This is a genomic window from Ancylobacter sp. Lp-2 (assembly GCF_020523795.1).
In the GTDB taxonomy this organism is placed as follows: Bacteria; Pseudomonadota; Alphaproteobacteria; order Rhizobiales; family Xanthobacteraceae; genus Ancylobacter.
In genome coordinates this window covers 1-54,534 of record NZ_JAJALI010000018.1, presented here as the reverse complement: position 1 = coordinate 54,534, position 54,534 = coordinate 1, and the positions used below count along the sequence as shown (strand labels likewise).

General features: G+C 67.9%; 44 protein-coding genes and 1 tRNA gene. 20 read left to right on the top strand and 25 right to left on the bottom strand.

Features of this window, described 5'->3' with window-relative positions:
* Together LGR54_RS25195 and pyk are read left to right on the top strand one after the other, a co-directional pair.
* On the top strand, positions 1–410 hold a 410-nt coding region (locus tag LGR54_RS25195; protein ID WP_230364708.1), incomplete at its 5' end, for a hypothetical protein.
* Positions 411–564: 154 nt separating this feature from the next.
* Positions 565–2,154 carry a pyruvate kinase gene (pyk, locus tag LGR54_RS25190; RefSeq protein ID WP_230364707.1) on the top strand — a complete coding sequence of 530 codons (1,590 nt, stop codon included), beginning with the start codon at positions 565–567 and terminating at the stop codon, positions 2,152–2,154.
* 124 nt (positions 2,155–2,278) lie between these two features.
* Here pyk and LGR54_RS25185 read toward each other — a convergent pair whose 3' ends face one another.
* The 3 genes from LGR54_RS25185 to LGR54_RS25175 form a co-directional block, all read right to left on the bottom strand.
* Positions 2,279–3,187: a Hint domain-containing protein gene (locus LGR54_RS25185; RefSeq protein WP_230364706.1), complete on the bottom strand. Its 909-nt coding sequence runs from the start codon at positions 3,185–3,187 to the stop codon at positions 2,279–2,281.
* 163 nt (positions 3,188–3,350) lie between these two features.
* Positions 3,351–4,127 carry a helix-turn-helix transcriptional regulator gene (locus LGR54_RS25180; RefSeq protein ID WP_230364705.1) on the bottom strand — a complete coding sequence of 259 codons (777 nt, stop codon included), beginning with the start codon at positions 4,125–4,127 and terminating at the stop codon, positions 3,351–3,353.
* 147 nt (positions 4,128–4,274) lie between these two features.
* A complete protein-coding gene (locus LGR54_RS25175) occupies positions 4,275–5,165 on the bottom strand; it encodes an aldo/keto reductase family oxidoreductase (RefSeq protein WP_230364704.1) in 891 nt (296 codons plus the stop codon).
* Between the two features lie 130 nt (positions 5,166–5,295).
* Here LGR54_RS25175 and LGR54_RS25170 point away from each other — a divergent pair, with 130 nt between their 5' ends.
* Positions 5,296–6,204: a LysR family transcriptional regulator gene (locus tag LGR54_RS25170; protein WP_230364703.1), complete on the top strand. Its 909-nt coding sequence runs from the start codon at positions 5,296–5,298 to the stop codon at positions 6,202–6,204.
* Between the two features lie 12 nt (positions 6,205–6,216).
* Here the strand turns inward: LGR54_RS25170 and LGR54_RS25165 are convergent, their stop codons facing one another.
* Both LGR54_RS25165 and bcsN read right to left on the bottom strand, forming a co-directional pair.
* Entirely contained in the window at positions 6,217–7,839 is a 1,623-nt protein-coding gene (locus tag LGR54_RS25165) for an ABC-F family ATP-binding cassette domain-containing protein (RefSeq protein ID WP_230364702.1), read from the bottom strand.
* A 93-nt stretch (positions 7,840–7,932) separates the two neighbouring features.
* Positions 7,933–9,027, bottom strand: a complete 1,095-nt coding sequence (gene bcsN, locus LGR54_RS25160) for a cellulose biosynthesis protein BcsN (protein ID WP_230364701.1) — start codon at positions 9,025–9,027, stop codon at positions 7,933–7,935.
* Between the two features lie 276 nt (positions 9,028–9,303).
* On the opposite strand from bcsN, the gene bcsA reads away from it, so the two are divergent.
* The 4 genes from bcsA to LGR54_RS25140 are packed head-to-tail and all read left to right on the top strand — an operon-like array spanning position 9,304 to position 17,445.
* Entirely contained in the window at positions 9,304–11,508 is a 2,205-nt protein-coding gene (gene bcsA, locus LGR54_RS25155) for a UDP-forming cellulose synthase catalytic subunit (protein WP_230364700.1), read from the top strand.
* Positions 11,509–11,510: 2 nt separating this feature from the next.
* Positions 11,511–14,150, top strand: coding sequence for a cellulose biosynthesis cyclic di-GMP-binding regulatory protein BcsB (locus tag LGR54_RS25150; RefSeq protein WP_304512012.1), 2,640 nt, complete (start codon positions 11,511–11,513; stop codon positions 14,148–14,150).
* Positions 14,147–15,223: a glycosyl hydrolase family 8 gene (locus LGR54_RS25145; protein ID WP_230364699.1), complete on the top strand. Its 1,077-nt coding sequence runs from the start codon at positions 14,147–14,149 to the stop codon at positions 15,221–15,223. The genes LGR54_RS25150 and LGR54_RS25145 overlap by 4 nt, the downstream gene beginning before the upstream one ends.
* The gene (locus tag LGR54_RS25140; protein WP_230364698.1) at positions 15,214–17,445 is read left to right on the top strand and encodes a hypothetical protein; all 2,232 of its coding nucleotides are present in this window, start codon (positions 15,214–15,216) and stop codon (positions 17,443–17,445) included. Before LGR54_RS25145 ends, LGR54_RS25140 begins: the two co-directional genes overlap by 10 nt.
* Before the next feature lie 168 nt (positions 17,446–17,613).
* Here LGR54_RS25140 and LGR54_RS25135 read toward each other — a convergent pair whose 3' ends face one another.
* The 3 genes from LGR54_RS25135 to LGR54_RS25125 form a co-directional block, all read right to left on the bottom strand.
* Positions 17,614–18,051 carry a DoxX family protein gene (locus LGR54_RS25135; RefSeq protein ID WP_230364697.1) on the bottom strand — a complete coding sequence of 146 codons (438 nt, stop codon included), beginning with the start codon at positions 18,049–18,051 and terminating at the stop codon, positions 17,614–17,616.
* Between the two features lie 264 nt (positions 18,052–18,315).
* Positions 18,316–19,629: an epoxide hydrolase family protein gene (locus LGR54_RS25130; RefSeq protein ID WP_370638280.1), complete on the bottom strand. Its 1,314-nt coding sequence runs from the start codon at positions 19,627–19,629 to the stop codon at positions 18,316–18,318.
* Between the two features lie 242 nt (positions 19,630–19,871).
* Positions 19,872–20,525, bottom strand: coding sequence for a TetR/AcrR family transcriptional regulator (locus LGR54_RS25125; RefSeq protein WP_230364696.1), 654 nt, complete (start codon positions 20,523–20,525; stop codon positions 19,872–19,874).
* 101 nt (positions 20,526–20,626) lie between these two features.
* Between LGR54_RS25125 and LGR54_RS25120 the strand changes: the two genes are divergently transcribed.
* Positions 20,627–22,237: an ABC-F family ATP-binding cassette domain-containing protein gene (locus LGR54_RS25120; RefSeq protein WP_230364695.1), complete on the top strand. Its 1,611-nt coding sequence runs from the start codon at positions 20,627–20,629 to the stop codon at positions 22,235–22,237.
* Between the two features lie 45 nt (positions 22,238–22,282).
* On the opposite strand, the gene LGR54_RS25115 is transcribed toward LGR54_RS25120, so the two are convergent.
* Genes LGR54_RS25115 through LGR54_RS25105 form a run of 3 tightly spaced genes read right to left on the bottom strand, consistent with a single transcriptional unit; the run spans position 22,283 to position 25,281 of the window.
* Entirely contained in the window at positions 22,283–23,338 is a 1,056-nt protein-coding gene (locus LGR54_RS25115) for a sensor histidine kinase (RefSeq protein WP_255608093.1), read from the bottom strand.
* A 3-nt stretch (positions 23,339–23,341) separates the two neighbouring features.
* On the bottom strand, positions 23,342–23,788 hold the full coding sequence (locus LGR54_RS25110; protein ID WP_230364693.1) for a response regulator: 447 nt from the start codon (positions 23,786–23,788) through the stop codon (positions 23,342–23,344).
* Positions 23,785–25,281: a CHASE3 domain-containing protein gene (locus LGR54_RS25105; RefSeq protein WP_230364692.1), complete on the bottom strand. Its 1,497-nt coding sequence runs from the start codon at positions 25,279–25,281 to the stop codon at positions 23,785–23,787. Before LGR54_RS25105 ends, LGR54_RS25110 begins: the two co-directional genes overlap by 4 nt.
* A 759-nt stretch (positions 25,282–26,040) precedes the next feature.
* On the opposite strand from LGR54_RS25105, the gene LGR54_RS25100 reads away from it, so the two are divergent.
* The gene (locus tag LGR54_RS25100; RefSeq protein WP_230364691.1) at positions 26,041–26,592 is read left to right on the top strand and encodes a hypothetical protein; all 552 of its coding nucleotides are present in this window, start codon (positions 26,041–26,043) and stop codon (positions 26,590–26,592) included.
* A 194-nt stretch (positions 26,593–26,786) separates the two neighbouring features.
* On the opposite strand, the gene LGR54_RS25095 is transcribed toward LGR54_RS25100, so the two are convergent.
* The 8 genes from LGR54_RS25095 to fdnG all read right to left on the bottom strand — a co-directional run bounded on the left by LGR54_RS25095 (position 26,787) and on the right by fdnG (position 38,559).
* Complete coding sequence (locus tag LGR54_RS25095) at positions 26,787–28,028, bottom strand: porin (RefSeq protein ID WP_230364690.1); 1,242 nt, start codon at positions 28,026–28,028, stop codon at positions 26,787–26,789.
* A gap of 1,018 nt (positions 28,029–29,046) precedes the next feature.
* Positions 29,047–29,142: transfer RNA gene (locus LGR54_RS25090), tRNA-Sec, on the bottom strand.
* Positions 29,121–31,145 (bottom strand): selenocysteine-specific translation elongation factor, encoded by a 2,025-nt coding sequence (gene selB, locus LGR54_RS25085; protein ID WP_230364689.1) that lies wholly within the window; start codon positions 31,143–31,145, stop codon positions 29,121–29,123. Before selB ends, LGR54_RS25090 begins: the two co-directional genes overlap by 22 nt.
* Complete coding sequence (gene selA / locus LGR54_RS25080; protein WP_230364688.1) at positions 31,142–32,551, bottom strand: L-seryl-tRNA(Sec) selenium transferase; 1,410 nt, start codon at positions 32,549–32,551, stop codon at positions 31,142–31,144. Before selA ends, selB begins: the two co-directional genes overlap by 4 nt.
* A gap of 11 nt (positions 32,552–32,562) precedes the next feature.
* Positions 32,563–33,477, bottom strand: coding sequence for a formate dehydrogenase accessory protein FdhE (gene fdhE / locus LGR54_RS25075; protein WP_230364687.1), 915 nt, complete (start codon positions 33,475–33,477; stop codon positions 32,563–32,565).
* A 256-nt stretch (positions 33,478–33,733) separates the two neighbouring features.
* A complete protein-coding gene (locus LGR54_RS25070) occupies positions 33,734–34,474 on the bottom strand; it encodes a formate dehydrogenase subunit gamma (RefSeq protein WP_230364686.1) in 741 nt (246 codons plus the stop codon).
* A complete protein-coding gene (gene fdxH / locus LGR54_RS25065) occupies positions 34,471–35,460 on the bottom strand; it encodes a formate dehydrogenase subunit beta (protein ID WP_304512010.1) in 990 nt (329 codons plus the stop codon). Before fdxH ends, LGR54_RS25070 begins: the two co-directional genes overlap by 4 nt.
* A gap of 12 nt (positions 35,461–35,472) precedes the next feature.
* Positions 35,473–38,559, bottom strand: coding sequence for a formate dehydrogenase-N subunit alpha (gene fdnG / locus LGR54_RS25060; RefSeq protein ID WP_230364685.1), 3,087 nt, complete (start codon positions 38,557–38,559; stop codon positions 35,473–35,475).
* A 65-nt stretch (positions 38,560–38,624) separates the two neighbouring features.
* On the opposite strand from fdnG, the gene LGR54_RS25055 reads away from it, so the two are divergent.
* From LGR54_RS25055 to selD, 3 genes are all read left to right on the top strand, one after another.
* Positions 38,625–39,455, top strand: a complete 831-nt coding sequence (locus LGR54_RS25055; RefSeq protein ID WP_230364684.1) for a TlpA disulfide reductase family protein — start codon at positions 38,625–38,627, stop codon at positions 39,453–39,455.
* Complete coding sequence (locus LGR54_RS25050; RefSeq protein WP_230364683.1) at positions 39,452–40,582, top strand: transglutaminase-like domain-containing protein; 1,131 nt, start codon at positions 39,452–39,454, stop codon at positions 40,580–40,582. Before LGR54_RS25055 ends, LGR54_RS25050 begins: the two co-directional genes overlap by 4 nt.
* A 309-nt stretch (positions 40,583–40,891) precedes the next feature.
* A complete protein-coding gene (gene selD / locus LGR54_RS25045) occupies positions 40,892–41,965 on the top strand; it encodes a selenide, water dikinase SelD (protein ID WP_230364682.1) in 1,074 nt (357 codons plus the stop codon).
* On the opposite strand, the gene LGR54_RS25040 is transcribed toward selD, so the two are convergent.
* Positions 41,902–42,318 carry a helix-turn-helix domain-containing protein gene (locus tag LGR54_RS25040; RefSeq protein WP_230364681.1) on the bottom strand — a complete coding sequence of 139 codons (417 nt, stop codon included), beginning with the start codon at positions 42,316–42,318 and terminating at the stop codon, positions 41,902–41,904. The two genes, selD and LGR54_RS25040, sit on opposite strands and share 64 nt — an antisense overlap.
* A gap of 175 nt (positions 42,319–42,493) precedes the next feature.
* Here LGR54_RS25040 and LGR54_RS25035 point away from each other — a divergent pair, with 175 nt between their 5' ends.
* Positions 42,494–43,348, top strand: coding sequence for an SDR family oxidoreductase (locus tag LGR54_RS25035; protein ID WP_230364680.1), 855 nt, complete (start codon positions 42,494–42,496; stop codon positions 43,346–43,348).
* A gap of 40 nt (positions 43,349–43,388) precedes the next feature.
* On the opposite strand, the gene LGR54_RS25030 is transcribed toward LGR54_RS25035, so the two are convergent.
* Complete coding sequence (locus tag LGR54_RS25030; protein WP_230364679.1) at positions 43,389–44,288, bottom strand: LysR family transcriptional regulator; 900 nt, start codon at positions 44,286–44,288, stop codon at positions 43,389–43,391.
* 143 nt (positions 44,289–44,431) lie between these two features.
* Here LGR54_RS25030 and LGR54_RS25025 point away from each other — a divergent pair, with 143 nt between their 5' ends.
* Both LGR54_RS25025 and LGR54_RS25020 read left to right on the top strand, forming a co-directional pair.
* Positions 44,432–45,616 (top strand): MFS transporter, encoded by a 1,185-nt coding sequence (locus LGR54_RS25025; protein ID WP_230364678.1) that lies wholly within the window; start codon positions 44,432–44,434, stop codon positions 45,614–45,616.
* Positions 45,617–45,764: 148 nt separating this feature from the next.
* Complete coding sequence (locus tag LGR54_RS25020; protein ID WP_230364677.1) at positions 45,765–46,382, top strand: TetR/AcrR family transcriptional regulator; 618 nt, start codon at positions 45,765–45,767, stop codon at positions 46,380–46,382.
* Between the two features lie 36 nt (positions 46,383–46,418).
* Here LGR54_RS25020 and LGR54_RS25015 read toward each other — a convergent pair whose 3' ends face one another.
* The 4 genes from LGR54_RS25015 to LGR54_RS25000 form a co-directional block, all read right to left on the bottom strand.
* Positions 46,419–47,699 carry a TRAP transporter large permease gene (locus tag LGR54_RS25015; protein ID WP_230364676.1) on the bottom strand — a complete coding sequence of 427 codons (1,281 nt, stop codon included), beginning with the start codon at positions 47,697–47,699 and terminating at the stop codon, positions 46,419–46,421.
* The gene (locus LGR54_RS25010; RefSeq protein WP_230364675.1) at positions 47,699–48,217 is read right to left on the bottom strand and encodes a TRAP transporter small permease; all 519 of its coding nucleotides are present in this window, start codon (positions 48,215–48,217) and stop codon (positions 47,699–47,701) included. Before LGR54_RS25010 ends, LGR54_RS25015 begins: the two co-directional genes overlap by 1 nt.
* A 98-nt stretch (positions 48,218–48,315) precedes the next feature.
* On the bottom strand, positions 48,316–49,293 hold the full coding sequence (locus LGR54_RS25005; RefSeq protein ID WP_230364674.1) for a TRAP transporter substrate-binding protein: 978 nt from the start codon (positions 49,291–49,293) through the stop codon (positions 48,316–48,318).
* A 304-nt stretch (positions 49,294–49,597) separates the two neighbouring features.
* Entirely contained in the window at positions 49,598–50,407 is an 810-nt protein-coding gene (locus tag LGR54_RS25000; RefSeq protein ID WP_230364673.1) for a 2-keto-4-pentenoate hydratase, read from the bottom strand.
* Positions 50,408–50,514: 107 nt separating this feature from the next.
* Between LGR54_RS25000 and LGR54_RS24995 the strand changes: the two genes are divergently transcribed.
* From LGR54_RS24995 to LGR54_RS24975, 5 genes are all read left to right on the top strand, one after another.
* On the top strand, positions 50,515–51,192 hold the full coding sequence (locus LGR54_RS24995; RefSeq protein WP_230364672.1) for a GntR family transcriptional regulator: 678 nt from the start codon (positions 50,515–50,517) through the stop codon (positions 51,190–51,192).
* A 50-nt stretch (positions 51,193–51,242) separates the two neighbouring features.
* Entirely contained in the window at positions 51,243–52,082 is an 840-nt protein-coding gene (gene kduI / locus LGR54_RS24990) for a 5-dehydro-4-deoxy-D-glucuronate isomerase (protein ID WP_230364671.1), read from the top strand.
* On the top strand, positions 52,079–52,843 hold the full coding sequence (gene kduD / locus LGR54_RS24985; RefSeq protein ID WP_230364670.1) for a 2-dehydro-3-deoxy-D-gluconate 5-dehydrogenase KduD: 765 nt from the start codon (positions 52,079–52,081) through the stop codon (positions 52,841–52,843). Before kduI ends, kduD begins: the two co-directional genes overlap by 4 nt.
* A 2-nt stretch (positions 52,844–52,845) precedes the next feature.
* Positions 52,846–53,745: an SMP-30/gluconolactonase/LRE family protein gene (locus tag LGR54_RS24980; RefSeq protein ID WP_230364669.1), complete on the top strand. Its 900-nt coding sequence runs from the start codon at positions 52,846–52,848 to the stop codon at positions 53,743–53,745.
* Positions 53,742–54,534 (top strand): NAD(P)-dependent oxidoreductase (locus tag LGR54_RS24975; protein ID WP_230364668.1); only part of this gene is annotated, 793 nt, incomplete at its 3' end. The genes LGR54_RS24980 and LGR54_RS24975, both read left to right, overlap by 4 nt.

Genomic DNA, 54,534 nt, shown 5'->3' with positions numbered 1-54,534 from the left:
CCACGACAACCTCCCCGCCAAGACCCGTCAGACGCTTGACCGTATCCGCAGAACCCGAAACTCGTGGCTCAACGGACGGCTCGGAAAATACCGCTATGCGCATGCGCCTTCCTCCCGAAAGGTCGTTTGTTGGTCTTTCCGGCCCCGCCCCGCGGCATGGCCGGCTCTGCTATTTCGCGAAGGCGGCCGATGCGCGGTCGTTGGCGTCGACCATCCAGCCCGGGCCTTCGAAATTTCTTGCCGCCCCACTGCGGCGCGACACCGCACCCGATGGGCCGATCCCGCAGCGCCCGCGCCGGAAATCCGCCCCTCGCCCGACCGAAGAACGGGAAGACGGCCTTGTATTGGTATACAGAATTCCGAATGCCAGCAAGGAGATTTCGTGTTTTTCCGCCGAGGAAATCGACTGACCAAAGGTCATGTAACCAGCACATAGTTCTACCGCGTCGCGCAAATGACACGTTGCACTGCAAAATAAGCAAGACAAGACAGCCTGCGGCTTTTGGTCCATAGAAGAGAACCCCGGCAAAGCGAGCCGGAACAAGTGTTTAAACGGAGGAATCCATGTACAGCAGGCGGGAACGCGCGACGAAGATCGTGGCGACCCTCGGCCCGGCCTCGTCGAGCGCGGAGAAGATCAAGGCCCTGTACGTCGCCGGCGTCGACGTGTTCCGGCTGAACTTCAGCCACGGGACCCAGGCCGACCACGGGCGTGTGCTCGGCATCGTGCGCGAGCTCGAGCGCGAGGTGGGGCGGCCGATCGGCGTGCTCGCCGACCTGCAGGGCCCGAAGCTGCGCCTCGGCAAGTTCGAGGACGGCGCCATCACCGTGACCGCCGGCACTACGCTGCGCTTCGACACCGACCTGACGCCGGGCAACGCCAAGCGCGTGCCGATCCCGCATCCCGAGATCCTCGAGGCGCTGCATGTCGGCTCCACCGTGCTGCTCGACGACGGCAAGGTGCGGGTGAAGGTGGTGCATAAGGGCCCCGGCTTCATCGAGGCCGAGGTGATCGCCGGCAACAAGCTGTCGAACAACAAGGGCTTCAACGTCCCCGACGTGGTCCTGCCCGTCTCGCCGCTGACCGAGAAGGACCGCGCCGACCTGTTCTTCGCCCTCGACCTCGGCGTCGAGTGGATCGCGCTGTCCTTCGTGCAGCGGCCGGAGGACGTTATCGAGGCGCGCGAACTGATCCAGGACCGCGCCCGCATCAACCTGAAGCTGGAGAAGCCGGCGGCGATCGAGCACCTCACCCGCCTCACCGAGCTGTCGGACAGCATCATGGTGGCGCGCGGCGATCTCGGCGTCGAGCTGTCGCTGCCGGAGATCCCGGCCCTGCAGAAGAAGATCATCCGCGAATCCCGCCGCTTCGGCCGGCCGGTGATCGTCGCCACCCAGATGCTGGAATCGATGATCACCGCCCCGGTGCCGACCCGCGCCGAGGTCTCCGACGTCGCCACCGCCGTCTACGACGGCGCCGATGCGGTGATGCTGTCGGCGGAAAGCGCCGCCGGCCAGTACCCGGTCGAGGCGGTCGCGATGATGGACCAGATCATCAAGAACGTCGAACGCGACCCCGGCTACCGCAAGATCATCGATTCGCAGCGGCCGGAGGAAGGCACCAGCGTCGCCGACGCCATCACCCAGGCCGCCTACAGCGCCGCCAACGCGGTCGATGCCGCCGCCATCGTCACCTACACGCTGTCCGGCACCACCACGCTGCACGCCGCCCGCGAGCGGCCGCGCGTGCCGGTGCTCGGCATCGCCTCCAAGCTCGCCACCGCGCGCCAGCTGGTGATGAGCTACGGCGTGCATGTGATCTACGCGCCGGAAGAGATCCACACCTTCGGCGAGATGGCGACCAAGGCGACGCAGATGGCGATCGACTACGGCTTCGCCAGCGAGGGCGACCGCCTCGCCATCACCGCCGGCGTGCCCTTCGCCCAGCCCGGCACCACCAACGTGCTGCGCCTCGTCACCATCGACAAGGGCATGGTGGACCGCAAGCCGGGCAGCCCGCAGCCGGCGCCGCGCCCGCGCGCCAAGGGCGTGGAAGTCGGCGGCGCGTCCGGCGCCTCCGAGGCGGCTCGCAAGAGCGCCGAGCTGAAGCCGTCGCCGCGCAAGCCGGCCGCCGGTCGCCCGGCCTCGCGCTGAGGCCGGCAGGCTCTTCAGCCGTCCGTGAAAGAAACAAGGCCCGTCGCGGCAACGCGGCGGGCCTTGCCTTTTGCGCCCGCGCGGCCGCCAGGCCGCCGCGCCTTTCCGTCCGGCAGGACGCGGATCAGGCCGCCCGCACGTCGGCCGCTTCCTGCCCGCCCCCGCCCATCGCTGCCGCCCGCGTCGCGAGCCGGGCACGGATCGCCGGCGGCAGCTGGCGCACCGACTTCACGCGCGGGCGGTCGATCTCGACCAACGGCGCAGGCTCCTCGCCATAGAGCGCCGCATAGTCGGCATGGTTGTCGAAGCGGCGGCGGCTGACATTGTCGACGAAGGTCTCCGCCGGCACGCCCTCTGCCAGTACCAGCGCATGGCCGTCGAGCTCGACATGGTAGTAGACGAAGCTGAGCGGCATGTCGGCGTGCCGGACGACGCTGGTGCCGTTCACCAGCGCCCCCGCCTGCACCAGCAGACCGTCGACGAGCAGCGCATGGTCGGGCGACAGGAAGAGATCACGCGCCGGCAGCCCCTCATCCAGCGCACCGGCGAGGATGCGGACGGGCAGCACCTGGGCGGGATCGGCGAACAGCCGGCTCACCGTCCGCCGCGCCAGCCAGCGCACCGGCCGTGCCTCGCCGGTGTCGGTGAGCACGAGGTCGCCCGCCGCCAGCGTCTCGATGGGGACCGCGCCGGACGGGGTAGCGATCAGCGTCCCGGCAAGGAAACAGGCGACGAAGGCGGAGACGGTATCGACCGCGACGGCGCTGGTCGGGTTGGAGCCAACGGCAAAGTAATAGTAGGCGCCGAACCTCTCGGCGATCCAGCCATTGGCCGCCGTGCCGACCAGCTTGTAGTAGGTGTCGGTGTAGTTGTAGCCGCCGTTGTCATAGCGGTCGACCGGGATCGTGCTGCCGATCGCATAGGTGCCCTCGGCGACCACATAGGTCGCCCCGGCCGGAGACGATCCGCCATTGGGGGTGAAAACCCCGTCGCTATAGCTGCCTGAAAACAGCCGACTTTCGAACCCAGCCATCCATCCCCTCCGCCATTGGGGTCGCGCAACCGAGCGCGCGCCCGCATCGCCCCACACGACGATGCTTTGAAATTGCAACGATATCGGCGACGGATTCGGGATTCATGTCCTCTGAATAGAGGATAGGCGACCTATGGAGCATCGGCCGGCACCGCCGAGGGGATCAGCCGGCGCGCCGCAACCACAGGCTCATGAGCTCGGCGCGGCTGCGCGCGCCGAACTTGCGGAAGACGCGGGTGACATGCTGGTGCGCGGTCGAGACGGCGGTGTCGATCTGGCGGGCGATCTCCTTCTCCGACGCCTTGGTGAGCAGCAATTGCAGCACCCGGCGCTCGGTCGGCGTCAGCGGCGAGGAGGCCAGCAGCAGGCCATTGCCGAGCAGGAGCTGGCGATGGAACCATTTGATACCGCGCAGCGCATAGGCGAGCCGCGCGATCTGCTCCTCGGTGAAGGCCTGCGCCGCATAGAAACCGAAATGCGATTCGCAGTCCCGATTGAGCGGGAAGGCGACGAAGACCGCATCCTGCGTGCCGACCGAGCCGTAATGGCGATGGAAGAACGGCGTCTCGAACCAGGCAGCCGGCAAACCCCGCCGCAGCGAATAGGTGCGGAAGCTGCCGACATCCCTGAGCGGCAGCAGGAAGGAGGGATCGATCTCGCGGCGATCCCAGATCTTCAGGATCTCCTTGAAATGCCCTTCCTCCGGCAGCGGCTCGACCGGCCGCAGCGCCTGCACCGCCGCCACCCGCCAGCCCTGCAGCGGATCATCGGCGGCCCCGCCATCGACGCGGATGGCGCCGGCCCAGGTGGCGTTCCATGCCCCGACATCCGCCGCGAGCTCCGCCATCAGATGCGCGACAGCCTGCGTCCACTGGCCGGCCTCGACATCCGACACCTGGTCCCAGAGACGATGGATCCACTCCTGACTTTCGGGGCTCATGCTGCGCAACGACGAATCTGGTGGGAAAAGAAAATATTTTCGACCGAATGTCGCAGCGCAGCAATGCCCTCGATAGGATTATTTTACCGTTTTCGATGCGGTGCGGCGCCGCAGGCGGACGGGTGGATAGGCGCGCGGACGCACATATCAGTGCCCGCTGCCCGGCACGTCGCCCGCCGCCATGCCGATGCCGTCGAGGATCGCGGCCGCCTCCGGCGGCAGCGCGAGGGAGGCCGCCGCCAGATTCTCCTCAAGATGCGCCAGCGACGAGGTGCCGGGGATCAGCAGGATGTTGGGCGCGCGCCGCAGCAGCCAGGCCAGCGCCACCTGCATCGGCGTGGCGCCGAGCCCGGCGGCCACCTCCGACAGGGTCGAGGATTGCAGCGGCGAGAAGCCGCCGAGCGGGAAGAACGGCACATAGGCGGTGCCGGCCTGCGCCAGTTCGTCGATCAGCGCGTCGTCGTGGCGAAAGGCGACGTTGTAGTAATTCTGCACGCAGACCACCGGAGCGATGCCGCGCGCCTGCGCAACCTGCGCGGACGTGACGTTGCTGAGGCCGAGATGGCGGATCAGCCCCTTGCGCTGAAGCTCGGCCAGCACGGTGAATGGCTCCTCGATGGATTCCTCCTTCGGCTCGTGCAGGCCGCCGACCCGAAGGTTCACCACGTCGAGCACGTCGAGGCCGAGATTGGCGAGATTGTCGTGCACGCCCTGGACCAGGCTGTCCGGGGTGCGGGTCATGATCCACGAGCCGTCGGCGCCGCGCACCGCCCCGAGCTTGGTGACGATGGTGAGATCGTCGCGATAGGGATGCAGTGCCTCGCGGATCAGCCGGTTGGTGACGTGCGGACCGTAGAAATCGCTGGTGTCGATGTGGTTCACCCCGCCCGCCACCGCCGCGCGCAGCACCGCGCGGGCGGCATCGGGATCCCTGGACGGGCCGAACACGCCGGGCCCGGCCAACTGCATGGCGCCATAGCCCATGCGGTTCACCCGGCGGTCGCCGAGCAGGAAGGTGGAGGTGGCGGTATCGCTCATGACGGTGTCTCCCGGTTTCGCGGTTGAAGCGGTGGTCGACGCCGATATGGACCCGCGGTCCGCATCCGATAATCTAGCGCAATCGGGACAGACTGTGCGGTCATTCGTACAATAGCGGAGAACCCGGACGATGGACCTCGACGAGCTGGCAATCTTCGTCGCCGTGGTGCGCGCCGGCGGCTTCCGCGATGCCGCGCGGGCCGGCAACGCCTCGGCCTCCAGCCTGAGCGACGCGGTGCGCCGACTGGAGGCGCGGCTCGGCGTCCGCCTGCTCCACCGCACCACGCGCAGCATCACCCCGACCGAGGCCGGGCGCCGGCTGTTCGAGCGCCTCACCCCGGCGCTCGCCGAGATCGGCGCCTCGCTCGACGAGGTGAACGCCTTCCGCGACCGCCCCTCCGGCACGCTGAAGCTCAACGTGCCGGCCAATGTCGCGCGCACCGTGCTGCCGGCGGTCATCGTGCCGTTCCTCAAGGCCTATCCCGACATCAAGCTGGAGGTGACGGTGGAGGACGGCTTCATCGACATCGTCGCCGGCGGCTTCGACGCCGGCATCCGCTATGACGAGCGGCTGGCGCAGGACATGATCGCGCTGCCGATCGGCCCGCGCATGCAGCGCTTCGCCACCGCCGCCGCCCCCGCCTATCTCGACGCGCATGGCCGGCCGGCGCATCCGCGCGACCTGCTCGCCCATGCTTGCCTGCGCGGGCGCTTCGCCGGCGGCACCGTGCCGACATGGGAGTTCGAGCGCGACGGCGAGATCGTTCGCCTCGACCCGACCGGGCCGCTGCTGACCCGGCCGAGCCTCACCGCCGACCTGATGATCGACGCCGCCTGCGGCGGGCTCGGCGTCGTCAGCCTGTTCGAGGACTGGCTGGCGCCGCATCTGGCGAGCGGGGCGCTGGAGCCGATCCTGCAGGAGTGGTGGCCGAGTTTCCCCGGGCCGTTCCTCTATTATCCCGGCCGGCGCTATTTGCCGGGACCGCTGCGCGCCTTCGTCGATTTCGTGCGGAAGGCGGGCATGGTGGGCGTGACGTGAGGGCGACGCACCTCAGTCGCGCAGCCCCGGTGCTTCCTGGCCGGTGCGGGCGACGTATTCGGTGTAGCCGCCGCCATATTGGTGCACGCCCTCGGGGGTCAGCTCCAGCACCCGGTTCGACAGCGCCGCCAGGAAGTGGCGGTCATGCGAGACGAACAGCATGGTGCCCTCATAGCTCGACAGCGCGGCGATCAGCATCTCCTTGGTGCCGATGTCGAGATGGTTGGTCGGCTCGTCCAGCACCAGGAAGTTCGGCGGGTCGTAGAGCATCTTCGCCATGACGAGGCGCGCCTTCTCGCCGCCCGACAGCACGCGGCACTTCTTCTCGACGTCGTCGCCGGAAAAGCCGAAGCAGCCGGCGAGTGACCGAAGCGAGCCCTGCGCCGCCTGCGGGAAGGCATCCTCCAGCGCCTCGAACACCGTGCGGTCGGGCTCGAGCAGCTCCATCGCGTGCTGGGCGAAATAGCCGAGCTTGACGCTGCCGCCGACGTTCACCGTACCGGCATCGGGCTCGGTGGTGCCGGTGATCAGCTTGAGCAGCGTCGACTTGCCGGCGCCGTTCACCCCCATCACGCACCAGCGCTCGCGCCGGCGGATGGCGAAGTCGAGCCCGTCATAGATGGTGCGGGCGCCATAGCCCTTGGCCACCCCCTTCAGGCTCGCCACGTCCTCGCCGGAGCGCGGGGCGGGCTGGAACTCGAAGGCGACGGTCTGGCGGCGGCGCGGCGGCTCGACCCGCTCGATCTTGTCGAGCTTCTTCACCCGGCTCTGCACCTGAGCGGCGTGCGAGGCGCGGGCCTTGAAGCGCTCGATGAAGGCGATCTCCTTGGCCAGCATCGCCTGCTGGCGCTCAAACTGCGCCTGCTGCTGCTTGTCGGCCAGCGCCCGCTGCTGGGCGTAGAACTCGTAGTCGCCGGAATAGGAGGTGAGCGCGCCGGCGTCGATCTCGACGATCTTGTTGACGATCCGGTTCATGAAGGCCCGGTCGTGCGAGGTCATCATCAGGGCGCCGTCATAGCCCTTGAGGAAGCTCTCCAGCCAGATCAGGCTCTCGATGTCGAGATGGTTCGACGGCTCGTCGAGCAGCATCACGTCCGGGCGCATCAGCAGGATGCGGGCGAGCGCGACGCGCATCTTCCAGCCGCCCGACAGCGCGCCGACGTCGCCGGCGATCATCTCCTGCGAGAAACCGAGGCCGGCCAGCACCTCGGCGGCGCGGCCCTCCAGCGAATAGCCGTCGAGATCGAGGAAACGCGCCTGCACCTCGCCATAGCGCTCGATGATGGCGTCCATCTCGTCCATGCGCTCGGGATCGGCCATGGCGGTCTCGAGCTCGGCGAGTTCGGCCGCGACCGCGCTCACCGGGCCGGCGCCGTCCATCACCTCGGCCAGCACCGAGCGGCCGGCGGCCTCGCCGACATCCTGGCTGAAATAGCCGATGGTGATGCCGCGATCGACGCTGACCTGCCCCTCGTCGGGCGGCTCCTCGCCGGTGACCAGCCGGAACAGCGTGGTCTTGCCGGCGCCGTTGGGACCGACGAGGCCGATCTTCTCGCCCTTGAGCAGCGTGGCGGAGGCCTCGATGAAGACGATCTGCCGTCCGTTCTGCTTGCCGATGCTGTCGAGACGAATCATGGAAACCCGCGCGCTGCCGAATGTGCCGAATGTTGGCGCGGGTCTAAGCCATCCCGCGCTCCGGCGGAAGGGCGCAGAATGGCGGAATGCCGCCTATTGGCCGGTGGTGGTGGCCGGATAGGTCGCGGTGCCCGGCACCACGCGGACCGCGGTGCCAGTCGTCCCGGCGGCACCCCCGGCGGCAGACGGCATCGGTGCCGGGGCATAGCCGGAGGAGGCGCCGGTGGTGGCGCTCCGCGCCGCACCGGTGGTGCCGGACGACACCGGGCGCGGCGCAGCCGGGGTGGCTGCCGCACCGGACGTGTCCGGCGGCGGCACCACCGGATAGCCGGCGGCCGGCGTATAGCCGTCGGTCACCGGATCATAGGCGGAGGGCTGCTCCACCGGCTCGGGCTGCTCCACCCGGCTGCCATAGCGGCGGGCGGTGGCACGCGGGGCGGGCGCGGCGGCCGGCTCCGGCCCCATCCAGCCATCCAGCACCGTGCCGTTGCCCTGCACGCCGGTGGGATAGGCGAGCGGCCCGCCAATGCGGCCGAGGCCCTCCGGCTCGCCCATCGGCCGGCCATAAGGCTGCCAGCCGCGCGGCAGGAAATAGCCGTTGATCGAATAGCGGTACATCACGCGCAGCAGGTCCTGCTCGCTGGCGCCCTTCTGGCACAGGCGCAGCCGCACCGACAGCACGCCACTGTCGCGCACCAGCCGATAGACCGGCACCCGCGACTGGATGCGCTGCCAGGCATACATGCAGATCTCGCCCGCCCCGCCGCGGCCCATGGCGTAGTTGAACGGCCCGTAGCGGTTCTGCACGAAATAGTTGGAGGTGTGCATCGTCACGCCGGGCAGCTGCTTCTCCATCTCCTCCTCCAGCGCTTCCTCGTTGAGGAAGTCGTCGCTGCGGGAGTAGCTGCCGGCGCGCACACGCTCGACCGGGCCGAAGAAGGTGACGTGGAAGGCGTTCTGCCCACGGGCGGAAGAATTCGTCTCCAGGATGATTTCCTGCATGATGGCGTTGGAATACGCCGTCTGCAGCACGGACAGCACCCGCGGTGCCGCGCCGGGTTCGGGCAGCACCAGCGCCTGACTGGTATCGACCTCGACGGTCTGGCCAGCCACGCGCACGCCGCGCTCGAAATAGGACGGATAAGGGGAGGTACAGGCCCCCAGCAGCAGCGCGAGGGAAACAGCCATCCCCCTCAGGGCAACCCGGCTCATGGTTCGTCCGTTCATGGGTCCTTCACGGGCTCGAGACGCCGTCCACGCAACCGGCTTCGGGCGCATCCGAGGAACACCACGCTGGAAGCCGCCGAATCACCTGATGCACCGACTTTAACCTGCGGAAGAAACAGGTGGAATCGGGCGCCGTATTTTACCGCCACGGGCAGATAGACTTCTTCAACCTCTCAACGTTAAGACACGTGTATCCATCATCCAGCGGCACCGGATCTGAGCGAGGCACGAGAGAAGATGCGTAGGGCCTGGATCGCCATCCTCTGGATGCTCGCCTCTCTGATCGTGGTGTTCCTGATCACCCTGCCGATCAGCCTGCAAGCGCATTTGATCGTCGGCTCGATCGTGGTGCTCGCCATGATCCTCCTGAAGACCTTCGGTCCGCCGACCGGCGTCTTCCGCGTGATCGCGCTGGCGCTCGGCACCGCCATCGTGCTGCGCTACGTCTACTGGCGTACCACCTCGACGCTGCCGCCGATCAACCAGATCGAAGACTTCATCCCCGGCTTCATGCTCTACCTCGCCGAGATGTACAGCGTGTTCATGCTGTTCCTCAGCCTGTTCGTGGTGTCCTCGCCGGTGCCGCCGCGCCCGACACCGCCCGTGCCGGCGAACGCGCCGAGCGTCGACGTCTTCATCCCGACCTATAATGAGGACTATGCGCTGCTCGCCAACACCGTGGCGGCGGCACGCGGCATGGACTACCCGGCGGACAAGCTGACGGTGTGGCTGCTCGACGACGGCGGCACCGAGGCGAAGTGCAACCAGGACAACGCCGCCAAGGCGCAGGAGGCGCAGCAGCGCCGGCGCGAGCTGCAGGAATTGTGCGACGGGCTCGGCGCCCGCTACCTGACCCGCGCGCGCAACGAGCACGCCAAGGCCGGCAACATGAACAACGGCCTCGAACACTCCACCGGCGACCTCGTCGTGGTGTTCGACGCCGACCACGCGCCGGCGCGGACCTTCCTGAAGGAGACGGTCGGCCATTTCGCCCAGGACCCGAAGCTGTTCCTGGTGCAGACGCCGCATTTCTTCATCAATCCCGACCCGCTGGAGCGCAACCTCGACACGTTCGACGAGATGCCCTCCGAGAACGAGATGTTCTACGGCATCATCCAGCGCGGCCTCGACAAATGGGACGCCTCGTTCTTCTGCGGCTCGGCGGCAGTGCTGCGCCGCACGGCGCTGAAGGAGACCAACGGCTTCTCCGGCGTGACCATCACCGAGGACTGCGAGACCGCGCTCGGCCTGCATGCGCGCGGCTGGCGCTCGATCTATGTCGAGAAGCCGCTGATCGCCGGCCTGCAGCCGGAGAGCTTCGCCAGCTTCATCGGCCAGCGCTCGCGCTGGGCGCAGGGCATGATGCAGATCCTCATCTTCCACATGCCCTTCTTCAAGCGCGGCCTGACCATGGCCCAGCGGCTCTGCTACATGTCGAGCATGCTGTTCTGGCTGTTTCCCTATCCGCGGCTGATGTTCCTCATCTCGCCGCTGTTCTACCTGTTCTTCTCGCTGGAAGTGTTCAACGCCTCGGGCGCCGAGTTCCTCGCCTATACCTCGACCTACATGCTCGTGAACCTGCTGATGCAGAACTATCTGTACGGCAAGTACCGCTGGCCGTGGATCTCGGAGATCTACGAATACATCCAGGCGATCTATCTCCTGCCGGCCATCCTCTCGGTGATCGCCAACCCGCGAAAGCCGACCTTCAACGTGACCTCCAAGGGCGAGAACATGGCCGAGAGCCGCGTCTCGGAGATCGGCCGGCCGTTCTTCATCATCTTCGGCGTGCTGATCGCGGCGCTGCTGGTCTCGATCTACCGAGCGATCACCGAGCCGTTCAACGCCGACGTCATCATCGTCGTCGGCGGCTGGAACGTGCTCAACCTCCTGATCGCCGGCTGCGCGCTCGGCGTGGTGTCGGAGCGGCGCAACCGCCGGCGCACCCACCGCGTCAACCTGCTGCGCCGTTGCGAGATGATCATCGACGGCGTCACCTATCCGGCGAGCGTGGAGGACGGCTCCACCGGCGGCGCCCGCATCCGCCTCGCCGAGGGGATCAAGGGCCCGGAATTCGAGCGCGGGCAGGCGGCGCAGCTGCGCTTCATCCCGCACGCCGATCTCGGCTCGGAGACGCTGCCGCTGACGATCCGCAACATCGAGGAAGACAAGCAGGGCATCGTGTTCGGCTGCCAGTTCGAACCGCAGACGCCGATGCACTACCGCCTCGTCGCCGACCTCATCTTCGCCAATGCCGACGAATGGCGGAAATTCCAGGAATCGCGGCGGCGCAATCCGGGCGTGCTGTTCGGCACGCTGCGCTTCATCCGGCAGGCGCTCTACCACACCGGCCGCGGCCTCTCCTACCTGATGCACCTGCAGCGGCTGTGGCGCGAACGCCGCCGCGCCCCCCAACTCGCCACCGCCAAGCGGGAGTCGTGACGATGCCCTCGCCCGTCGCCCGCGGCGCTTTGGCCGGGGCCGCCGCCCTCCTTCTCGGCGCCGCGCTGCTCGGGTCGCCCGGCGCCGGTCCGGCCGCCGCCCAGTCCTCGCCCGCCGCCGGCCAGGGCACCGGCCAGTTCCAGATGACGCCGCCGCTCGGCGGCGCGGCGCGCCCTTCCGGCACGGCCACGCCTTCGGTGCCGATGACCGCACCGGGCGGCTATACGCCCGGCACGCCTTCCGCGTTGGCGCAGACCCCACCCGCACCGCCCGCCAACACCCCGGCCCCGGCCGCACCGGCGCCCGCCGATGGCAGCACCGGCCCGGCCGCCGCCCCGTTCCAGATGGTTCCCGGCCAGCCCGCTCCGGCCGTCGTCGCGCCGGTCGCCCGTCAGCCGGCCGGGCCGCAGCGGCCGGACCGCTACATCATCCCGCAGGCCCGGATGGTGTTCGCCGGCGAGGTCGCCTCCCGCGCCTTCGTCATCTATGCCACGCCGGACGAAGTGGCGCGCCAGGCCACCTTCCTGCTGAGCTACCTCAACGCGGTGGTGGTGATGCCGGAGAGCTCGCGCATCCGCGTGACCATCAACGGCCAGGCGATCGTCGAATCGCCGATCGCCTCCTCGCAGGAGCCGGCCCGGATCGCCGCGCCGATCCCGCGCGGGACGCTGCGCGCCGGTGCCAACCTCGTGCGGATCGAGGTGACGCAGCGCCACCGCACCGACTGCGCGGTCACCGCCACCTACGAGCTGTGGACCGAGATCAACAACGAGGGCACCGGCATCGCCTATGCCGGCGGCCGGCCGAAGATGACCGGCGGCCTCGACGACCTCGCCGCGGTCGGCGTCGACGCCAGGGGCACGACCAATATCCGCGTCATCGCCCCCGGCTCGGTGGAGGCCAACGCCCCGCGCGTGCTGCGCGCCATTCAGGGGCTCGCCCTGCGCGGCCTGTTCCCCAACCCGTCGGTCAGCATCGCCGACGGCGTGCCCGGCCCGGCCACTCCCGGCACGCTCAACCTGGTGATCGGCGCGGCGCCCGAACTGTCGCGGCTGATGGCCAACCCGACGGCCGAGGCCCGCCAGCGCCCGGTCGCCAGCCTCGTCGACGACAGCCGGCTCGGCGCGCCGACGCTGGTGCTCTCCGGCCCGACGGCGGCGGATGTCGACCGCGCCATCGACCGGCTCAACGACTTCGTGCTGAACCAGAGCGACGCCATCCCCACCGCCACCAGCTTCGCGCCGAACGCCCCGCTGTTTTCCGGCGCGCGCTCGCTGCGGCTCGCCGAGCTCGGCGTGACCACGCAGGAATTCTCCGGCCGCCGGCTGCGCGCCGAGTTCCAGATCGCCCTGCCGGCGGATTTCTTCGCCGAATTCTACGGCAATGCCCAGCTACTGCTCGACGTCGCCTTCACCGCCGCCGTGCGGCCGGGCAGCCATGTCGACGTCTATGTGAACGGGCAGATCGCCTCCAACCTGCCGATCACCACCCGCGGCGGCGGGCTGATGCAGCACCAGCCGATGCAGATCCCGCTGCGCAATTTCCGCCCCGGCATCAACCAGCTGTGGCTGGAAGTGGTGCTCGACACCGAAGCCGACGCCCGCTGCCTGCCCGGCGCGACGCTGCCCTCCGACAGCCGCTTCGTGCTGTTCGATTCCACCGAGTTCTCGATGGAGAACTTCGCCCGCATCGGCACCGTGCCCAACCTCGCCTCGCTCTCCGCCAACGCCTTCCCCTATGGCCTCGGCGGCCCGACGGCGGTAGTGCTGGCGCGCCAGGACACGGTGACGCTGGGAGCGGCCGCGACGCTGCTGACGCGACTGGCCCGCGCGCAAGGCCGGCCGCTGCCGCTCGACGTCTCCCCCGCCGCCGCGACGCTCGCCGAGCGCAACGCGCTGTTCGTCGGCGACATCGACCATATTCCGGCCAGCGTGCTCGACCAGGTCGGCATCTCCGAATCCACCCGCTCCAACTGGGTGGTCTCGGCCGGCGACGACGCCGCCGCCGGTGCGGAAAGCACTGACGGCTATGACAGCGTGCTGCAGCGCTTCCGCGCCCGTCAGGCCGGCGGCAGCACCGCAGCCGCCTCGCCGACGGAAAACCCCGACGACAACACCTCTGAGATCTATCAGCGCTGGCGCAACGCGGTGCAGAACACCGGCGCGCTACGGGCGCTGGCCGACAGCTTCGAGGGCTGGCTGAAGCGCACCTTCTCCATCAGCTTCGACTCACTGCGCATCAACCAGGGCCAGCGCACGCTCTACGAGCCGCCGCCGCGCACCTCGGTGCTGATGGCGCAGGGCAACAGCCCGAACGAGGCGGCGGTGTGGACACTGGTGACCGGGCGCACCACCGATACGCTGGCGAGCGGAATGGCGCAGCTCGTCGCCGACGCCTCCTGGAACCGCATCGGCGGCCAGGCCGTCGCGCTCCAGGCCGGATCCGGCGAGGTCGAGCGGCACGAGGTGAACAGCCACCGCTTCATCGTCACCACGCCGCTGAGCTTCGCCAATATCCGCATGATCAGCGCCAACTGGCTGTCGACCAACATCGTGCCCTATGCGCTGATGCTGATGATCGCCTCGCTGGTGCTCGGCGTGGCCACCTTCCTGCTGCTGCGGCGGATGGGACGGCCCTCATGAGGCCATCGCGTCTCGCCGGCCTCCTCATCCTCGCCGCCGCGCTCCTTCTCGGAGCGGGCGCCCCTCCGCCGCTGAAGGCGCAGCCCATGGCCAGCACGGTGCCGATGGAGGCGTGGAACGCCTATATGGGCCGCTTCGTCGCCGAGAACGGGCGGGTGGTCGACACCGCCAATGGCGACATCAGCCACAGCGAAGGCCAGGGCTACGGCATGCTGCTGGCCTTCCTCGCCGGCGACCGCAGCAATTTCGAGCGCATCTGGAGCTTCACCCGCACCGAGCTGATGATCCGCGACGACGGGCTGGCGGCCTGGCGCTGGGACCCCAACGCCACCCCGCACGTCACCGACGTGAACGCCGCCAGCGATGGCGACATATTAATTTCCTACGCCCTCGCCCGCGCCGGCGCCGCCTGGAACAACCCCGGCTATACCGAGGCGGCGCGCAAGATCGCCCGCGCGCTCGGCGCCAAGCTGGTGGTGAAGTCCGGCGACCGGCTGGTGCTGCTGCCCGGCGTGCAAGGCTTCTCGGCCGACGAGCGCAAGGACGGCCCGATCCTTAACTTATCCTATTGGATTTTCGAAGCTTTCCCGATTCTTGCCCAGTTGGCGCCGGAGACCGACTGGACCAAGCTCGGCGTCAGCGGCCTCGAACTTCTGTCCATCGCCCGGCTCGGGCCAGCGCAGTTGCCGCCGGACTGGATCGCCGCTCCGGCCCGCGGGCCGGTGACCCTCGCGGAGGGCTTCCCCCCGGTCTTTGGTTACAATTCGTTAAGGATATCTCTTTACCTGTTAAGGGCAGGAATCGCGGACGCCCAGATCCTGGACAGCTTCCGGCGCAACTGGCTGGTCGAAAATGGCGGGGTTCCCGCCATCGTCGACATCCCGTCGGGCCGGGTGGTGAACCAGCTGACCGAACCGGGCTATCGCATCCTCGGGGCCCTGCTCGCCTGCGCGCTGGAGGGAACCGCAATTCCACAGGAGCTGAGGCATTTCGAGCCGACGCTCTACTACCCGTCGACGCTGTTCCTGCTCAGCTGGGCCCTGCTGGTGGAGAAATATCCGCGATGTCTCTGAAGCGAGCTGCTCTGCTGCTGCTGTTGGGGGGCGCTGTCGTCCCTGCCATCGCCCAGCAGATCCAGCTCCCGGTCGGCAACGCGCCGGCCGCCGACAGGACGCCGCCCGCCGACGCCGCCGTCCGCCCCAAGGTCGACGAAAGCGCGCTGCGCTACTTCGCCTCCCAGGGCGATACCCGCCGCCTCGAGGCCGAGATTGCCCGCCTGCGCGCCCTCTACCCGGACTGGTCGCCGCCCGCCGACCTGTTCGGCCCGCAATCCGACCCCGATCTCGAACGCATGTGGAAGCTCTATGCCGAGGGCAAGCTGTCCGACGTGCGCAGCGCCATCGCCGCCCGCCAGGCCACCGACCCCTCCTGGCAGCCGCCACCCGAGCTGATCGCCCGCCTCGACGAGAGCGAGAATCGCCGACGCCTGATCAATGCCTCCGACGCCCAGCAATGGAGCACGGTGCTGCGCATGGCGACGGAGACGCCGGGCCTTCTCACCTGCACCAATGTCGACATCCTCTGGCGCGTCGCCGAGGCCTTCGGCAAGACCAACCAAGCGCAGCGCGCCCTCGACGCCTATACCTACCTGCTGACCAACTGCAACGATGCCGCCGAGCGCCTCGCCACCATCCAGAAGGCGATGCCCGTGCTCGACGACGAGCAGCTCAAGCAATTGCTGGCGCTGGAGCGCAAGGACCCGCAGGGACAGCCGGAATTCGCCCCGATCCGCGACGAGCTGATCCGCCGGCGCGTCGGCAAGGCCGCCGAGAATCCGGAATATGTCGTCGCCAATGACGACATCGCCCGACTGGAGGCCATCGCGCGCGCCGGCGACACGCCCGGCGACCCGATGCTGCTGGGCTGGTACCTGTTCCGCCACGACGAAGCCTCGCGCGCGCTCGACTGGTTCAAGCTGGCGCTGGACCGCAAGGGCGGCGCCAAGGCGGCGGAAGGCTATGTGCTGGCGCTGAACTCGCTGGGACGGGCGCTGGAGGCCGAGCCGATCGCCTTCGAATGGCGCGACGCCGCGCCGGAGAATGGCAAGGCCTATCTCGACGTCGTCATCAGCCTGCTCACCGCCTCGCCGCCGCCGGTGCTGACCGAGACGGTGCTGAGCCGCTTCAGCCCGGTGGTGATGCGCGACAAATACGTGCCCGGCGCCCAGGCGCTCGGCTGGTACGCCTACAATACCGGGCAGCTGGTGGTGGCGCAGGCCTGGTTCCAGACCGCGCTGTCCTGGGACCCCAATGACGAGCCGTCCTCCTACGGCCTCGCCCTCACCTATTGGCGGCTGAACGACGCCGCGCGGCTGAGCGCGCTGGTGCAGAGCTGGCGCGGGCGTTCCGAGCGCATCGTCGCGCTGGTCGACCCGCAGCTGCGCGCGCAGCTGGAGGCCCGCAACCTGCAAGGCCAGATCAATCGCGGCACCGATCCGCTGGTCGCCGCCGCGCTGCGCGTCACCCCGCCGCCGGCGAATGCCGGAGCGTCGGCCGCCGCCCCCGCCTATGCCGCCGTGCCCACGCAGACCGGCTTCCAGCCGATCCCGGCCCGGCCCGCGACCGCGCAGCAGTTCCAGCCGGTGCCGGCGCAGGCGGCCCCGGTGCGGCAGGCGCAGCCGATCCTCGTCCAGACCGCGCCGGCACAGACCGCACCGGCCGGGCGCGGCTATACGCAGCCGGCCAACTACCGGGAGGCGGCCGCGGCGCCGCGCCCCCGCGCCGCTTCCGGCGGCGGTTCGGCCCGGGGCGGCGGTGCCGCGGCGCTGTCGCGCGGCTGGCGGCTGATGGAGCTCAACCGGCCCATGGAGGCGGTCGCCGCCTTCGACGACGCCCTGCGCACCGGCTCGGGCAAGGTCGCCGAGGAAGCCGCCTACGGCAAATCGCTGGCCTATATGCGCAAGGGCATGACCAACCAGGCGCAGGTCGCCGCCGTCGAGGCGCCGCAGTCGCCACGCCGCGCCATGCAGCTGACCGCCGACATCCTCGCCCAGCGCGCCTACGAGTTCTACAAGGACCAGCGCTTCGTCGAGGCGCTGATCTCGCTCGACGAGCGCGCCCGCATCTCGCCGGAGCAGCAGGACCTGATGATGCTGCGCGGCTGGAGCTACTTCAACATCCGCGACTACCAGTCGGCCGAGCGCATCTTCCGGGCGCTGGCGGCACAGGGCAACACCGATGCCATGAACGGCGTCACCGAGATCGAATTCGCCCGCCGGCTCTACAAGCGCGAGTGACCCGGCCGGCGCCGTACAGGACGTGAAAGGGCGCGCGGCCAGCCGGTCGCGCGCCCTTTGCCTTCATCCGGTCGACGGGAACCGCGCCTCGCGCGGCGGCCGGTGACACGACCGACATGCGAGAAGGCTCCGCGATGTCCGCGCCGCCGCTCCGCAGGACGGAGCCCGTCATGAAACGCGGTCGGCCGCGCGGCGCTCCCGCTCGTGAACGGCCTCGAGCGCGCCACGGTCCCAGCGCTCCGGACGCAGGACAAGATCCCGTATCCGGCCATCCCGCAGATAAAGGCCGCCCCAGGTCGCCACCCCAAGGGCCAGGGCGATCAGCTGCGGCGCGGAAAATTCTTCGCCGACCCGGAAATGGGTGCAGATCGCTCCGCCAAGAAATCCGGTCACCAGGATGGCGCCGATGAATGAGGTGCCGGGCACCGCATAAAGCGTCGCGCACAGGATCATGATGAGCCCGAGGGCGGGAGCCAGATAGGCCGGGAACTGCACCGCATTCATCTCGGGCACGATGACGGACGGCGCGAATATGTTGATGCCGGCATCGAGAAGAAGAATTGCGACAACCACCGAGGAGATCAGTCGTCCGGACAACGCGCGCATTTTGCGACCTCTTTCTCGCAGCCCGCCCGCCGCCATTCATGCGACAGACCGTGTGCGCCCTTATTTCCCCGGTGGCGGCGTTCGCTTCAATTGTCATCGCCGCTCGCATTGCGGCGAGAACCCGCCCCCGGGGCGGCACCACCGGCAACGGGCGTCGACCATGGCAGGATGGCGCCGGAGCGCCGGATGCGGTGGAGGCGAGCCGAGGCCGGTGCAAAGCCGGGACGGCCTGTCGACGGCGCCGCTCGCCCCTCGATGGATGGTTCACCGCAGTGGACGAAACGCCGCCCGTACTTCCTCCACGAAGAGCTCCGGCTGTTCCCAGGCGGCGAAATGCCCGCCATTCCCGGCCTCGTTGAAGTAGACAAGGTTGTGATAGCAGCGTTCCGCCCAGCTGCGCGGCGCCTTGTAGATCTCGCCCGGAAACACGGTCACGGCCACCGGCAGCGCCGGAATGTCCACGGCGTTGAAATTGTTCGAGTGGTCTTCCCAATAGATCCGCGCCGCCGAAGCCCCCGTGCCGGTGAACCAATAGAGCGAGATGTCATCGAGCATCTCGTCCCGGCTCAGCACCTTCTCAGGCTCGCCGCCGCTATAGGTCCACGTCTGGAACTTCTCATACATCCAGGCCGCAAGGCCGACGGGCGAATCCACCAGCGAATAGCCGATCGTCTGCGGCCGCGTGACCATCATGCTCGCATAGCCGGAGCTGTCGCGATAGAAAACGTCCAGCGCGGCGAAGGCTTCCCGTTCCGGCGGCGTGAGACCGGCCGGCGGCGGCCCGCCGGCCGCCAGGATCGCCGCGATCTCGCCGGGAACGGTGCCGGGCATGTTGACATGGATGCCGATCAGCCCCGGCACCTGCTGCAGCGCCATGCGGTGCGAGATGACCGAGCCGCAGTCACCGCCCTGCGAGACGAAGTGCCGATAGCCCAGCCGAGCCATCAGCACGCCCCATGCGCGGCCGATGCGGTCGGACCCCCATCCCGTCGCGGTCGGCTTACCGGAGAAGCCGAAGCCGGGAATCGAGGGCACGACCAGATGAAAAGCATCCTCGGCCTTGCCGCCGTGCTGCGTCGGATTGGTCAGCGGTTCCATCACCTTCATGAATTCGAGGATCGAGCCCGGCCAGCCATGCGTCATGATCATCGGCATCGCCTGGGCATGCGGCGAGCGGATGTGGATGAACTGGATGTCGAGGCCGTCGATCTGCGTGACATACATCGGCAGTGCGTTGAGCCGGGCCTCGATCCGGCGCCAGTCATAGGAGGTGCCCCAATAATCCGTCAGCAGCCGCAGCTTGGTCAGTTGCACCCCTTGTGAGGCATCCCCGACGGTTTCCATTTCGGGCCAGCGCGTCGCGGCCAGGCGACGCTTCAGATCGATGATGTCGGCATCGGCTACGGCGATCCTGAACGGACGGATGCCGTCCGGAGCGCCCGGCGCTTCCTGCGCGTGCAGCGAGGCCGGCAAGGCACCGAGCATCGCCAGCGTCGCCGCCGATTTCAGCAGGCCGCGCCGGGTCGGGTTCAGGCCGTCGGAAGATCCGAGGCTGGAAGACTGTGGATCGAAAGACATGAGGCAACTCCATCGGCCGGATGCAGGCGTCCTGCGGGTGCCGATGTTGTGCCTGCGGGAAATAGGCGCTCTGTGTCCGCCAAAGCCCCGAATTGTCGCCTCGTGTCGCCTCGCCGGCGGCAGACACGCCCGGATACGTGGCCCGGCCGGATCGCCGCGCGGCCGGGGAGCTGCCCCGCCATCTGCCCCGTCATGACCGGGCAACGGCAGGAGACGACCCAACCTGCGCGGTTCGACCCGCATCAGGATAAGCGGGAGCCCTCGACCATCAGGGCGGCGAACACCTGCCAGCGCTGGTCGAACAGGGCGTCCAGCCCCCGGTGCTCGTCGTCCGTGTCGTCTCCCAGGCGAACGCGATTATTCACCCCCTCAAGCAGGTCGAGCAGAATTTCCCCGATCATCTGCGGGTCCCGCCCCCGCACGCCCCCCGCATCGGCCGCTGTGGCCACGGCGGCGACCAGCGGCTCCAGCGACGCCCGCGACCACGCCGCGAGCCGGCGGCGCAGCCTGTCCGAGACCGCCGCTTCCGCGCAGATCGAGAGATAGAACGCCGCGTAGTCGCGCGACGAGCCGATCTCGACATAACGCCACGCCATGTGCCTGAGCGCCGGGAGAGCCCCCAAGGCGGCCGCCTCCGCCCCGGCGGACAGCAGCGCTTCGCGGAAACGGCAGGTGTCACGTTCGACCACGGCCTCGAGCAGGGCATCCTTGTTCGGATAGCGGCGATAGATCGTGTGCTTGGAGACGCCGAGCTGAAGGGCGATCTCGTCAAGCGAGGTGTTGGCGACGCCCTTCCGGCAGAAGACCGCCCGGGCGCCATCGAGAATGCGTTCGCCGAGTGCCGCGGCTTCCTGCCGGCTCGGCCGCCCGCCCGGCTTCCTCCCACTTTGCGTCATCGATCTCTCATCCGAACATAAACAGCACGACAGCGTTGCGTTTTTAGATCTGCATCGATAAAAGCACGATCTCGTGCCGTTATCCAGGAGTACCGAGAGCGGTGGCGACGCTTAGCCTGACCGACCTCTCCTATGTGACCCCCGATGGGCGACCGCTGTTCTCCGGCCTCGATCTCGTTGTCGGAGCCGAGCGAATCGGCCTCGTCGGCCGCAATGGCATCGGCAAATCCACCCTGCTGAAGCTCATGGCCGGCGACCTCGCCCCGCTCGTCGGCCATGTCCGTGTGACCGGGACGGTCAGCGCCCTCGCACAAGCGGTGCGGGTCGATCCGCGGGAGACCATCGCCGATCTGTTCGGCATCACCACGGCCCTGGCCGCGTTGCGCCGCGCCGCGGCCGGCATGGCGACGGCCGATGAGCTGACCGATGTCGACTGGTCGCTGGACGAGCGGCTCGCCGCCACGCTGGCGCGGCTCGGGCTTCACATGGATGCCGCCACCCCGCTGGCGCAGCTGTCGGGCGGCCAGAGGGCGCGGGCCAGTCTCGCCGCCGCCATCTTCCACCAGCCGGACTTCCTGCTGCTGGACGAACCGAGCAACGATCTCGATCGCGCCGGCCGCCAGGCGGTGATCGAGCTTCTCGCCGACTGGCCATCCGGCGCCGTTCTCGTCAGCCATGATCGCGACCTGCTCGAACATGTCGACGCCATCGTCGAGCTCACCTCGCTCGGCCTGACACGCTATGGCGGCAATTGGAGCGCGTACCGGACCCGCAAGGATATCGAACTGGCGGCGGCACAGCACGATCTCGCCCATGCCGAGCGCGAGAGGGCCGACATCGGTCGGAAGCTGCAGCTTGCCGCCGAGCGGAAAGATCGCCGCGATGCCGCGGGGGCCCGGAAAGCGGCCCGCGGCGACCTGCCACGACTTCTGGCGGGGCGCCGCAAGGACAGCGCCGAGGCCAACCGGGGGAGCGGCGCGCGGCTCGCCGACCGCCAGCGGACACAGGCGCGGGAAGCCGTGAACGCGGCGCAGGCGCGTGTGGAAATCCTGCAGAGACTGTCGATCGCGCTTGCTTCCACCGGGTTGCCGCCGGGCCGGCAGGTGTTGCGGCTGGAAAACGTGACGGCCGGCTACCCCGCCGCCGAACCCGTCATCCGCGACCTGTCATTCGCGATGAGCGGGCCAGAGCGCGTCGGTGTCGTCGGGCCGAACGGCGCCGGCAAGACGACGCTGCTGAGGCTCGTTTCCGGCCAGCTCAAACCGTTGGCCGGCAGCGTCTTCGTCCTGCCCGACCGCGCCATGCTCGATCAGCGGGTCGACCTCCTCGATCCGACGGCGACGATCCTCGACAATTTCAGGCGGCTGAATCCCCTCGCCGACGACAATGCCGCCCGCGCCGCGCTCGCCAACTTCCAGTTCCGTGCCCAGTCGGCGCTGCAGCTCGCCGGCACGCTGAGCGGCGGGCAATCGCTGCGGGCCGGCCTCGCCTGCCGGCTCGGCGGCGTCAAACCGCCGTCGCTGCTCATATTGGACGAGCCGACCAACCATCTCGACATCGATTCCATCGAAGCGATCGAAAGCGGGCTCCGCGCCTATGACGGGGCGCTGCTCGTCGTCAGCCATGACGAAAGCTTCCTCCGCAACATCCGCATCGACAGACGGCTGGAACTCGCGGCGCCACCGCATGACGTGCGGGGACCAACCGCCTAGGCGTCACCGACCCGCGCCAGCCATCGCCGCGCCCGACGGCCGCCTTCATGCCGGCGAGGTCGGCGGAAAGCTCACGGAGATCGATGTGCCCCGCGGGCGGGGTTGCAGCTGAAAATCACCGCCCAGCACGCCCACCATCGTCCGCATGATGCGGCTGCCGAGCCCGGTCCCCTTCGGGCTGCCGGTGCCGTCCCATCCGATGCCGTCGTCCTCGACCACCAGTTCGGCGCGCCGGTCGTCCGCCTCCAGCACACGGAGCAGCACCCGCACCTCGCCGCCCTGTCCATCCTGATAGGCATATTTGAAGGCATTGGTGACGAGCTCCGTCACCAGAACGCCGACGGCGACCGCGCGATCGGTCGACAGGGTGAGCGGCTCGGCGTCGAGCCGAAGCTGCGCGGTGTTCCCGTCCTGCCGGAGGGAGGATTTCAGATCCTCGACGAGCCCTTGCAAATACTCGTCCACGGCGACGAAGCGCACGTCCGAGGACGTGTAAAGCCGGCGATGGACGCCCGCAATCGCCATGATGCGCGCCTGCGTCTCCGCCAGCGCGGCGCGGCACACCTTGTCCTCGATGGTATTGGACTGCAGGCGCACCAGCGAAACCACCATGGCGAGGCTGTTGGCGACGCGATGGTTCACTTCCGCGAGCAGGGCTTCGGCGCGGTCCCGGGCTTCCCGCACCTCCCGCTCGGCGCGTTCCTTGGCCCGCCGCAACCGGGCCGTCTCGATCGCCTGGTCGATGGCGCTGGTGAGCAGCTCGATGAACTCGGCCTCGATGGTCTTGGGAACGTAGTCGATGGCGCCCGCCTTGAGAGCCTGCACCGCGACCGTGGTCTCCGCCGAGGCGGTCACGTAAACGACCGGCGGCGCGCCGGAGCGCTGGCGGAGCGCGGCGAGCACGTCGATGCCGGTGCCGGTCGGCAGGAAGTGATCCAGCGCCACCACATGGACGTCGTCCTCGTCGATGAGGCGCAGCCCGTCCGCCGCGTTCCCGGCGAGCATGACGTCATAGCCGCGGCGCATCAGCGCCTTCTGCACCAGACGCGCCATGCCGGGATCATCATCAATATAAAGGACGCGGCGAATGCTGGCTGGCATGAATCAGGCAGTCTCGGGAACTTGCATCACGGAAAAAAACAACCCGAGCTGGCGGATCGCATTGGCGAATCCTTCATAATTGACCGGCTTGGTGATGTATACATTGGCACCGAGATCGTAACAGCGCTGGATTTCCCGTGCATCGTCGGTGGTCGTCAGCACCACTACCGGGGTGCGGCGGGTGTGCGGGTTGGCTTTTACCTTTTCCAGGATTTCGATGCCGGTCATATCCGGCAGGTTCAGGTCGAGCAGGATCAGCAGCGAACGCCCGGCGCTCGCATTGCCCGATCCGTCGGCGCCGAAGAGAAAGGCCAGCGCCTCGGTGCCGCTCGCGAAGGGAACGATCTCGTTGTTCACCCCGGCGCGGCGGATGTTCTTCTCGATGAGGCGCGCATGGCCTTCATCGTCCTCGATCATGATGATCGTTACCGACTTCGCGTTCTCGCTCATGCCGCCATGCTCCGGGTGTCGGCCCGCAGCCGTGCGGGCAGGATCAGGGTGAATACGCTGCCCTGCCCAAAGGTTGAGTTAAGTGCGATGTCCCCACCAAGGTTCCGGGCCATGGCGCGGACATGCGCGAGCCCGATGCCTTCGCCCGGCTGGTCCTGCTGGCCGGAACGGCGGAACAGCTCGAAGACGCGTTCGTGGTCCTGGGCATCGATGCCGCGGCCATTGTCCTCGATGGCGATGTTCACCAGTCCCCCCGGCCGTGCGAGCGCCCGCACCTTAATGCGCAGCGGCACATCGCGACGTCGGTACTTCACCGCATTGTCGAGCAGGTTGCCGACGATCTGCTCGAGCGAGAGCCGGTCGCCGACGAGAGCGGGCACCTGCACGTCGAGCGCGACCTCGCCCTCGGCATCCGACACCTGGTGGGCGACGGCGGCAACCGCGTTCTGGAGCAGTGCCTGCAGATCGATGCGCTCGGGCTTCAGCACGCGCCGCCCCTCCCGCGACAGCTTGAGGATGGCATTGATGAGGCCATCCATCTTCCGGGTGGAGGAGCGGATGAAGCCGAGTGCCTCCGGCAGATCCTCCTGCGCCGCGAGCCGGGCCGCGTCGCCGTCCGCCCCGGTCTCGCTCGCGCCGCTGCGCGCCACGAAGTCCTGAAGCGTCGCGACGCCCTGCTCCAGTTCGGCGGTGAAGCCCATGATGTTGACCAGCGGCGCCCGCAGATCATGGGTGACGATATAGGCGAAGCGCTGGATCTCCTCGTTGGCGCGGCCGAGTTCCGCGGTCCGCTCGCGCACCCGCTCTTCCAGATTGACGTTCAGCGCCTCGACCTCCTGCCGGGCCGCCGCCAGCTGGCGCAGATAGCTGAGTATGGTGAGGAGCCCGGCAAGAGTGATCGCCACCACGATGAGGCCACCCACGACGGACACCCACCACAGGGCGTTGGCGCTCTCTCCCTGGGCGACGCCGAGACGGCCAAGCTTATCCTCCGCCTCCGCGACGACCTCCTGAAGGATGGCGCGGGCCTGATCCATCAATTGCTTGCCGTGGTCGGTACGGACGATCTCCAATGCCGCCTGCCGCTGTCCCTGCCGGGCGAGTTCGACTGTCTGCCGCAATTCGCCGAGGCGGGCATCGATGACACCCGCCAGTTGCTCGATGCGGGGCGCGAGATCGGGCATGACTTCGGCCGCCTGGCGCAGGCGATCCATGTAGGAGGCCAGATTGGCGAGCGCGTCGTCATAGGGCTGGAGATAATCGGCGTCGTCGGTAATGAGGAAACCACGCTGGCCCGTCTCCGCGTCCTGCAGGCGCGAGCGCAGATCGACGCCCGCCGCCCGCAGGCGCCGCAACTGGGTGACCTCCGTCACGTAGTCCTGGGTGCGTTGCACCAGCCACACATTGGTGACGACCACGCCGGCAAGGGCGACCAGTCCCAGCAGCAGCAGCACCAGCGTGCGAACGACGAACGAATTGCGAGTAAGCGACATGGCGGTTCCGGCGGGCCTGTTCGGATCTCGACGATAGGCGAGCGACGGAGGGTGGACCACCCATGTTCTCGGCCGGGCCTTCCGAATCCGGATAGCGAGGCGGGATGCCTCGCCTGCGGCCTCCTCGAAATGAGGCCTGTCGGATATGAAAGCCCCCTCCCCCGGCGCGTGTTTTGGGGGCTACGCTTTCAAAATTTCCAGGCGAGGGGTGCTGCTGAGGGATCGGTCGGTGGCGACGTCAGCCTGCCCGGCCGGCAAGATCACGACCGAGCATGTGCCGGAAGTCCTCCCCTCATCTGGGAGAAGACGCCTGAAACGGTATCCCGGCTACGCAGGGGCATCGAGCGCGTGCGTGCTCGCCCGCTTGCGCCCTCCATACCCATGGAGGCCGAAACGGGCCTTGCCAGATACCCCGCCGAGCCGGCGACGCCCGAACCTCCTCCGCCACGCACCTATCGCTATGGCGGTGGAACGCCACTACGTGGCCCTGCTCAACCATCCACCAACCGACGCCCACCCCGAGCACCTCGCAAGTGGCGCGGCTATAGCGGCTATGACCGTCCGGAAGATCCGCCGCCCGTAGCGTTGGCAAGATCCGTACGCTCATCGCCGGGATGTGATGGGCGCGCACGCGACAATCGGCGTTTGATACAGCTTCCTTACCGTTCCCGCGATAAAGGCCGCCCCATGCCCCCGTTTCCGAAACGCTCGATTTTCATTGTAGCCGCAGCGGCGAGTGCCTTCATTGCCGGCGGTGCCATGGCACAGAGCACGCCGCCTTCCGCTCGCCTGACCGCGACCGTCGTGAAGGCGGATGGCGACCGGCTGGAGGCCACGGATGCCAACGGCAACTCGGTGAGCTTGAAGCTGCCCGGCGACGTACGGATCATGTCCGTGGCGACGGCCGAGCCGGAGGAGATCAAACCCGGCAGCTTCGTCGGCAGCGCGGCGCGGCCCGGCCCCGATGGCATGCTGACCGCGCTGGAAGTCCACGTATTCCCGCCCAGCATGCGCGGTACTGGCGAGGGCCACCGTCCCCTGGGTTCGGATCCCAGCGCTTCGATGACCAACGGCACGGTGGGGGACCTCATAGTGTCCAACGGCCGCACCATGACCTTGAAGTATGGGGAGAACGGCACGCAGACCATCGTGGTGCCGCCGGACGTGCCGATCGTCACCATGGACAGAGGTGATCGCACGCTTCTGGTGCCCGGCGCGCATATCGTGGCCTTCTATACGCGCGGCGCCGATGGCACGATGACCGCGAGCCGTTTGACGGTGGGCAAGAACGGCACCGTGCCTCCGATGTGAGGCTGGGGGTCCGATGTGAGGCTGCGGCGAAAGTCGACCTGCCTGTCGTCCCTCCCGTCCCGCATTTGTCGAGGCATGACAGCCACAGCGACAGCCTGGTGCGCCGAGCGCTGAAAGGCAGCAACGTTGGACATACGCACGTATGCTAAACCCCGGCGCGGAGCCGGGGTTTAGCGCTTTCAGACCCGCAAGGATCAGAAGGAGCGACGGACCGACAGCAGAACCTGCTGGTTGTCCGAGCTGTCGATGTAGGAACCGTAGGGGTTCAGCACCGGGTTGTCGTAGCTGGTCTGGGCGTAGGTGTACTGCGCAACGAAGATCAGGTTCTTGACCGGGGCCCAGTTCAGGCTGCCGCCCAGGGTCCACAGGCTGAAGTCGGAGTAGAACGGATCCGCGCCCGACGGGACGCTGTTCTCGCCGTAGTTGCCATACAGCACGCCGAAGACCTGGGGCGTGAAGTAGTGGGTGAGCTCGGCGGCGACCGTCCAGGCATCACCCGACTGCAGGGTGTTGGTGGCGGCGTTGTAGTACAGGTCCTGAGCCGCCTGATCGGAGATGGTCGAATAGCCACCGTTGATGCCGGTGTAGCCGGCCGCGCCGCTGCCATAGGTGAATTCGACATACAGCTTATCGCCGTCGCCGAGGGTCGGCAGGTTGAACTTCACGCCGGCCAGAGCGGCCCAGCCCACGGAGTCATCGGTGCTGATGCCGAAGGGGTCATAGTAGGAGTCGTCCAGCTGACGGATCGCGCCGGAAACCTGGAAGCCGCCCCACTCGCCTTCATAGTTGATGTTACCGATCAGCGCCGGAACGTCGGGTTGAGTGGTGAGGCCGAGGCTGTCGCCGTTCGAACGCGAGGAGTCGTCTTCGATCGAGATCGTGGCCGTGAAGCCGCCGCCGAAGTCAGCGGTGTAGGCAGCCGCGGTCACGTCTTCGTCGGCTGTGAGCTCCACATTGTCGAAGCCCCAGACGTTGTTGTCGGCGTAGTAGTCGAAGAACGACTGCACCTTACCGAAGGTGAACCCGGCAAACTGGATGTAGCCCTTGTCGAGGTTCAGAGCGGTCGAGTCGCCACCGTCGCCGTAGACGTTGCCGAGACCGTCGCCATAGGTGGCGCGCAGGTCGATGAACGAACGCAGGGTGCCGTATTCGGTCTGCGTGCGGGCATCCAGACGGAGCGAAGCGCGCGAGCGGAAGTACGAGGACTGGAAGTCCGCGTTGTTGAGGTAGTCGTAGTCCTGGTAGTAATAGTCGGCCTGCACGAAGCCGCCGACCTTCAGGCAGGTATCGGTGCCCGGAATGTAGTAGAAGCCCGCGCCGTAGGTCGAGCAGATCTTCACATATTCCGCAGCCTTCGCCTTCACAGGCAGATCGGCTGCCGCAGCAGTCCCGACCATCGCAAGCCCAGCCACCGAGCCGAGCAGAACGTTCTTCATCAAAGATTTCATTTCACTTATCCAAACTTGAGCCCATATTCACATTAAAGTGACAGGACTCACCCGATGAGCAAAAAGATCATCGTGAAAGACATTGTGTGAATCGATCTCGCGGCGCAAAGCCAAAGTGCTGAAATTGGGCGCCGAGAGGGCTTTTTTGGGTCGGGTGTTGCATCCCTGCACGGATCACAGCCATGTGAAATCGGCCGAATTGGGCAGGGTTTTCTTAACGTCTTGCAGGAATTCGAATCGGGTGCTGAAGGGTACTGACCGCTCGCAATCATCCTTCTGCCCGCACACCCTCGACGAGTGGGCAATCGGGCATAACCCGCTCATCTGATCGAGGTTTTGCCGACGTGCTGGGGGCCTATGCCTCGGCCTCGACGGCGCCATGTCCACGAGCGCGGATCGCAGCGACCGGTTCGACGATAGCCGGCTTTGCAGCGGCATCGAGCAGAGCTGAAAGGCTCCCGCCCACTCCCGTCTGCATGCCGCTTCTTTTGCTTCGTCGGACAGAGACGCGACCTGAACAGCTCGCTCCGTATCGATAGCTCGATCCCTAGATCCCGGGAGACGGCGGATACCCCGCTTTCAGCGGCATCCACCGTTGGGGACCCGCTCGACTTCTGCAGAAATCCGCTTCAGGCGCCTGATCACCTCAGATCGGCCGGCGTTTCGCCATAGCACAATCACCACCGCCGCATCGATCGAGCGAGCTTGGATCGCCGGCGCGCGAGAATGCCGCTACGCCAGTCTTCCTAACGATTACACCCCTATCCAGATCGGGCTTGTTGTATTTCGCCCTCACGGACGCGACTGCTAGTCGGAAAAATGCCTTAACTTTGCATCCAAGATGCAAGGCCTCACCGTCTCAACAGAACCATTGTTCTCATATCAATAACGTAACAACAATTTAACTATTCTGTAATATACTGTCAGATTACTACTGAAATCTGCCGGGTAAATGCATACAGAATACAAATTCACTCAATAAGCTCAACCAGACAATACAATAGATTGGCGGAAGAGAGTGGGAGTCGAACCCACCAAGGACCGTCGCGCGGCCCCCTCTGGTTTTGAAGACCAGCTACCTCACCGGAGATAACTCTCTTCCGCATCCCGCCCCTCGGGAGGGACTGGAACCTGTGCCGCGCCGTCTTCCGGCGCCGGCGGCTCGGCGGGGCCGAACAGATCGAGCCGGTGCCGGTTGATCCGGCGCAGATCGCCGCGCCGGAGCGTCACCCCGTGGCGGTCGAAGAATTCGAGGATCTGGATCGCCACCTTGCGGCCGACCGCATGTTCCCCCGTCCCCACTCCCCCCTCGATACGATCGCGGAAGGCGGCGGCGCTGAACTCCCCGTCCGACGCCAGAGCCTCGGCATGGCCGACCATAGCCGATACCACCGGGCGGAGAAAGAAGTGGTCATGCGCCACCTCGTCGACTTTCCCCAGCCGCGACAGCAGCTTGAACAGCCGGCGGATATCGGCCTCCGGCTCGCCGAGGCGGCCGGCGATGTCGCGCACCCGCGGCGGGCGGAAGCGCTCGGGACCGGCGAGCATCGGCGCGACGACCTCCCATAACCGCTCGTCGCGCTCGGCCAGCCGCACCTCGTGGCCGGCGAGCCGCACCCAGGCGCCCTCCACCGCCAGCACGCCCTCCTGCGCCAGCCGGGCGAGCGCCACCAGGAAGGCCGGCTTGGGCAGCCTTACCGTGAGCTCCATGCGCAGCTTCTCGACGCCGAGGCCGGCAAGGTCGGGATTGGCGGCGTGATAGGCGGCGAGCCGGTCGGCGATCTCCGCGCGCAGGGCGGTCCAGCGGGCGGCGGAGAGGGCGAAGGTGATACCGCCAGCCGCCAGCGTGACGAGGCCGAGCGCCGAAGCCAGCGCCGCCGGCGCCTCGGCGGCGAGCGCGCGGTCGCGGGCGAAGGCATCGAGATCGAGATGATAGGGCGGCAACTCGACCAGCCGGGCGAGCGCGGCGGCGGGATCGGCCTCGGCCGCCGCGTCGAGGACGGCGAGGCGCTCCGGCGTCCGGCGCTTGCGGGCGGGCGCGCGCAGATCGATGAAGCGGCCGCCGCCGATGGTGCGCCGCGCCGAGGTGTCGCGCAGCACGAAGCGGTCGCGCACCGCCGCCGCGATCGGCCGCTCCAGCACCAGTTGCACACGGCCTTCCGCGCCGGGCAGCAGCGCCTCGGCATCCAGCGGCACCACGCGGGCGCCGACCTCGACCGCGCCATGATGCAGCCGCGCCGGGAACCAGGTGCCGAGCGGCTTCGGCTCGCTGGCCAGCACCCGCAGCGAGGCGTCGATGCGGTCGGTCGGGGCGTGCAGCGAGGGATCGAGCACCACGTCGCCGCGCGCGATCGCCTGCGCGCTGACGCCGTCGCCGGCGAGATTGACCGCGCAGCGGTCGCCGGCGGCGCCGCGCTCGGCCGGGCGGTTCTGCGCATGGATGGAGCGCACGCGGGCGGCAAGGCCGGAGGGGCTGACCGTCACCCGGTCCCCCACCGCCACCGCGCCGGACACCACCGTGCCGGTGACGACGGTACCGGCGCCCGACAGCGCGAAAGAGCGGTCGACCGACAGGCGGAAGCGTCCGCTTTGCCGCTCCGCCGCGAAGGACGCCGCCGCCACGACGAGGGCAGCGCGCAACTCGTCGATGCCCTCGCCGGTGCGGGCGGAGACGGCGAGGATTGGCGCCCCCTCCAGTGCCGTGCCGGCCAGCGCCCCGGCGATCTCCGCCGACACCGCCGCGCGGCGCGACGCATCGGCGAGATCCGCCTTGGCGAGGGCGACGATGCCGTGGGAGACGCCGAGCAGGTCGAGAATGGCGAGATGCTCGCCGGTCTGCGGCATCACCCCGTCATCGGCGGCCACCACGACCAGCGCGAAATCGATGCCGCTGGCGCCGGCCAGCATGGTGTGGATGAAGCGCTCATGGCCGGGCACGTCGATGAAGCCGAGAATCCCGGCCTCGGTCGGCAGATAGGCGAAACCGAGATCGATGGAGATGCCGCGCGCCTTCTCCTCCTTCAGCCGGTCGGTATCGACGCCGGTAAGGGCGCCGATCAGCGCCGTCTTGCCGTGGTCGATATGGCCGGCGGTGCCGATGATCACGGCGTCACCGCGAGCCCGGCGAGGCTGTCGAGCAGGCCCTGCGGATCCTCCAGGCAGCGCAGGTCGAGGAGCAGCGCGCCATCGGCGACGCGGCCGATGATCGGCCGCTCCAGTCGGCGCAGTGCGGAGGCCAGCTCGGCCAGCGCGCCGCCCGAGCCGTCGGCGGAACGCAGCGCGAGGCCGGCGCTCGCCAGCGTCTTCTGCGGCAGCGCGCCGGAGCCGATCTGGCTGGCGCAATCCACCACCGTGACGAGCCAGCCATCGCCGAGCAGCGTGGCGACAGGCATCACCAATGCCTCGGCCAGCGCGCGGATCTCCTCGGCCGGGCGCGCCAGCAGGCGCAGCGTCGGCAGGCGGGCCGCCAGCGTGTCCGGGTCGCGATAGAGCCGAAGCGTGGCCTCCAGCGCCGCGAGGCGGATCTTGTCGACCCGCAGCGCCCGCTTCATCGGGTTGCGGTTGATGGCGGCGATGAGGTCGGCCCGGCCGACGATGAAGCCGGTCTGCGGGCCACCGAGCAGCTTGTCGCCGGAAAAGGTGACGAGATCGGCACCGTCAGCCACCGTCTCGCGCACCGTCGGCTCGCGGCCGACGCCGAGCCGCGCGAGGTCAGCGAGCGTGCCGGAGCCGAGATCATGGATGAGCGGCACGCTGTGCGCGCGGGCGATCTGCGCCAGCTCGCGCGCCGACACTTCCTTGGTGAAGCCCTCGATGCGGTAATTCGAGGTGTGCACCTTGAGGATCAGCCCAGTCTCCGCGTCGAGGGCGGCGAGATAGTCCTTGGCATGGGTGCGGTTGGTGGTGCCCACCTCGACGAGGCGGGCGCCAGCGCGGGCCATGATGTCTGGCATGCGAAAGGCGCCGCCGATCTCGATCAGCTCGCCGCGCGACACGACGGCGCCCTTGCCGGCGCCGAGCGTGTTCAGGCAGAGCAGCACCGCGGCGGCGTTGTTGTTGACGACGGTGGCGTCTTCGGCGCCGGTCAGCTCGATCAGCAGGGCGCGGACATGGTCGTCGCGCTCGCCGCGCTTGCCGGTGTCGAGGTCGTATTCCAGCGCGACGGCCGAGCGCATGGCGGCGCTCGCCGCCTCCACCGCCGCCTCGGCGAGCACGGCGCGGCCGAGATTGGTGTGCAGCACCGTGCCGGTGAGATTGAACACCGGCCGCAGCGAGGAACGGGAGGCGAGCGCCAGTTGCTCGGCCGCCGCCAGCGCCACGTGATCCGGCGATGGCACGCTGGCGAGCTGGCCGGCGAGCACACAGGCCCGCACCTGCTCCAGCGCGGCGCGGATGGCGGCGGTGAGCGGCGCGCGGCCGAAGCGACCGGCAGCCTCCAGCGCGGCTTCGGTCTTCAGCACCTGGTCGACCGAGGGCAGGTCGCGCAGCGACGGACGGGATTCCGCATCCATGGCGCGCCTCCTCAGTAGCCGATCAGGAACGGGTTGTAGGCGGCGCGGCGGTAGGGGCCCTCGCGCATCAATATGTCGAGCGGCAGCGAGCCGATGTCGTCGGCCAGCGCCTCGATCGACACATCCTTGTTCTGGTAGAGCACCTTCACATAGGTGCGGCACTCGTCGCAGGTCTCCGCCTTCACCGTGCCGGGGCCGCCCTCGACCTCCTGATAGCCGATGCCCTTGGTGGAGCCGCAGGACACGCATTTGATGCGCACATAGTTCCACAGCGTGGCGCACAGCTCGCAGGCGCAGAAGCGGTTGCCATGCGCGCTCGGCCATTCGACGATCAGCGAGGCGACCGGCGGGCCGCCGCAGCCCGGGCACACCGCCGTCTCGCTCACCGGCCGCAAGGCCTTGGCATCGAGCGTGGCGGCCAGCCTTGTGGCGAGCACCTCCAGCCCGGCGGCGACGAAGGCGTGCTCGGCCAGCGCCTCCATCGGGATGGCGTGCGCCAGCACATTGGCGGCGATCTCGGCGCGCTCCGCGCCGCCCGCCTGTCGCACCCGCGCCAGCGCGGCGGCGGCCGGCTCCGGCATCGGCCGCTTGGCGATGGCGTCGAACAAGATGTCGAGGGTCGGCTGGAAGACGGGATCGGCGGCGAGAACGGAGCGGTCGAGCGGCGGCATGCCGAATTCGCTCGCCCGCGCCACCTGCTCCGCCGGGATCGGCGCGGGGGCAGGCGCCAGCGCCACCGTCTCGGCCTGCGCGTCGACGAGGCCGGCGACGAAATCGAGATAGGGCTTGGCCGGGCTCACCGCCGCATAGGCCCGCAGGCGCTTGGCGCGGATCGGGAACAGCGTCGCGGGATCGGGAACCACCGCGAAGGGTGGCGTCGAGACGGCGCCGATGACGGTGGGATCGGGCTGGAGATCAGTCGACATAGGATTCCTCACGAACCGCACGGGCCACGTGGTTATGCAAAACCGGCACGCTCAGGCAACGGGCTCAGCAACACGTTTCGGACAGCGGCCTGAACAGATGTCCGGCAAAACCCTCGCCGGCAGCGCCTTGAGCCGGAGGAAGGATAGCACACCCCTGCGGGGTGGCTTGCGAGACGCCCCGCCGGTGGCGCGCCACAGCGGGGCTGTCGAGACGGGCAGCGGACGCCGTAGCCGGCGCCCGCAAGCGACGCGACGGCTATTCCGCCAGGGTGCCGGTGCCGCGGCGGGTCGGCGGCGTCGCCGGCTTGCCGACCAGCTCGCGCAGCCATTTGCGGTGATGGCGCCACGCCCAGCCGCCGGTGACGCGCCCGCGCGTCATGGCGCTGAAGGTGCCCTTCACCCAGATCGCTGCGTAGACATGCACGATCCACACGCAGATGGCGAAGATCGCCGTCGCCGAGTGCACGAGGATGGCGATACGCTTCTGCTCGATGGTGGTGTAGGGATAGAAATACTGGTCCCACATCACGATGCCCGAGGTGATCAGCACCAAGATCAGTGCCGACATCGACCAGAACACGAATTTCTGGCCGGCATTGTACTTGCCGACCTCCGGCATCTTCTCCTCGCGCCCGGCCAGCATGTCGCCGGAATGGGCCAGCCATTCCGCGTCGACGCGCTTGGGCAGGTTCGCCCGCCAGAAGCGGATGAACAGCAGCGCGAAGGAGCAGAACAGCACCACGCCGATCCACGGATGCAGGATCCGCGTCATCTGCCCGCCGCCGAACAGGCCGGTGAGGAAGAACAGCCTCGGCGTGAACAAAGAGAGGCCGGACAGCGCCAGCAGCACCAGACTGACGGCGGTGATCCAGTGGTTGATGCGCGCGGCGACGGTGTAGCGGTCCACCGTCACCGGGTGGCCGGGATGCACCGCGTCGCCCGACTGCACGTCGTCGGCCGGCGTCGGCACCGGAGAGTTCGGGTCGTGCACGCTCATGTCGGCCTCCCCTCATTTCCCGCCGGGCTGGCCGGAGGCGGCACCGCGGCACCGCTGGTCAGCTTCTCGGCGTTCTCCTCGTCCTCTTCCGTGACCTTGTTGGGCCCGGCGACCAGGTAGTGCAGCACGCCGGCGGCCGCCGCCACGCCCATCAGGGCCATGCCCATATATTTGGTGATGCCCTTCCAGGTTTCCACGATCGGCGAGATGCGCGGATTGTCCGGCAGGCCGGCATAGATGGACGGCTTGTCGGCGTGGTGCAGCACATACATGACGTGGGTGCCGCCCACGCCCTGCGGGTCATAGAGGCCGGCATTCTCGAAGCCGCGCGACTTCAGGTCCTTGATGCGGAAATCCGCCCAGCCCTTCATCTCTTCCTTGGTGCCGAACACGATGGCCTGGGTCGGGCACGCCTTCTGGCAGGCCGGGCCCTGGCCGACCGCGACGCGGTCCGAGCACAGCGTGCACTTGTAGGCGGTGTGGTCGACCTTGGAGATGCGCGGGATGTTGAACGGGCAGCCCTTGATGCAGTAGCCGCAGCCGATGCAGTTGGCATGTTGGAAATCGACGATGCCGTTCGAGTACTGCACGATGGCGCCGGGAGACGGGCAGGCCTTGAGGCAGCCCGGATCCTCGCAATGCATGCAGCCGTCCTTGCGGATGAGCCATTCGAGATTCTCGGTCTCGGGGTTCTCCCACTCGGTGAAGCGCATCAGCGTGAAGGTGTTCTCGGTCAGATCCATGGGGTTGTCGTAGACCCCGTGGTTGATGCCGATCTCCTCGGTCAGCTGGTTCCACTCCAGGCACGCGGCCTGGCAGGCCTTGCAGCCGATGCACTTGGTCACGTCGATCAGCTTGGCGACCTCGGTGAGTCGCTGCGCCGGCGGCTCCACCGTGGAAGCCGAGCGACGCATGATGTCCTTCTCGCCGAAGCGCGGCGTGGCCGCGGCCGGGTCGACGGAGGGGTTGGGAATTGGGGGAAACATCGCGCCGCCTCCCTACGCCACCGGCCCAGTCGAGGGCTCGATGTTGACCATGAATGCCTTGAACTCCGGCGTCTCGATATTGGCGTCGCCGACGAACGGGGTGAGCACGTTCGCCGGGAAGCCCTTGCGGGCGGCGCCGACGAAGCCCCAGTGAATGGGCACGCCGACCACATGCACCGTCTTGCCATCAACCGTCAGCGGCTTGATGCGCTTGGTGACCACCGCGATGGCGAAGATCTCGCCACGCTTCGACCACACCCGCACCCAGCCGCCCTTGACGATGCCCTTCTCCCTGGCGAGTTCCTCCGAGATCTCCACGAATTGCTGCGGCTGCAGCACCGAGTTCACGTGGTTGTTCTTGGTCCAGTAGTGGAAATGCTCGGTGAGCCGGTAGGAGGTGCCGGCATAGGGGAAGTTGGGATCGCCGATATCGGCGAACTGCTTCCAGTCATCGGCGAAGACGCGCGCCACCGGATTGCCGCGCACCTTGGGCGCGATCACGTTGGCGACCGGGCTCTCGAACGGCTCGTAATGCACCGGGAACGGCCCGTCGCGCATCATCTTGCGTACGAAGAGGCGTCCCGTGCCTTCCGGGTTCATGATGAACGGACCGACATCGCCCGGCTTGGCGTTCGGCGCGATGTCCGGCACGTCGTAGCCGGTCCATTTCGTGCCGTCCCACTCGATCAGCTTACGCGAGGGATCCCACGGCTTGCCGTCGAGGTCGGCGGAGGCGCGGTTGTAGATGATGCGCCGGTTGGCCGGCCACGCGAAGGACCACTTCAGATAGGCGCCGGTGTCATCCGGGTCGGAATTGTCCCGGCGCGCCATCATGTTGCCCGCCTCGGTCCAGCTGCCGGCATAGATCCAGCAGCCGCCGGCCGTGGTGCCGTCGTCGCGATACAGGCCGAAGCCGGACAGCTGCTTGCCCGCCTCCAGGATCTTCTTGGTCGGATCGTTGGGGTCGAACACATCCACCAGCGCCGAACCGTTCATCTCCTTCGCCAGTTCCTCCGGCGACGGGTCCTCCGGGTTCTTGTAGGACCAGTTGAGGTTGACGATCGGATCCGGGAAGGCGCCGCCCTCCTTGCGATACATCTCCTTCAGCCGCAGATGGATCTGCGCCATGATCCAGGCGTCGGTGCGCGCCTCGCCTGGAGGCGAGCCGCCCGGCCAGTGCCATTGCAGCCAGCGGCCGGAATTCACCAGCGAGCCCTCATCCTCCGCGAAGCAGGTGGTGGGGAGCTGGATCACCTCGGTCTTGATGCTGGCGGTGTTGGCATTGTTGAAGACGCCGTGGTTCTCCCAGAAGCGCGCGGTCTCGGTCTGGAGCGGGTCCATGATCACGAGCATCTTGAGCTTGGACAGTCCCTCGGCGAGCTTCGCCCGGTTGGGGAAGGCCTGCAGCGGGTTGAACCCCTGGCAGAAATAGAGGTTCACCTCGCCCTTCTTCATCCGCTCGAACATCCGCAGGATGTCGTAGTTCGGCACGTCGAGCTTGGGCAGATAGTCATAGGCCCAGTCGTTCTGCGCCGTCGCGGCGTCGCCATACATCGACTTCATGAAGCTGACGAAGAACTTCTTGTAGTTCTGCCAGTAGCTCATCTGGTTCGGCCGCAGCGGCTTGAAGCCGCGCGTCGAGATGTAGGTGGCGAAGTCGGCTTCCTTCTCGATCGGCAGGTTGAGATAGCCGGGCAGCATGTTGGACAACAGCCCGATATCGGTCAGCCCCTGGATGTTGGAGTGGCCGCGCAGCGCGTTCATGCCACCGCCGCGCACCCCGATATTGCCGAGGATGAGCTGCAGCATCGCCATGCCGCGAATGTTCTGCGACCCCTTGGAATGCTGGGTCCAGCCGAGCGCGTACATCGACGTCATGGTCTTGGTCGGCGACGAGCACTCGCCGATCATCTCGGCGATGTGCAGGAACTTCTCCTTCGGCGTGCCGCAGATGCGCTCCACCATCTCCGGCGTGTAGACGGCGACGTGCTGCTTCAGGAGGTTCCACACGCAGCGCGGATGCTGCAGCGTCTCGTCGACCACCGCATAGCCGTCCGGCCCGATCTCGTACTCCCAGCTGTCGCGGTTGTAGTCGCGCTTTTCCTCGTCATAGCCGGTGAACAGGCCGTCCTGATAGGCAAAGCCCTCCTTCACGACGAAGGACGCGTTGGTGAACGCCTTGGTGTAGGCCCACTGCACCTTGTCGTGCTGGATGCACCAGTTGATCAGGCCCAGGAGGAAGGCGATGTCCGACCCCTGGCGGATCGGCGCGTAATAGTCCGCGACCGACGCCGAGCGGTTGAAGCGCGGGTCGACGACGATCAGCTTGGCGCCACGGTTGGCCTTAGCCTCGGTGACCCACTTGAATCCGCACGGATGGGCTTCGGCGGCATTGCCGCCCATGATGATGACGAGATCGGTATTCCGGATGTCGGTCCAAGAATTCGTCATTGCGCCACGGCCAAATGTTGGGGCGAGACTCGCCACCGTCGGGCCGTGTCAGACGCGTGCCTGGTTGTCGAACCCGAGCATGCCGGTCGAGCGCACCACCTTGTAGGTGGCGAACGCGGTTTCGTTGGTGGTCGCCGACGCCGCCAGGAAGCCGGTGGTCAGCCAGCGGTTGACGGTGACGCCGTCCTTGTTCTTGGCGATGAAGTTGGCGTCGCGGTCGTCCTTCATGGCGCGGGCGATCTTGTCGAGCGCCGCGTCCCAGGCGATCGGCTCGAACTTGTCGGAGCCCGGCTTGCGCACCATCGGCTGGGTCAGGCGCGTCTCGGACTTCACGATGTCTTTGAGCGCCGCGCCCTTCGGGCACAGCGTGCCGCGATTGGTCGGGTGATCGGCATCGCCCTCGATATGGACGATGTCGGCCTTCTCACCCTTCCGGAGGTCGCCCTTGGAAAAGATGATGATGCCGCAGGCCACCGAACAATAGGTGCAGGTGTTGCGGGCCTCGACGGTGTTGGCCAGGTGGAACGGCTTGACGTAGGCGGCCACCGCCGCTTCCGCCTCGCCGAAGCCGAAGGCCCCGAGCGTCGAGCCCGCCAGTCCCGCACCCGACGTGCGCAAGAATGCGCGACGCGAGAGCTCCATGTTCATCGCAATGTTCTCCCGGCTTGGGGTGCCGTCATTCTCCCTATCCATCGATAGGGTAATCCAATTGGGTGACGCTATTTTTTAGCTTGTCCAATGTCAAATCACCTAAAGTCGACCCGTGGCGAAAAAGACTGTTTTTCCAGATGCTTCCGTCGTGCGATTTCGCAAATGCACTGCTGCGGCGCACAATCCGCTCGCCCGCCGCAGGCGGACGATTGACGCGGCAGCCCGACTATCGGCAGGATTGTGGCGTGCTCGATCATTCGGCTCCCGCGTGTCGGGGCTCCGCATCATCGCTTTTGCCAGCCATGCTGATTGCCCTTGCGTCACTTGCCGTGAGCGCGAGCGCGCAATTGCGGGCTGAGCCGGCTTTTCCGTCGGGCACCGCGCTACCGCCGCTGGTGCTGAACTCGCTCGATCACGGTCCGCAGGACCTTGCCGCGCTGCGGGGACGCCCGGTCGTCGTTCACTTCTTTGCGACATGGTGCGAGCCATGCCGGGAGGAGATGACCGGGCTGGACGAACTCGCCGAGCGCCTCGCCGAGCTGCCGCCGTCGTCGCGTCCAGCGATTCTCGCCGTCGATGTCGGCGAGCCCGCCACCCGTGTCCGCCGCTTCCTCGCCCGCGAATTCGCCGACCGGCCGCCGCCCTTCCCGGTCCTGATCGACGAGGACCGCGCCGCCATGAAGGCCTGGAAGGTCGCCTTCCTGCCCACCAGCTATGTGCTCGACGCCGGCCACGCGCTGCGTGCCGAGGCCGCCGGCCCGGTCGACTGGACCGACGCGCGCGCCCTCGCGGTGTTCGACGGCCTTCTCGCCGAGGTGCCGCGCGCGGGCCACGACGTATCCCCCCTCACTCTGCCCGCCTTGCCTGAAAACTCCGGGAGCAAGCAACAATGACAAACCGTCGCGACCTGTTGAAAGCCGGCGCCGCCTTCGCGGCCGCCGCCGCCCTTCCCCATTCCGCCTTCGCGCAAGCCGGTGCTATCCCGGCGGCGGCGACCTTCGCCCCGAAGCCCGGCAACTGGCGCAGCTTCGAGGTGGTGACGACGCTGAACGTCGCGCCGGTGGAGGGCAAGGCCGGGCCGGCCCAGGCCTGGGTGCCGCTGCCCTCCTACGCCGCCGAGGACTGGTTCAAGCCCGGCGACAGCAGTTGGAAGACCAACGCCAAGACCGCCGAAGTGGTGCAGGATCCGCATTACGGGGCGAAGCTGCTGCACCTCACCTGGGCCGAGGGCGAGGACAAGCCGCAGGTGGAGATCACCTCGAAGTTCGCCACCCGCGACCGCGCCACCGACCTCTCCAAGCCCGGCGCCGCCGCGCCGCTCTCCGCGCAGGACCGGGCGCTGTTCCTCAAGGCAACCGACCTCATCCCGACCGATGGCCTCGTCAAGCAGACCTCGGACAAGATCGTCGCCGGCAAGACCACCGACGTCGAGAAGGCCCGCGCTATCTATGAATGGGTGGTGGACAACACCTATCGCAACGCCGCCACCCGCGGCTGCGGCACCGGCGACATCGCCTCGCTGCTGGCCAGCGGCAATCTCGGCGGCAAATGCGCCGATCTCAACGCGCTGTTCGTCGGGCTGTCCCGCGCCGCCGGCATTCCGGCCCGCGACCTCTACGGCATCCGCGTCGCGCCCTCGGCCTTCGGCTACAAGAGCCTCGGCGCCAACTCCCCGGTGATCTCCAAGGCGCAGCACTGCCGCGCCGAGGTGTGGCTGGAGGGCTTCGGCTGGGTCGGCGTCGACCCCGCCGACGTCCGCAAGGTCGTGCTGGAGGAGCCGCCGGGAAAGAACGCCCTCGACGACGCCAAGGTGGTTGCCGCGCGCAAGGCGCTGTTCGGCGCCTGGGAAGGCAACTGGCTCGCCTATAATGACGGCCACGACATCGCGTTGCCCGGCTCGAACGGCCCCAAGCTCGGCTTCCTGATGTACCCGCAGGCGGAGGTGGCCAGCCTGCGCCATGACTGCCTCGATCCGGACGCTTTCACCTACACCATCAAGGCCAGCGAGATCTCGGCCTGATCGACCTCGTCTGGTCGTCCTCCCGGCCGGAGACGAAGGCGAAGGTCGGGATCGCTCCCGGCTCCGTGCGATGCGGAATCGGCCTATGCCGTCCGGGATGAGGCCTGGCGAGGACGGACGCGAAAACTCCCTCTCCCCGTCGGGGAGAAGGTTGGGGTGAGAGAGGCGATCAGGCGCCCTCCCCCCTCACCCGCCGCTGCGCGGCGACCTCTCCGTCGAAGCTGGATGTTTCCGGCTTCGACCTTGCCGGACCGAATTCGGCAACTGCCGAGTTCGGACGAGGAGAGATTGAGAAAGGGACATCTGACCATGCTCGACAAGCCCGCCACTCCGTCCGCCGAACCGGCGCCGTTCCGCCTCACCAGCCTCGCCCATGGCGGCGGCTGCGGCTGCAAGCTCGCCCCCTCGGTGCTGCGCGAGCTCCTGTCCGAGCAGGCGCCGGGCGGGCCGTTCGAGAAGCTGCTGGTCGGCACCGAGACCGGCGATGATGCCGCGGTCTACCAGCTCGACGACGAGACCTGCCTGATCGCCACCACCGACTTCTTCATGCCGATGGTGGACGACCCCTACGAGTTCGGCCGCATCGCCGCCACCAACGCGATTTCCGACGTCTACGCCATGGGCGGCAAGCCATTGCTGGCGCTGGCCATTCTCGGCATGCCGCTCGGCAAGCTGCCGACCCCGATGGTGCGCGACATCCTGCGCGGCGGGCAGTCCATCGCCGCCGAGGCCGGCATCCCCGTTGCCGGCGGCCATTCTATCGACAGCCCCGAGCCGATCTACGGTCTCGCGGTGATCGGCACTGCCCGGCCGGAACAGATTCGCCGCAACAGCACCGCGCGGGCCGGCGACGTGCTGATCCTCACCAAGGCGCTCGGCGTCGGGCTCTATTCGGCGGCGTTCAAGAAGGAGGCGCTCTCACCGGCCGGCTATGCCGAGATGGTCGCCTCGATGACCAGGCTCAACCGCATCGGCGCCGAACTCGGCAAGCGGAGTGAGGTGCATGCCGTCACCGACGTCACCGGCTTCGGCATTCTCGGCCACGGGCTGGAAGTCGCGCGGGGCTCCAACCTCACACTGCGCCTCGACGCCGACGCGCTGCCGGCGCTGAAGGAAGCCGAAGCTTTGGCGCAGCAGGGCTTCGTCACCGGCGCCTCGCACCGCAACTGGGCGAGCTATGGCGAGGGCGTCACCCTGCCGGAGGGCTTCCCCGACTGGCGCCGGCACCTGCTCACCGACCCGCAGACCTCCGGCGGCCTCTTGGTCGCGGTGGCGCCGGAAGCGGCCGAGACGCTCCTCTCCGAGATCCGCGCCGCCGGCTATCCGGCGGCAACCATCGTCGGCCGGCTGGAGGCGGGCTCGCCCGGCATCGTCGTCGGCTGACGCCGCGCGCCCCGCACCGTGGTGTCGTTGGCCTTCACCCAGTCGATGAGGCCACCGAGCGGCACCATCAGCGAACGGCCGAGATCGGTCAGCTCGTAATCGACGCGCGGCGGCACGGTGGGGAACACCGTGCGCGAAATGAAGCCGTCGGTCTCCAGCGAGCGCAGCGTCTGGGTCAGCATGCGCTGCGAGATGTCCGGGATCGAGCGGCGCAGTTCGGAAAACCGCCGCACGCCGGGATCGAGCTCGGTCAGCACCAGCACGCTCCAGCGATCGCCGATGCGGTCCAGCAGCAGCCGCACCGGGCAGGCATCGCCGAGTGCCAGCCATTCCGCCTTCATCATTCCAGCCATCACCTGCTCCCTTCCGCGCGCGAGACCCGCGCCATTGGTTACTGCCGGCATACCGAGGCACGGCACGATGCCTTCTTGCGCCTTTGATGCAGAAGCGCATGTTAGTCTCATTCCGTAACCAAGGACAGCCCGTCGGCGCCATCGCCTTCCGGCGTCCATGCAGGGACTGCGCATCATGATCGTCATCACCGCCGCCAGCGGCAAGCTCGGCACCGCCCTCGCCGACGCCTTCAAGGCCAAGAGCCTCGCAGGACAGGTGCGGCTCGCCGTCCGCTCGCCGGACAAGCTCGCCGCCCGCAAGGCCGAGGGTTTCGAGGTGGTCGCCGCCGACTATGACGACCCGGCCAGCCTGAAGGCCGCCTTCGCCGGTGCCGAGACCGTGGTGCTCATCTCCGGCGCGGGCACCAACGACATCCGCACCGTGCAGCATCACCACGCCATCGAGGCGGCCAAGGCGGCCGGGGTGACGCGCATCGTCTATACCAGCGCCACCAACCCGGTGAGCGCCAGCCGCTTCGACTGGGCGAAGGCGCATGAGGCGACCGAGGCCGAGCTCAAGGCCTCCGGCCTCGCCTGGACCATCCTGCGCGACAATTCCTATTTCTCGAACAACGACCTGCTCTTCGCCAATGCCAAGGCGAGCGGCGTGCTGCCCTTCCCCGGCATCGACGCGAAGGTCGCCTATGTCTCGCACGAGGACGTGGCGGATTCGATCGTCGGCGCGGTGACCGGCGCCGGCCATGCCGGCAAGGTCTATGAGATCGCCGGCGACGAGGCCTGGAGCGCGGTCGAGCTCGCCGCCCTGCTCTCCGAGCTGACCGGCAAGGAGATCAAGGCGCTCGACGTGCCCGTCTCCGCCTTCGAGGACCAGTTCCGCGCCATGGGCCTGCCGGAATGGGTGGCGACCGGGGTGGGCAGCTTCTATGCCGCGCTCGGCGCGGGCGAATACGCCGCCACCTCCGGTGACGTCGCGCTGCTGGCCGGCCGTCCCTCGACCGGCGCGCGCGCCTATCTCAAGGCGTTCGCCTGATCCGTTCGGACCGAAGGCAGGCGGCGGCACGCGTCGCCGCCTAGCCCTTGATCCGCTCGGCGAGGAAATCGACGAAGGCGCGGATGCGGGCGTCGAGATGGGCGTGGCCGACATAAACGGCGCTCATCTGCTCGACATCGCCGGCACTGTAGTCCTCCAGCACCGGCACCAGCAGGCCGGCCTCGATATCGGCGCGAATGTGGAATTCGCCGATGCGGGCGAGCCCAAGGCCCTCCAGCGCCAGCCGCCGCACCGTGGTGCCGCTATTGCCCTCGAAATTGCCGGTGACCGGACGGGTGAACCAGGCGCCGGTAGCCGGGTCGCGGAACGGCCAGTCATCCAGGCTGCGGCGGAAATTGAAGCGCAGGCAATTGTGGCGGTCGAGATCCGCTGGCGTCGCCGGCACGCCCTGGCGCGCGAGATAGGACGGCGACGCGATGATCAGCCGCCGGCTCTCCGACAGCCGCCGCGCCTTCAGGGTGGAATCGCGCAGCGGCCCGATGCGGATGGCGAGATCGGTGCGCTCGCCGAGCAGGTCGATGACGCTGTCGGTCAGCGACAGGTCGAGCGAGACGCGCGGGTAAAGCGCCAGGAACTGCGGCACCAGCGGCACCAGATAATGCTCGCCGAACGCCACCGAGGCGGAGACCCGCAGCCGCCCGCGCGGCTCGGCGGCGGCACCGCCCGCCACCTGGCGTTCCGCCTCCTCGATGCTGGCGAGGATGGCGCGGGCGCGCGCCACATAGGCTTCGCCCTCGGCGGTGAGCACCAGCGCCCGGGTGGAGCGCACCAGCAGCCGCACGCCGAGCCGCGCCTCGATGCGGGCGACGATCTTCGACACCGCCGAGGGCGACAGCCTGAGCGATCGCCCGGCGGCGGAAAAGCTGCCGCGATCGGCGACCTCGACCAGCACCTGCATCTCGCCGGCGCGATTATCCATGGCGCCCCTCTCCATTCATGAAACAGCTTCACAGATCCTGATCATGATCTTGGAATAAACAAGAGGGAATAGAGACCCCATAGTTCCGGCAACGTCATCGATCCTTTCGCGCGCCGCCCGGCGGACGCGCCCGGAGCTGTTCCATGCCCATCGCCCTCTTCGCCCTTACCGTGGCGGCCTATGCCATAGGCACCACGGAATTCGTCATTGTCGGCCTGCTGCCGACCGTCGCCGCCGACCTCAACATCGACCTGCCGCTCGCCGGCCTGATCGTGTCCGTCTACGCGCTCGGCGTTACCTTCGGCGCGCCGGTGCTCACCGCGCTGACCGGCCGCGCACCGCGCAAGGCGCTGCTGCTCGGCCTGATGGCGCTGTTCATCGCCGGCAATGCCGGCGCGGCGCTGAGCCCGGACTATGCCAGCCTGCTGGTGGCGCGGGTGATCTCCGCCTTCGCCCATGGCGTGTTCTTCTCGGTCGGCGCCACCATCGCCGCCGACCTCGTGGCGCCCAATCGCCGCGCCTCGGCCATCGCCATGATGTTCATGGGGCTGACGGTCGCCATCGTCACCGGCGTGCCGCTCGGCACCTTCATCGGCCAGCATTTCGGCTGGCGCGCCACCTTCGCCGGCGTCGCGGTGCTCGGCGTGGTGGCCTTCCTCGCCATCGCCGTGCTGCTGCCCGCGCAGCTGTCGCGTCCCGAGCCGGCCAAGCTCTCCGACCAGCTCAAGGTGCTGGCGAGCGGACGCCTGCTCATCGTCTTCGCCATGACCGCGCTCGGCTATGGCGGCACCTTCGTCGCCTTCACCTATCTGGCGGCGATCCTCGAAACCGTCACCGGCTTCGACGCCGGCGCGGTCAGCCTGATCCTGGTGCTGTACGGCGCCGCCATCGCCGCCGGCAACCTGATCGGCGGGCGCATCGCCGACCGCGATCCGGTGAAGGCGCTGACCGGGCTGTTCGCGGCCCAGGCGCTGGTGCTGGCGGTGTTCGGTTTCACCATGTCGGCGCCGCTGGCGGCGCTGGCGACCCTCGTCGCGCTCGGCTTCCTGTCCTTCGCCAATGTGCCGGGCCTGCAGATCTATGTCGTCGAGCTCGCCCGGCTGTACCGGCCCGGCGCCGTCGACGTCGCCTCGGCGCTGAACATCGCCGCCTTCAATCTCGGCATCGCCATCGGCGCCTGGGTCGGCGGGCGGGTGGTCGCCTCGCCCTTCGGCCTGGAGGCGACGCCGTTTGTCGGCGCCGGGCTGGTGGCGGTGGCGCTCGGGCTCACCATATGGAGTGGTGTGCTCGACCGGCGTGCCGACGCGACGGCCGCGCAGGCGGCGTGAGGCCTATCGGCAACGCTTCGGCGGGCATAGCACCGCCCCGGTGATCCGGCCCGGCTATCTCTGATTTGCATCATGAATAAAAAATGGTGTTTACAGAGAGCGGGCGGAGCCAGGCGGGGTCGGCGTACCCGACGGAGGTGAAGTTAAATTGCGTGTTACCCGGGAAAAGGTCGCCGAGCATCGGCGCGCAATCCTCGATACCGCCTCGCGGCTGTTTCGGGAGCGCGGCTTCGGCGATGTCGGGGTTGCCGAAATCATGCAGGCGAGCGGCCTGACCCATGGCGCCTTCTACGGCCATTTTCGCTCCAAGGCGCATCTGGCCGAGGAGGCCTGCCGCGACGCCTTCCAGAAGAGCCGCGCCGAATGGAGTGCGGTGCCCAGCCTGTGGTCGATCATCGAGCGCTATGTCTCGATCCTCCATCGCGACGCCCCGTCCAAGGGCTGCCCGATGTCGGCCTTCGGCGCCGAGATCGCCCGGCAGCCGGAGCATGTGCAGACCCAATATGCCGACGGGCTGCGCCATCAGCTCGGGCGCATCGCCGAGTTGCTGCCGCCCGGCGGCACGCCGGCAGAACGGCACGCCGATTCGATCACGCTGATGGCCTCGATGGTCGGCGCCATCACCCTGGCGCGCGGCCTGTCCTCGACCGACCCGGCGCTTTCCGAGGAGATCCTCGCCTCGGTGCGCGATTCGCTGCGCCGGCACGTGATCGAGGAGCACGGCACCGCCAAGGCCTGCGTGCAAACGGGAGAGGCCGCCGAATAGGCGGCCCCTCGATCGGCTCGGTGAACCGGCGCCGCCTCAGCGGAACATCGCCGGCAGCCAGAGCGACAGCGCCGGCACATAGGTGACCAGCAGCAGCACGAACACGCTGGCTCCGAAGAACGGCCAGATGGTGCGCATTGCCTCGCGTATGCTGATGCCGCCGACCGCGCAGCCGACGAACAGCACCGTGCCGACCGGCGGCGTGTTCAGCCCGATGCCGGCATTGAGGATCATCACCACCCCGAAATGCACGGGGTCGATGCCGAAGGCCTTCACCACCGGCAGCAGCACCGGCGTGCAGATGATGATCATCGGCGCCATGTCCATGAAGGTGCCGAGGAACAACAGCACGATATTGATCAGCAGCAGCACCATGATCGGGTCTTCGGAGACCGAGCGGATCAGCGCGATGGTGGATTGCTGCACCTGCAGATAGGCCATCAGCCAGCCGAAGGACGCCGCCGCGCCGATCACCAGCAGCACCATCGCCGTGGTGCGCACCGCGCCCAGCGTCGCCTCGACGAAACCCGACCAGTCGAGTTCGCGATAGACCAGCACCGCCACCAGCAGCGCATAGAGCACCGCGATGCAGGAGCTCTCCGTCGCGGTGAAGACGCCCGAGCGCACGCCGCCGAAGATGATGGCGATGAGCAGGAGGCCGGGGATCGAGGACAGGAGGTAGAAGCCGAGCTTGCCGAAGCCGGGGAACGGCTCGGAGGGATAGCCGCGGCGCTTCGCCACCCACCAGGCGGTGACCATCAGCGACAGCGCCAGCAGCAGGCCCGGCACCACGCCGGCGGTGAACAGATCCGCCACCGAGACGTTGCCGCCCGCGGCGATCGAATAGAGGATCATGTTGTGCGAGGGCGGGATCAGCAGCGCGATGATCGCCGCGTTCACCGTGACGTTCACCGCGTAGTCGCGGTCATAGCCGCGCTTGGCCATTTGCGGGATCATCAGCCCGCCCACCGCCGAGGCATCCGCCACCGCCGAGCCGGAAATACCGCCGAACAGCGTCGAGGCGACGATGTTCACCTGGCCGAGCCCACCGCGCAGATGGCCGACAAGGCCGGCGGCAAAGCGGATCAGCCGCAGCGCGATGCCGCCGCGCACCATCAGATCGCCGGCGAAAATGAAGAACGGAATCGCCATCATCGCGAAGACGTTGATGCCGGAATTCAGCTGCTGGAACACCACGATGGGTGGCAGGCCGAGATAGAGCACAGTCGCCAGCGAGGAGATGCCGAGGCAGAAAGCGATGGGGGTGCCGATCGCCATCAGCGCGATGAACGAGCCGAACAGGACGAAATGCGCCATCACACCACCTCCGGGGTCGCGGTATCGGCGGCGATCTCGACGCCGAGCAGCGTGTCGACCAGCCGTTCAGCGGCGAACAGCGCGATGAGGATGCCGCCGAGCACCAGCGGGAAGAAATCCACCCCGCCCGGCCAGCCGAGCACCGGGATGGTCGCGGTCCATGTGCCGATGGCGAGCTTGGCGCCGTACCAGGCCATGGCGATGCCGAAGGCCGCCACCAAAGCGAGGTTCACCAGGTCCATCGTCCGCTGCGCCCAGGGCGGCGAGATGTGATGGAACAGGTCGAGCCCGAGATGCACGCTGTCGCGCACGCCGACGGCGGCGCCGAGCAGGATGAACCAGCTCATGAACTGCAGCGACAGCGGCTCCGCCCAATTAGGCGTGTCGTTCAGTATGTAGCGGCCGAACACCTGCCAGCCGACCACGGCGGTCATGATGACCAGGAGGGTGCCCGAGATCCACAGCGACACCGTGGACAGGACGCCGAGCACCCGGCGAACCACGCGAAGAGCCTGCATCGTGCCTCCGGCCTCCGGTTCGCTTGCGGGCGCTCCGGCCCGCTCCGCGCCATTGGCGGGGGCGGGCCAGCCGGCCTTCGCCGGCGAGAGCGGCGCGCTCATTGGACGGCCTGGATGCGGGTCACCAGATCCTTCATCTTCGGATCGGTGACGAAGCTGTCATAGACCGGCTTCATCGCTTCGATGAACGGCGTCTTGTCGACGGTGAACACCTTCACCCCGGCATTGCGGACCTTCTCTTCCGACGCCTTCTCGCGCGCCAGCCACAGCTCGCGCATCTTGACGACGGATTCCTTGGCCGCCTGGCGGACGATCTTCTGGTCTTCCGGCGACAGCTTGTCCCAGCTCACCTTGGAGATCACCAGCGCCTCGGGGGCCAGCGAGTGCTCGGTGAGGGTGTAGTTCTTCGCCACCTCGAAATGCCGCGAGGATTCGTAGGACGGCCAGTTGTTCTCGGCGCCGTCGACCACGCCGGTCTCCAGCGAGGAATAGACCTCGCCGAACGGCATCGGCGTCGCATTGGCGCCGAACGCCTTCATCATCGCGATCCACAGATCCGACTGCTGCACGCGGATCTTCATGCCCTTGAGGTCGGCCACCGACTTCACCGGCTTCTTGGTGGTGTAGAAGCTGCGGGCGCCGGAATCGTAGAAGGCGAGGCCGACGAGGCCATGCGGCTCGAAGGCGGCGAGGATCTCGTCGCCGATCGGCCCGTCCACCACCTTGTGCATGTGATCGACCGAGCGGAACAGGAACGGCAGGCCGAGCACCTGGGTCTGCGGCACCAGATTGTTGAACGGCGCGGTGTTGACGCGGTTCATGTCGATGACGCCGAAGCGGGTCTGCTCGATGGTGTCTTTCTCGCTGCCGAGCGAGGCGTTGTTGAACACCTGGACGTCCAGCCGGCCGTTGGTGCGCTCCTTCACCAGCTTGCCCATGTAGATGACCGCCTCGACGGTCGGGTAGCCGTCCGGATGGATGTCGGCGGAGCGCAGCACCGTCTGGGCGCTCGCGGTGGCGACGGAGCAGGACAGGGCCAGAGCTGCAGCCAGCCCCAGAATGCGTGGCGTATTCATCAGGTTTCCTCCTTGTGAGATCGCTCGTACGGTCGACGATGCCCGCCGCTCGAGGCGACCTGCACCGCCGCCGCCCGCTTTCTTGCGGGGCTGGCGACGTCGTTGGTATCGAACTAAAGCGCTAATGCATTAGCGGTGTCAATTGCCGGAAACAGTGGCCTTGAAGAGCTATTGATCTATCGAAACTCTGCATCCCGGATGCATGCGCATCCCTGCCGGAGACCCACTGCAACGAGTTCGCGACGAGCCTCATCGTACGTCACCGCACTGGTCTGCGGGTAGGCGGGAACCCCAAGGCTAGTCCTCACACGAGGACCGATTGGTCCCCCGCGATGGTTTGCGGCTCCCGAGCGACAACACGCAGATCGAAGCCGCCGACGCCGGGAAACTCGATGCGGGCCTCCTCGCCGACGCGCACGTCATGCACCCCGGTGGTCATGCCGGTGAGCACGATGTCACCGGCCTTGAGGGATCGGCCGCGCGAGGCGAGCTGGGCGATGAGGAAGGCGACGGATTCATAGGGACCGCCGGCGACGCGCGCCGCGTTCCCCTCCCCCGCCAGCACGCCGCCGATCAGCGTGCGGGAGACAAGACGCTCCCAGTCGCCGGTCGCCCCCGGCGGGATCGCCGGGCCGATCAGCGCGCCGGCATTGTTGCCGTGATCGGCGATCACCGCCCCCGGCCCGAGATCGTTGATGCTGGCGAGCGGGCTGGAGGCGATCTCCGAGCCGGCATGCAGCGTGGCGAAGCCGGGAATGTCCGCCGCCGCGACCGGCCGTTCCGGTGCATCGGCGGTGAGCCGCACCACGAATTCCGCCTCGATGGCGGCAAAGCCGCCGGCATAGACGAACACGTCGACACTGCCGCCGTCGGCCACGTCCTGCACCGCATCGGTGAACACCGGTCCGACGAGGCGCGGCGCGTCGTAGCGCTCGCGAAACGCCGGCGGAATGCCCGCCACCTTCCAGCCGGCAAGGCGGCGCGGGGTCAGCCGCAGCACCTCCTCCTGCACCGCATAGGCCGCGGAGAGGCTGGCGGGCAGCTCGCCCGGAAACCCCGCCAGGGCGCGCGCCTCGCGCCGTGCCGCGACAAATTCCTCTGCCGTGCTGGGCATTTACCGCTCCCCAAGACGCTTGCATCGTTTTTGGTATGGTAGATACTGCCTCTAGTATGGTAGAACGTCAAGCAGCAATCGACCCCCGCAGCCAGGAGTAGCCCAAGGTGAACGTGGAGACCGGCGAGGTCGCGGAATCGAGCGCGCGGCGCATCGAGCGCGAGATTCGCAAGGCGATCATCACACTGGACATCCTGCCCGGCGCGCCGCTGTCCGAGCAGGAGATCGCCGAGCGCTATCAGGTCTCGCGCCAGCCGGTGCGCGAGGCCTTCATCGCGCTGGCCCGCGCCGGACTGGTCGAGATCCTGCCGCGCCGCGGCACTTTCGTGGTGAAGATCTCGCTCGACCGCATGCTGGAGGCCCGCTTCATCCGCGAGACGCTGGAGGCCGGCATCGTGCGCCGCGCCTGCGAGCGCTTCGACGCCCGTATCCGCACCCGCATCGACTTCTATCTCGATGCGCAGCAGGTCGCCGCCGAGGCCGGCCGGCACTACGAGTTCCAGCGCGCCGACGAGCGCTTCCACGCCGCGCTCGCCGAGGGGGCGGGCTGCCCGACCGCCTGGTCGGTGATCGACGACATCAAGGCGCATATGGACCGGGTGTGCCACCTCACCTTGCCCTCGGCGACGGCGCTGCCGCGGCTGGTCGACCAGCACCGCGCCATCCTCGCCGCCATCGACGCCCGCGATCCCGACCGTGCCGAGACGGAGCTGAAGGCGCATCTGTCGGAGATCCTCAAAGCCCTGCCGCAGGTACGCGCCGCCCATACCGACCTGTTCATCTGACCCATTCCGACAGGGCCGGCCAACGGCCCGACCACGCCAGGGAGAGAGCCATGGACCTTCGCCACGCCATCCATCCGGATCAGGCCGAAGCCCTCGACACCACCGGCCTGCGCCGGCATTTCCTCATCGACGCCGTGTTCGAGGAGGGCGGTATCCGCGCCACCTACTCGCATTACGACCGCATGGTGGTGCTCGGCATCGCGCCAGCGGCGGCGCCGCTCGCCTTCGATGCGGCGCTCGCCAAGGTGGCCGGCAGCGAGTATTTCCTCGAGCGACGCGAACTCGGCGGCATCAATGTCGGCGCCGGGCCGCTGAAGGTGGCCGCCGATGGCGAAAGCTTCGTCGTCGCGCCGCAGGAAGCGCTCTATCTCGGCATGGGCTACCGGGAAGTGACCTTCGAGAACCTCGATCCGGCGCGGCCGGGACGCCTCTATGCCAATTCCGCCCCGGCGCATCAGCGCCATCCCAGCCGCGTGGTGCGGCAGGACGAGGCATCGCCGCAGCCGCTCGGGGCGCTGGAGACCTCCAACAAGCGCACCATCTTCAAATATCTGCACCCCGGCGTGCTGCCCACCTGCCAGATCGTCATGGGCCTGACCCGGCTGGAGGGCGGCAGCGTGTGGAACACCATGCCGGCCCACACCCATGACCGGCGCATGGAATCCTATTTCTACTTCGAGGTGCCGCAGGACAGCTTCGTGCTGCATCTGATGGGCCGACCGGAGGAAACCCGCCATCTGGTGGTGCGCAACGAGCAGGCGGTGCTCTCGCCGCCGTGGTCGATCCATTCCGGCGCCGGCACCGGCTCCTATGCCTTCATCTGGGCGATGGCCGGCGACAACCAGTCCTTCGCCGACATGGACTTCGTGCCGATGGGAGAGCTGAAGTGAGCGCGGCGACGCTGTTCGACCTGCATGACCGCATCGCCCTCGTTACCGGCGCGCGCACCGGCATCGGTCGCGCCCTCGCCGAAACGCTGGCCGAGGCCGGCGCCGACATTATCGGCCTCGGCTCGCGCGCCATGCCGGAAACCCGGCGGGCGGTGGAAGACAAGGGCGTGCGCTTTCACGAGGTGATCCGCGACCTCGAGCAGGGCGGCGACTTCGCCGCGCTGCTCGCCGAGATCGCCGGAGATTTCGGCGCCCCGGACATCCTCGTCAACAATGCCGGCATCATCCGCCGCGCCGACTTCGTCGACTTCACCGAGGCGGACTGGGACGCGGTGATGACGATCAACCTCAAGAGCCTGTTCTTCCTCTCGCAGGCGGTGGCACGCGGCTGGATCGCCCGCGGCGTCGAGGGGCGCATCGTCAACATCGCCTCGCTGCTCTCCTTCCAGGGCGGCATCCGCGTGCCGTCCTATACCGCCAGCAAGCACGGCGTGGTCGGCCTCACCCGGCTGATGGCCAACGAACTGGCCAGCAAGCGCATCACCGTCAACGCCATCGCCCCCGGCTATATAGAGACCGACAACACCGAGGCGCTACGCGCCGATCCAGTGCGTAGCCGGCAAATATTGGAGCGTATCCCGGCGGGGCGCTGGGGGGCTCCCGACGATCTGAAGACCGCCATACTGTTCCTCGCCGCTCCCGGCTCCTCCTATGTGACGGGAACGGTGGTGCCGGTGGACGGCGGCTGGCTGGCGCGCTGAGCATGGCCGAGGACAACGAGATGCAGGCCCGGCTGGTGGTCGACAGCCGCTGCGAGATCGGCGAATCTCCACTATGGGACGCCGCGCGGCGGGCGCTGTTCTGGGTCGACATTCCCGCCGGCACGGTGTTCCGGCTCGATGTCGCTACCGGCGCCATCCGGAGCTGGCGGTTCGACGCGCCGGTCGGCAGCCTCGGCCTCGCCCGCTCGGGGCGGCTGCTGGTCGCGGTCGGCGGCGAGGTGCTCCTCTTGGACATCGACACCGATGCGCGGCAACGGCTTGCGATGGTGGAGTCGCGCTTCCCGGAATTCCGGCTGAACGACGGCAAGGTCGGACCGGACGGTGCCTTCTGGGTCGGCTCGATGCATGACGTGGCACCGAACGAGCAACGGCCGGAGGCGTGCCTCTACCGGGTGAGCGCCGACGGGCGGGTCGAGCGCAAGATCGACCGGCTCAAGGTCTCCAACGGCCTCGCCTGGACGGCGGACGGGCGCACCCTGTTCCATACCGATTCGCGCGGCCCGTGGATCGACCGCTGGGATTTCGATCCTTCGACCGGCGCGCTGTCCGGCCGCCGCCGCCTGCGCGATTTGTCGGAAGCAGAAGGCAGGCCGGATGGTGGCGCCTGCGACATCGCCGGGCTCTATTGGAGCTGCGGCGTCTCCGCCGGTTGCCTGAACGGCTTCGATGGCGACGGCCAACTGGTGCGCAAAATCGCCCTGCCGCTGCCGGCGCCCACCATGCCCTGCTTCGCCGGCGAGGGATTGACGACGCTGTATCTTACCAGCCTCCACAAGGGCCTGCCGGCGGAGAAGCTGGCCGCGGCGCCCGCTTCCGGAGGCGTGCTGGCGCTGGAATTTCCCGTCGCCGGCGTACCCGTCGGCCTGTTCGAGGACGCATGATGACGCAGCCGATCGACGCCCGCCCCCTGCTCCTTACCGGCGCCGCCGGCGCTCTGGGCCGCATGCTCGCCGGGAAGCTGGCGGGCCACGACCGTCCGCTGGTGTTGAGCGACATTATCGAGCCGGCTTATGACTTACCGGAGAATACGCGTTTCATCGCCGCCGATCTCGCCGATCGGACGGCAGTTGCCCAGCTCGGCTCGGATTTCTCGGCGGTGCTGCATTTCGGCGCTGCCTCCACCGAGCGCGATTTCGAGGCTATTGTCGGACCTAACATCCTCGGCACGCATCATGTCTTCGACCTTGCACGTGCCAGCCGGGCGCGAGTGATCTTCGCCTCCTCGAACCACGCCATCGGCTTTCATCGCCGGGGCAAAATGCTTGACGAGGACTGCGACCTGCGCCCGGACGGCTATTACGGATTGAGCAAGGCCTATGGCGAGTTGCTGGCCCGGCTCTACTGGGACAAGCATGGGCTGGAGAGCCTGTCGATCCGCATCGGCAGTTGCGTCGAACGACCGACGGATGTCCGTCATTTATCGACGTGGGCGAGCCACGGTGATTTGGTTCGTCTCATCAAGGCAGGGCTATCACATGTTTCGCTTGGGTGTCGGATTGCGTGGGGAGTGTCGGCGAACGCGCGCGCGTGGTGGGTGCGGCATGGCGAGGCGATGGGCGGCGCGCCGCTTGATGATGCCGAACTTTATGCCGATGCGGTGGTGCCGGGGGCGGCGGAGGCGGATGCGGTGTCGGCGCGCTACCAGGGCGGCACCTTCTGCGCCTCGGGCT

Excerpts from the sequence above, each read along its gene's own strand:
- LGR54_RS25040 (WP_230364681.1), bottom strand. The coding sequence starts at position 42,318 with ATGGCTGGAATGATGAAGGCGGAATGGCTGGCACTCGGCGATGCCTGC.
- LGR54_RS25130 (WP_370638280.1), bottom strand. The coding sequence starts at position 19,629 with ATGTCTTTCGATCCACAGTCTTCCAGCCTCGGATCTTCCGACGGCCTG.
- LGR54_RS25105 (WP_230364692.1), bottom strand. The coding sequence starts at position 25,281 with ATGTCGCTTACTCGCAATTCGTTCGTCGTTCGCACGCTGGTGCTGCTG.
- LGR54_RS25175 (WP_230364704.1), bottom strand. The coding sequence starts at position 5,165 with ATGAGCGATACCGCCACCTCCACCTTCCTGCTCGGCGACCGCCGGGTG.
- bcsA (WP_230364700.1), top strand. The coding sequence starts at position 9,304 with ATGCGTAGGGCCTGGATCGCCATCCTCTGGATGCTCGCCTCTCTGATC.
- LGR54_RS25150 (WP_304512012.1), top strand. The coding sequence starts at position 11,511 with ATGCCCTCGCCCGTCGCCCGCGGCGCTTTGGCCGGGGCCGCCGCCCTC.
- LGR54_RS25095 (WP_230364690.1), bottom strand. The coding sequence starts at position 28,028 with ATGAAGAACGTTCTGCTCGGCTCGGTGGCTGGGCTTGCGATGGTCGGG.
- LGR54_RS25165 (WP_230364702.1), bottom strand. The coding sequence starts at position 7,839 with ATGATTCGTCTCGACAGCATCGGCAAGCAGAACGGACGGCAGATCGTC.
- LGR54_RS25035 (WP_230364680.1), top strand. The coding sequence starts at position 42,494 with ATGATCGTCATCACCGCCGCCAGCGGCAAGCTCGGCACCGCCCTCGCC.
- LGR54_RS25145 (WP_230364699.1), top strand. The coding sequence starts at position 14,147 with ATGAGGCCATCGCGTCTCGCCGGCCTCCTCATCCTCGCCGCCGCGCTC.
- LGR54_RS25000 (WP_230364673.1), bottom strand. The coding sequence starts at position 50,407 with ATGCCCAGCACGGCAGAGGAATTTGTCGCGGCACGGCGCGAGGCGCGC.
- LGR54_RS25135 (WP_230364697.1), bottom strand. The coding sequence starts at position 18,051 with ATGCGCGCGTTGTCCGGACGACTGATCTCCTCGGTGGTTGTCGCAATT.
- fdxH (WP_304512010.1), bottom strand. The coding sequence starts at position 35,460 with ATGTTTCCCCCAATTCCCAACCCCTCCGTCGACCCGGCCGCGGCCACG.
- LGR54_RS25185 (WP_230364706.1), bottom strand. The coding sequence starts at position 3,187 with ATGGCTGGGTTCGAAAGTCGGCTGTTTTCAGGCAGCTATAGCGACGGG.
- LGR54_RS25010 (WP_230364675.1), bottom strand. The coding sequence starts at position 48,217 with ATGCAGGCTCTTCGCGTGGTTCGCCGGGTGCTCGGCGTCCTGTCCACG.
- LGR54_RS25015 (WP_230364676.1), bottom strand. The coding sequence starts at position 47,699 with ATGGCGCATTTCGTCCTGTTCGGCTCGTTCATCGCGCTGATGGCGATC.
- LGR54_RS24980 (WP_230364669.1), top strand. The coding sequence starts at position 52,846 with ATGGCCGAGGACAACGAGATGCAGGCCCGGCTGGTGGTCGACAGCCGC.
- LGR54_RS25050 (WP_230364683.1), top strand. The coding sequence starts at position 39,452 with ATGACAAACCGTCGCGACCTGTTGAAAGCCGGCGCCGCCTTCGCGGCC.
- selD (WP_230364682.1), top strand. The coding sequence starts at position 40,892 with ATGCTCGACAAGCCCGCCACTCCGTCCGCCGAACCGGCGCCGTTCCGC.
- LGR54_RS25030 (WP_230364679.1), bottom strand. The coding sequence starts at position 44,288 with ATGGATAATCGCGCCGGCGAGATGCAGGTGCTGGTCGAGGTCGCCGAT.
- LGR54_RS25140 (WP_230364698.1), top strand. The coding sequence starts at position 15,214 with ATGTCTCTGAAGCGAGCTGCTCTGCTGCTGCTGTTGGGGGGCGCTGTC.
- fdhE (WP_230364687.1), bottom strand. The coding sequence starts at position 33,477 with ATGTCGACTGATCTCCAGCCCGATCCCACCGTCATCGGCGCCGTCTCG.
- LGR54_RS25110 (WP_230364693.1), bottom strand. The coding sequence starts at position 23,788 with ATGAGCGAGAACGCGAAGTCGGTAACGATCATCATGATCGAGGACGAT.
- LGR54_RS25100 (WP_230364691.1), top strand. The coding sequence starts at position 26,041 with ATGGCACAGAGCACGCCGCCTTCCGCTCGCCTGACCGCGACCGTCGTG.
- LGR54_RS25125 (WP_230364696.1), bottom strand. The coding sequence starts at position 20,525 with ATGACGCAAAGTGGGAGGAAGCCGGGCGGGCGGCCGAGCCGGCAGGAA.
- LGR54_RS25170 (WP_230364703.1), top strand. The coding sequence starts at position 5,296 with ATGGACCTCGACGAGCTGGCAATCTTCGTCGCCGTGGTGCGCGCCGGC.
- bcsN (WP_230364701.1), bottom strand. The coding sequence starts at position 9,027 with ATGGCTGTTTCCCTCGCGCTGCTGCTGGGGGCCTGTACCTCCCCTTAT.
- LGR54_RS25025 (WP_230364678.1), top strand. The coding sequence starts at position 44,432 with ATGCCCATCGCCCTCTTCGCCCTTACCGTGGCGGCCTATGCCATAGGC.
- kduI (WP_230364671.1), top strand. The coding sequence starts at position 51,243 with ATGGACCTTCGCCACGCCATCCATCCGGATCAGGCCGAAGCCCTCGAC.
- LGR54_RS25005 (WP_230364674.1), bottom strand. The coding sequence starts at position 49,293 with ATGAATACGCCACGCATTCTGGGGCTGGCTGCAGCTCTGGCCCTGTCC.
- pyk (WP_230364707.1), top strand. The coding sequence starts at position 565 with ATGTACAGCAGGCGGGAACGCGCGACGAAGATCGTGGCGACCCTCGGC.
- LGR54_RS25115 (WP_255608093.1), bottom strand. The coding sequence starts at position 23,338 with ATGCCAGCCAGCATTCGCCGCGTCCTTTATATTGATGATGATCCCGGC.
- LGR54_RS25070 (WP_230364686.1), bottom strand. The coding sequence starts at position 34,474 with ATGAGCGTGCACGACCCGAACTCTCCGGTGCCGACGCCGGCCGACGAC.
- LGR54_RS25180 (WP_230364705.1), bottom strand. The coding sequence starts at position 4,127 with ATGAGCCCCGAAAGTCAGGAGTGGATCCATCGTCTCTGGGACCAGGTG.
- selA (WP_230364688.1), bottom strand. The coding sequence starts at position 32,551 with ATGGATGCGGAATCCCGTCCGTCGCTGCGCGACCTGCCCTCGGTCGAC.